We start from the raw sequence: 44,928 nt of genomic DNA, 5'->3' as shown, positions 1-44,928 counted from the left end.
AAGTACTGCTGGAGTACTAGCTCGATAGTAGGAGTCTGCTACCCGCCTTGCTCGTGGTTCCCTGGGTACGACGCCCGCTGGATTCGTGAGGATGCTCAGTAAGGCGAGCTGCACGGTGAGCGGCCTGGTGCCGGTGCCGTGTGTGCCCGCGATGCCCGCAGCGTGCGCGGCGTCGACGAAGGCGAAGCTGAAGCAGACGAAGGTGGCCAGGAAGAGCGCCGCGCCGAGTGCCCGGCCACCCAGGTCAGGACGGGGCAGTTCTCTGTCCTGGAGGGTCAGTGCTGCCAGCTCTGGCTCGATCATGGTGCCGCCCCGTGTTGGCTGTCCGGGTTCGAGATGTGGGGGATGGATGTGGGGACGGTACAGGTCTCCCGCCTACGTCCCTCCCACAGCGTGGTGAGACTCGGGACGCTGCTTGGATGGGGCGCGCACATGATCACAGAAACTGCGAAGCTCACGGGGATCTCATGAACAACACACGTGTCCTGTCCGTCCGGCGCACCGCCAGCGCCCTTGTCTGCGCTGTCGCACTCGTGCCGCTGGCCGCCTGTCAGGAGAACGGCGGGGCTGCGCCTGCCGGTGACACCAAGCCGTCGCAGAGTGCCGATGCCGGGACTGATGCCAAGCCGAACGGCGTCGAGAAGTTGTCCGCCAAGGAGATCTACAGCAAGGCCACGCAGGCCAACGCCGACGCGGGCTCGTTCCGGCAGCGGGCGACCAGCGAGGCATCCAAGACCGACTTGCTGGTCTCGGCCACGGAGTGCGTCGGGACGGTCGAAAAGCCGGAGCTGGGCTCCTGGGAGATCATCCGTAAGGGCGATGACGCCTGGGCCAAGGTGGACGCCAAGGTTGCTTCTTGGGCCAAGGCCAATGGCGCTGAAATTCCTGTCGGCAAGTGGATGCACGGCACGCCGACCCAGCCGATGTTGAAAAACTTCATCAGCTACTGCCACCCCGAGCAGTTCACGGCCCCCGACAAGGCCAGCAGCAACCCGGTCAAGGGCCAGGTAGTGGATCTCGACGGGACGTCGGTGGTGCCGATCGTCAACAAGGTCGACGCGAGTAAGTCGATCACGTACTACGTTGCGGCGACAGGCCCGTCGAACCTCCTTAAGCGCGAAATCAAGGGCGGGGATGACAACGCGCAGAACATTGTCTTCTCCGACTTCGGCAAGCCGGTAGGCGCGAAGGCACCGTCCGGTGAGGTCGTGAAGGCGCCGAGCGTCTGATTCGGCGCAGCCGCTGTGCAGTGAAAGGTCCGGTGGGCAGTTGTCCGCCGGACCTTGCTCTTGGAGGAGCTGCTTGCCGCGTTTGTCTGCCCAGGGCCGAAGAGTTCATGAGCCCTGGTCTCGGGTAGCCGAAGTGGCGTGCCTGGCCCGCCGATTGGCGGTCAGCCCGGGATCCGGCCTGTGCAGCCGAACGCGACCAATCACAGTTTCTGCACGAAGTCCTACGGGGCTGGGGCGGCCTTGTGTTAGCGAAGCCCATAAGGTGTTGTGTGACTAACGGGGAGAGTGGTCCGGAGTGTGCGAGCCTCGCTCAACATGAGCCTGCATACGTAACTCCGTCGCGGGTCGGCCGAGATGCTGGCTCGCCTTTGCGTGCGGCCAGGCCGCGTCACGCGCTCCCTCACTAGGTGAATTGTGCGAGAGGGAAGCTATGTCTTATTCGGCGCCGCCCGGAGGTCCGGGCCCTGCGGCTCCGTACGGGGCACCGGGCCAGCAGCCCAGTGGTCCTTATGGGGCACCGCCCCAGCAGCCCGGGTGGTACCCGCCCGTGCCGCCACCGCCCAACGACCCGGGTGGCGGTCAGGGCTTGAAGACGGCCGTCATCGGGCTCTCGGCCCTGGCGCTAGTGGCTGTGCTCGGTGTCGGTGGGTTTGCGGTGTACAAGGCGGTGGGCGGGGGTTCCATGCCCGGCGCCGAAGGTACGGGGGACGACACCGAACAGGTGCTGAGCCAAGAGGACATAGCAACCTTGCTCAATGGGCGCACCCAGGCGCTGAAGAGCGGTGACGAGGACGAGTACCTGGCCCCCTTCGACGGCGAGGCGAAGGAGGAGCAGCGCCAGATATTCCGCAATCTGCGCAAGGTGCCTTTCGCCGAGTCCAAGTACATGGTCCTTCAGCAGACGGGCGACGGTTCGGATGAATACGGCTCCGATGTGAAGCTCGCTCTCGATGTCGCCTTCGTCCACCAGATCGAGGGCGTTGACGTACGTCCGGTCTCCGAGTGGTACCGCTGGGAGGTGGAGCGGGACTCCAAGGAGGCGGAGCCGCGCATCACCGGCGTGGGCGGTTCGCCGTCCGCGTATGGGTTGGGCGCCACCGCGGTCTACTACCCGGCTCCCTGGGACCTTTACGACGACATGTACGTGAAGCGGCAAGGGCACACGGTCACGATCGCGGCGAAGAAGAACGCCGCCGCTGCGAGTCGCTACGCGCCGATCATCGAGCAGAGCGCGAAGACCGATCTGGACCTGTGGAAGTCAAAGGCCCCGTCGGTTCCCAACACTCCCAAGGGCTTCCTCGTCGTCGTCGAACCGGACCGGAAGACGTACACGAAGCTCTACAACAATGGTGGCCTGGACGTTGGCTGGGATGCCGGGCAGAGCGTGCCGATGCCGACCTTCAATGAGGGATACGGCGGCAAGGAGGACCGGCTCGAATTCGGCGGCGCGCGCATCAAGATGGATGCCTCGTCAGAGCGCTTCACTTCGTCTGCGTGGAGGCGCGGCGTTGCGGATATCTCGCGGCATGAAATCGCGCATGCTCTCGTGCAGCCACAAGACAGCGGCTCCTACTCCTTCGACGACGAGAAGAGTCTCCGTTCTTGGGTTGTCGAAGGGTTCGCGGAATACGTCACGAACCGATTCGACCGGGAGCTGGGGGATCAGGGCGTTCGAAACGCCCTGGCAGGCCAGGAATTCGACGGTGAGTTGCCCAGCAGCGACTTCGACAGTGACGCCAACCCGGTCAGCATGAACTACGCCCTCAGCTACCTCGCCATCCGGTTCATCGCCGAGGAGGGCGGCGAGGAGGCGGTCTTCAAGTTCGTGGTCGACCACTACAAGAAGCCCACGGAACTCGACCAGCAGCTGCAGAGTGCCGTGGGTATGGGCGAGAGCGAATTCCAGGCCGCGTGGGCCCAGTACGTCAGGAGCAACAGCCGATGAGCACCAACGGACCCGTGCCGGGCACCAGCCCTTATGGGCAGCAGCCGCCCATGCCGCCGCAGGCTCCCGTGCCGCCTCAGCAGCAGCCGTCTATGCCGCCTCAGCAGGCTCCCGTGCCACAGCCCGGATACGGCTACCCGCAGCAACAGCCCACGCCCGCACCGCAGCAGGGATACGGCTATCAGCGGCAGCCGATGGCGCCCCAGCCCCAGCAGGGCTATGGCTATCAGCAGCAGTTCCCCGGGGCTCCCGTTCCGGCAGCGCCGCCGCGTAAGAAGAAGACCGGCCTGATCGTGCTGCTGGTTCTCGCGTTGATCGTGCTCGGTGGGGCGGGCGGCGCCGCGTGGTACGTGCTGGCGAGTGGCGCCGTCGAGCCGTTGTGGACTGTGGAGGCGAAGTCGGGAGAGGGCTCGAGCGAGTTGGACGGAGCCGGCACCTGGTTCACCGACAAGGCCGTGATCCAGACCGCGCCCGGTGGGGTGAAGGCCTACGCTCGCGACACAGGAAAGAAACTGTGGGCCACACCGCTGCCCGGCGCGGGTAACACAGCATGCGTCGCTCCTTCTGCTTCTGATGGCGGAATCGGGATCGTTGCGTATGGCGCCTCGGGAGGTGTGGAGGGAGGCGAGGGCGAATGCAACAACGTCGCCGCGTTCGACCTCAAGTCCGGCAAGGAGTTGTGGCATCGAGGCTTCTCCGGCAAGGGGCTGAGCGTGGCCCGCACCGGTGAGACCGTGGTGCTCGGCGGGAAGGTACTGAAGGCGGCGGACGGCTCCGTGGCCTGGGACTTGAAGAAGACGGCTACGCCCTACTGCGGAACAGGCCAATTCACCGGCGGCAAGAACCTGATACGCCGGGCATCGTGCAGCAAGGGCGATCCACTTGAGGGCAACGAGAAGAAGTGGACCGAGGTATCGCTGATCGATCCCGCCACCGGTGAGCCTGAGTGGACGAAGAAATTTGGTGAGGATGCGGTCTCGGGCATCCTCACCACCTCGCCGCTTGTCATCAGCGGATACGAAGGTGCCTTCGCGCTCGATGAGAAGACCGGTGAAATGCGTGGGAAGTTGCCGGAGTTGGAGGAGAAGTACTACGTCCACTTCGGGGACGGCGGTGACCCGACGCATGAGGCGGCTGGGTTCGGCAATATCTTCGTCATGGAGGTTTCCCCGCGGAACAACCCCAAGGGTGAGCAGAATGTGCTGATTGCCTACGACCTGGACAGCGGGAAGGAATTGTGGAAGACGGATCCTGTGGACACGATTCACTACATTCCGCTGACGGACACCGGTAGCGAGCGACCGCTGGTGTACGTCACCCAGGCCTCGCATGAGCCGAAGCTGGTGGAGTTCGCCCCCAAGGACGGCGCGATGGAGACAGTCGCCGAGTACCCCGAAGAGGTCGACAAGGGCAGCAGCGTCTTCGGGCGGCCGTATTGGAACAAGGGCACGCTCTACCTGTCCGACAACGGCGGAGCCTCCGGCCTCGCAGGTAGTTCGTCGTACTCACTTATCGCGTTGCCGACGACGGATTCCTAGCGATCTCCGGCGAGGCGAGGCAGCCATCGCTGTCTGCCTCGCCTCGTGCCGTGGGACATCGTTCGTTCGTCGTAACTTTCCTGCTGGCGAGTGCACTTGGCCCGATGGGCCCCGGTAGCCCTCCCGGGGAACGCTTGCCCGGGCGTCAGCTAGGGTCGTAGAACACGATCAACGTCCAGTCCGGAGCGGGAGATTGCGCTGCCCCATGGCGCGCCGCGGTTTCTTCCGTCACGCAGCTCCCGAGCCAAAGAGCTCGTAACACGATCACGAGGCGTGTCTCTTGAGGCGTCGCCAGCAGATGAGGCTGCAGGCGAGTCGGCATCGTCGGTCTCCTCGCTGCGCTCTCGAATATTCCAGTTGCCATTGTCGTCAGAGCCAGCACCAACAGCTTGCCGCTGTGGCTGCGACAGCTGCTCAGAATCCAGTGACGCCGACGACAGCCAACGCGCGCCGTTCATCACACGCATGGCGACGCCGAAGCCCGGCAGGCAAGCCGCTGCAAGGCCACCCAGGGCCACCATCGCGCTGAGGATGCCGGCGAACAACGCCGCGTTCCACCAGGGCCGAGAGGTTAGTCTCTCCCGGGTGTTGTATCCATGCCATTCAGCAGCATGTGCCGCAGGCGCTGTGCCTGCGGCACAGCCGAAGCCCGGTCAGGCCGAGACTTCGCATGATCCCGGGCGGCGAGTCGCTTGTGAGTGACGTGCTCACCGTCCTCGCGGAGTCCGGGTTGCGATCCGGGAGGTGCCGTCCGATACCGGTGAACCTTGCATAAAGCGGGAGATGCCGAGGGCAGTGTGCGCAGTCGTCTGACGCAGAAGGGGCGCCCAGTGGCCGGCGGCGAACCGGAGCTGGTTCACCAGTTCGTCTCCCCGGGTGCCTCCGGTAGCGGCGACCAGCCTGATCGCCGCTCCGGCCGTGACCGTACAGCGCGCCGCATCTCCTTGAGCTGGGGCGGATAGAGGTTTATGACCACCGGAGTGACGTCCGTTGTCCTGAAGCTTCACGATCCAACTGTTCGCCGTGTGAGCGGTGCCTGCCTGTCTACTACCCGACGTCCGCCCTGACCTGGTCGGAGGTACGGGCTCTCCTTTCACCGCCGTTCTCCGGGCCAGAGGCAGGCGGCGGCTCCACGCCGCTGGAGATCGTGAGGTCGTGGGCCGACTTCGACAACAGTGAGACGTAGAACGGAAGATCCGGCAGCGACGGAGTGGTCAGGCTCATGACGAGGAGCCGACGCATGCGGGGGAGGGGGAGGTAGACATCGGCCCGCGCGCGGGGCAGGGACGGCGCCGTGTCATCGTCCGGGTCGGACTGCCATTCCAGGCCGCACAGCACGAGCACGCCCGGCCCTGCTGGAACGCGGATGTCCTCGACCGTGTTTGTTCTCGTTCGCGGAGAGCGCCTCGAAAAGGCCGTGCGCGGACAACTCGGCATCGGCCTCGTCCAGAGGGTCGAGGCGGGCCAGCAGCGAGGCGGTGGTGAGGCGGCCGTTCGGTGCCTCGTCCAGGCAGAAGCCCGCGTAGAAGGAGTCCTCTGTGAGGGCGTGATCGCCAATCTCACGGTAAGTGTGGAAGGTGACTTCGCGTTGGAAGCCGGTGCCGTGCGGCCAGACTTCCTCCGCGATGGACCAGAGTTGCTCGAGACGCCCCTCTTCGTCCAAGTCCAGGCCCAGGGAGTGGAATCCACCAGGTATGTCCAAGTGTACCGATCTGGGCGAACTCGCAAGGGGCATCCGGCTGTGAACGACCTTTTCGATATCGCGGCTGTTGAGCAGAAGTCGGCCTTCTGGTACGGACTTCCCCTCGGCTACCGCCAGGTGGATCTCCAACCGTCACCCGCCGGACTCGCAGAGGTGGCGCGGCAGATCAACGACCTTCCCAGCGAGGTCCGCGACCGCGCAGACCAGGTGTTCCGGCTGTACGCCATCGTTGTGATGATGCTGCAGAAGCAGCAGGTGCAGGGATGTGCGCTGGGTATGCATCCCGACGACAGCGGCGGTTCCGCGCTTTCTGTCCTCACGGTTTTCAGCGTTCCGACGCCAGGAATGAACCCCAAACGCGTACTCACCAAGATGCTGGCCGGCGGAGCGGGGAGCGGTTCCGGCGACGGTATGCGACCCGTCGAACTGCCCATTGGTACTGGGTTCTTGTCGGAGTCGGTGCAGACCACGGTGGCCCCGGGCGTACCTCCTGAGGGCCAAGAGGAGCCCAGACAGGAAGAGGTCTGGCAGGGGATGGTGGCGATTCCGGACACGCGATCCTCGTCAGTCATCGCAGTACAGATGGTGACCGCGTCGGTGGAGTTCGCCGATGACTACCGCGGCGTCCTGCTCGGCACCGCCCGTACAGTGACGTTCACCGATCCGGCGCGGGCTGAAGGGGAACACGCCTTCGAGTCGGTAGCTTCGGGCTCCGTCGCAGAAGCGATGAAGAGCGATTTCGGATGAACGCAGAAGAGCAAGAGGACAATGCCATGCTGGAGACTTCCCAAGTTCCGTACGCAACCGATGGAACCGACTTCAAGTCAGCGGTGAAGTATCACTACGTCACGGCCCTGAAGCGGTTCGCGAAGTACTTCGTCATTTTCGCGCCCATGTTCATTCTGGTTTTCGTGACGGGGATTGATTATCTGTTGCCGCTGGCCATCGTGGGGTTCGTCGGTCTGTTGATCGCGTTGATATTCTTTTGAGCGGCTCTGTCCTGGACCTGGAGGTGCTCGCGGGCCCTCCGTAGGTACCCCCTTGAATTCCGCGGTCCGGTCGAGACGCTGCAAATGAAGGGGAACAGGGTGCGGGTTCTGACCATCGGAGAGAAGGGCGCCGACCGCTCGCCGGTGCTGGCGGCCGTGGACCCCCTTTCGCGTCCGGGCTGGCTGAAGGGCATGGAGGGCGGCGTTTGGTTCGCCGGTGACGAGGTCTTCGGGGGTGCGGCGCTAGTACCGGGGTCCGGTCAGCTGTTGTTCATGCAGCCCCGCGATTGGGAGCTGATGTCCGGGCAGCGAGAGGAAGCCGGAGCGGAGCGCCTCAAGAGGGCGATGCAGGCCGGCCTCAAGCGGCGGGCGCCGATCCGGTAGGTCACCGGGCCGCGCCCCTGGAGGTCCCGGATCAGGTTCGCTCGCCCGGTAGGCGCGCCTGCTCTGCGTATGGGCACGCCTACGTGTCGCCGCCCGCTATCTCAGAGGCACCCATGGAGCAGGGCACTTCTCCGGGAGGCCGTCCCTTTCACTGGCCAGGGCACGCTCGCCTGAGGCGGGCAAACGATCAAGGAGAGGTTGGAATGAGCGGGAAGCTCCGAGCGGTGTCGGCCTGGCTGGCAGTCGGAGGCCTCGGGCTGCTTGCGGCAGTGGTGCGACTGCTGCTGAAGCCGTCCTTGCCGCCACCCCGGTGGGACGCTCTCGCCTGCCTTGTGGTGGCAGCAGTTGACGTCGCCGGCTGCCTCACGGTTGTTCGGCGAGGGCCCTCGCCGGAGCCGGGCGGAGTGGCTACGCGTCGACGCTGGTGGCCTGAAGGGCGCAGAGCCTGAAAGTCGGCCGCAGCGTGGAGGATCGTCGATGCGGGCCACGTAATCGCCAGGTGGAAGTCCACAAGGTGCTGTCATCGGAGTTCGTCGAGAAGCTCAAGGGGTCCGACTACTACCGTACCGGGGTCCAAGTTGCCGTGCCCTTCGACGGCGGGAGCCAATCGGAGGAAGGTACCGTCTCCTCAAAGACACCCGCTGAACCTGGTGACCACGTCTGGTCTCTCTACGCTCCGTCCTCGCCGCACGTCGGTGTATTCCTCGACGCTGGCAGGGATTCCCTGGAGCGTAAGGTCGGCGGCCCAGCGTGGGGGCTGTTGCTCTTTGTGCCGGTCTGGACGACAGGGTGTCTGTTCTTCGCTGTGGTGGGCGGCAGGTCGGTTGGCACGCCCGGTTCGCGGGCGGGACGCTCCCGCTCTCTGGTGGTCACCCCGGTCGGCGGAAGAGTGGCCGTGCCCAGGAGAACGCCGAAGGGAGTGGCTGCGAGGGAGCCGAAACCTTGCCTGGGGCTTGAAGGAATCGGCGGGGAGCGGCTCGGCCTCTTCATGGACGCGGCATTCGAGCCCGATACTCTCGCCCGGCACGTCAGCGGCAGTCCGGCGAAGCTCTATTGGGGGGGAAGGAGCCAGAGCAGAACCTCAGGGCGCCCCGGCCGCCCAAGCGGTGCTCGTCGTGGACGGCGAGCATTACGTCCGGGGCTGGGTGGAGGCCAGTGATGGCTCGGATCTGCCCGAAGGCTCGCCGGTCCCGGCGGCCAAGCGCCTTGTCGAGGGACGCGAGTTGCGTGCGATCTGTCCGTACCCAGTCTGGGACCCGGCGCTGCACGCCGGCGGTTTCTGGGCCCTGCTGCTCAGCCTGCTGGCCTTGGGGATTGCCATGATCGGCGTAGGCACCGTCATGACCATCATCCTGGCCGTCGTGGCGTTCCTGTCACCCGGTCTCGCGTGGGTCAACGCTGCGGGCGTCCGTAAGGAGTACCTGGACAGCCTCCTCCTGACGTCCGTCGCCACTCCGGCGGGATCCGCTGCAGAGGAAGGGCTGGACGACGGCGATGGAGCAGGGTGCCAGGTTCGCCGGTGATGGGGAATTTGAGTGCGGGTCTCCGCAGGTGATCATCTTTGCTGAACCCCATGACGAGGAGTCGTACACGTGAAGTCCAGTCTCTCTGTCCCCCTTCCCTTGGCCGAGTGCGCCTTCGACGACCCCGCCACTCGGCAGGCCTTTGAGAAGGTCCGACGCAGGGCTCGCATCAGCCTCCTGATCAGGGTCGCGGTGTGGCTGGGCCTGCTCATCGTGGCAACGGCGTTCAAGGAAGAGGAGACGCAGCTCGTCTCGGGCGCCGCATCCTTCCTGCTGATACCGACTGCGTTCCTGCTGCCGGCTCCGGGCAGGGCGCTGTTGTGGCTGCGTGCCGTCGAGAAAGTTCTGAAGTCCCACCCCTGGAGGTACTGCTCCGCGGTCCGCAGGCCGGACGCCAAAGTCAGTGCAGGCACGGCCGTACAGCTCAGGTTCGGTGACGGCGGTGACGGCGGTGACGCGGGTGACGGGCGTAACGGGGTTGGCGACGAGGGCTGGACGCCGGTGCTGGCCGCGGGTACATGGCGTCTGCGTAAGCGCTGGTCGAAAGAGCTGGAGTACGGGGCCTGGTTCGCGGGCAACCCTGGCCGCGGTGGCGTACTTGCTCTGCCGGGCGGGCACCGACTCATGACCCTGCACCTGAATCGACCGTGACGAAGGGTCGCGAAACGTAATGAATCGGAATTGCGAATGTATGGAGCCGGCAACATGACGCCAGACGCCCAAATCCCGCCGGACCAGCGGGCCTTCGACCATGCCCCGACACGGCAGGCGTGGCGGCGGGCGCGACTGCGCGTGGCCGGTGGACTTGTCGTCCTCATCATGGTGACCTTGGTGGCGTTTGGCCTTGTGGGCACGTACGAGACACAGATCCGCCTGGCCGGTGCGGGTCTTCTGCCCGCTCTCTTCTTCGGCATCGTCCTTCCCGCCGGCCTGTACGCCTACATCGGGTCGCTTCGCCGCCTTGGCCGCATGCGCAAGGTTCTGCAGTCCAACCCATGGAAGTTCCGGGCAGCTGCCCGCAAGCACCCGCACGCCAGGGAAGCCAAGGGCGTTGCCGTGCAGCTCAAGGCCAAGGAAGGGGAGGAGTGGGGGCAAGTCATGGCTGCCCGTAACCCGCTGCGGTGGTATCGCTGGGACCCGGCGATGGAGCAGGGCATCTGGCTGGCCGGTGTTGCCACCACTGGGGCAGTCATCGCGCTGCCGGGAGGTCGTGGGCTGATGACCCTGGAGCGGGACTACTGGGGCTCGGCGTCCGGTCGCCGTCGGAGCGAGCACGATCGCAGCCGGGATCGCTTGAGCAAGGAGCCCGGCCGGGGCCGAGCGTGACGCTCCGGCGCCGCTCGCCCGCTGCCCTGGCTCCGCACGGCAGTACGCTCGCGGGCAAGGCCCTGACCAGCGCCCTGAGCCGCGACATCACGGTCGGCAAGGCCGACCGTGATGTCGCGGTGACGGGTGCCTGCCCCAACTCTCGGAACCCGAACAGGAGCCAGCCAGATGTACCCCACAGCCCAAGTCCCCCCGTACAAGTGCGCCTTCGATCATCCGCAGACGCGGCGGAATTGGCAGCGAGCACGACTGCGCGCGGTGGCGGTTTTGCCGGTGACCATAATTCTGCTGCTGGCGACCTTGGCGGTGACGGGAATACTGGCGGATCAGCCCAGAACCCAGCCGATGTGGATGCGCATCGCGGCCGTCCTGTGTCTGATCGCGGCACCGTTCGCCTTCGCCATGGCTCTGTACTCGTGGGGGCCGGTCCTCCGCCTGCGCAAGATCCGGAAGGTGCTCCGCGAGTATCCCTGGGAGCACCGCGCTTCCGTGCGTCCGTGCAATGACGTCAAGGATGTCATGGCACTGCCTGTGCGGCTCAAGGCCGACGCGGACGGCGCCTGGTCCAAGACCATGCGCGCGGTCAACCCGCTGCGGAGGAAGCGCTGGACGGGGGAGATGGAGGAGAGTGCCTGGTTCGCCGGTGACCCCGAATTCGGTGGAGTGATCGCCGTGCCGGGCGGCAGTGAGTTCATGACCCTGGAGCGTGGCAGCCGGACGCCCCTGGAGGAGTACCGGGAGATCGTACGTGACAAGAACCGTATGGCGCGGGCCAGGAGGGCCGGTGTCGGGGCCCTGAGTCTCGGCCCTCCCACCTGATCGGCGGTGCGGCGACACCCCCGTATCCGCTCGACAGGAGCCGTGGGCGCCGAGCAGGGCACCTCATGATGCGAACGAGAGTCCCTCGGAAGAAGAGGCTGACCAGGTACGAAAGCCCAAGCCCGGCCCCCACGATCCCCGCGCCGATCATCCCGACCACGGCCGCCCGCGTCACGTTCCGTCCCGCCGCTTCCCATGCCTCGTTGTACGAGATCCGGCTCCGGCCGGAGGGTGCGTAGCCCGTGGCGACGCAGAAGACGCCGAGGCCGATGAGGACCCAACCCGTGAAGAAGCCGGCGACGAGGTAGTTCACCTCGCATCCCTCCACCTTCACGGTGCACTGCGTGCCGACCCACCCTGCTGCGTACGCCCCTTGGTACGCGCCGACGCACTTCCCGCGAGCCGGGACAGTGAGCGGTTCGTTCCCTGCGCGCTGCTGCGATCGAGCCATGGCGATTCTGGCCTTCTGCTTCGTTCGTCTGTGCGGATCATTGCTGACTCAGGGCGTCTGCACGTCAGTTCAAGCGCCATTCGAATGACTTTTCTATCACTTCAGTGCGCTAGGTTTTTGACTGCATCAAGTTGCTCGTGCGTGCGAAGCGCAAGGTAATCGGGGGAGTGGGCATGGCTGTTGGCGGTTTCGACGTCGATCACCGGACGCTGAAGATCCAAGGCGAGGAATTCAGGGAGATCGGTAGAGAATTTGTGACCGCGACTGGTGAGCTCAAGAAGACCCTGGAAGGCATCGGGACGCCCTGGGGTGAGGATGTCATCGGCGGACCGTTCGATGTCGTCTACCAGCCGGTGAAGGACGGGATGCTCGACTCCATGGAGAGCCTCGGTGGCCGGCTCAAGAAGATGGGCACGAACCTGCGGCACATGGGTGATGCGTACGGGGGCGTCGAAAAGCGTACGTACGAGGCGTACAAGGCCATCTGAGGGCGGGCCCCATGTGCGGGGCCTGTGGAACGACGACACGGGGGTTGTGACCCACATGGCACTGATGCTGCCTCGCGAGGTCGACTGGGTTCTCGGGCTGCTCGGTTACGAGTGGCCCGATGCGAACGAAGACGAGATTCACAGTGCCGCCACGGCGTGGCGGCAGTTTGCCTTGACGGCCGCCCAGTTGGGATCGCGTGGAGTTGCTGCGGCATCCGCGATTCGGTCGTCGAATGCGGGTGAAGCTGTTGAAGCTTTCGAGGAGAAATGGCGCAAGTTCGAATCCGGCGGGGACGGCTATCTGAACGACGCAGTCGAGGCCGCCAACGCCATTGCCTTTGCTCTCGACACGGTCGCCATGTGCGTACTCACAAGCAAACTCGCCGTCATTGCCCAACTCATCGCGCTGGCCTTTGAGATCGCCGCAGCACAGGCAGCGGCTCCGCTTACCTTCGGGCTCTCGGAGCTGGGCGCGGTGGGCGCCGTTCAGATCACCCGTGTCGTCGTACGAAGGCTGCTCGACGAGCTCAAGCAGGTCATCGTCACAACGATCGCGGACACCCTGAAGGAAGCATCAGTCCGGGCGCTCAGGGACATGGTTCAGGAAGTCGTCACCGCAGCGGCAAAGGAAGGCGCGACGGCGATGGGGCAGGACCTTATCGAGCAGGGGGTCAAGGCCAACTTCGGCGCGCAGGACGGTATCGACCTCAAGGACGCCGCGGGAAAGGGCCTCGGCGCCTTCAAGGAGTCGGCCACGAAGGGGCTCAAGGACGGTCTCATGGGTGTCAAGGACAACATCGTCGGGCTCGCCGACCCCGGTACGTACGTGGATGCCGTAACGCAACGGGCTGCCCAGCGCGCGGAGGCAGCCGCGGACCAGGGCCTGAACCATGCCACCGGACGAGGGTCGGCGGCGGCGGAAGCGGTCGGAGAGAACGGAGAGCCGGGAGCGGCGGCAGTGCCCGCGGCAGCGGACTCGCAGCCGGCCGCACCAGCCGACAGCCGGGCCGCGACCGCCCCGGACACGCCGCCCGCCGCCCCCAGGGCCTCCGCATCCGAGCCCGCGCCCGCGAGAGGGGCGTTGCCCGGACAACCGTCAACAGCCGACCGAATCCGTACCGACTTCGGGTGACGAGAGATACGACGAGAGATACTTCGGGTGACGAGAGGTGAGGAGAAGCGAGATGGCTCAGCAGCAACCCCGTAACCCCCAGGGGCCTTCCCCCGACCGCGGCGTGTGGGACGAAGCGCTCGAACCGGAGCAGGTCCGCTCACTGAACTCCGCGCTGCGCAAACTCGCCGACGGCGGCGGCGCCAGCAAAGAACTCCAGGACGCCGCAAAGAAGTTGCTCTCGGGCCGCGTCACCCTGCGCGACGCCATGGACGCCCCTTCGACGGCACGAGCCCTCGGTGGCGGCATGGCATCGCTGCGCGGCGAGTGGGAGGCGCTCTCCGACGAGGAGCGCGAGCAGATCAGGCAGGGTGAGGTACCGGCGAGCAGCGACCCGTCCTCGGACCCGTCCGAGCCGAGGCGCTCCCAGGGCGAGCCCTCGCCGACTCCGAAAAAGAGCCAGGGGCGCCACAGCGGCGGATTCTCGCTCTACTGAGCCACCCGCTCACCTGCCATTTTCAGGCCGTACGCCGGCGGGCCCCCGCGGCGTACGGCCCGATCGCGTTGTCGTGCCCTTCTAAACCGAGGGCCCGCCCGCCATCGAGCAGCGCTTTCCGGACGTTCACGGCTGCTGGTTCTCGTCGGGCTCACGCTTCGCTGACCGCTCTATCGCTCGGTAGTACGGGAAGTGGACCGGGCGGCGTAGGACTCTCTGAGTTCACTGGCCTTCACTCAGAACAGCCCGTGCCACATCTGCTCGACGATCAACGACCACCACGAGCCCGGATCTGCCAGCGCCGAGGCGTCGATGGCAAGCAACTGAGCCTGGAACGCCGCCACCGCCGTACCGGCCGCAACCGGGTCCATGCCCTGCATCTGCTGCCGTGTGGTGACCAGGAGCGCGAGGGCGCGCGCGAAGGCGGCGGCTGAGACGTTGACGTAGCAGGTCGCCGCGTTGACGGGGTCGATCGCCCAGAGGGCGCCGAGGCCGTTGGGCTCCGTCGTGCCGGGCAGGCACTGCACCGCGATGACGGCTACCCCGTCCCAGCCGATACGGACCAGATGCGCCAGCGCGCTGATCTTCTCTTCGCCGGCCGGGCTGCGGCGCTCGCGCAGGTTCGTGGCTATGTCGCTGAACAGGCCGCCGGCGGGCGGGCTGTCGGGCCGGTCGGCGGTGAAGAAGAGGGGGATGTCGGCGGGGACTCCAGCCCAGGTGAGCGTCGAGCCGGTGGTCTCGGGCAGTTGGCTGCCGGCGACGTCGTCGGCGTCGTAGCGGCGTACGCCGTCCTGACCGAAGATCTCGACGAGGTGCCGGCCCAGGGCTACGTCGCGCATCGGCTCGGCGGGAGTCACGTTCGCGGGGACCGGGGTCCGGTAGGGGCGCGGCGGCGGCTGCTGGCCGGCGATCTGGTGCATCATCTCGACGTGCTGAAGCAGCGAGGCGATGCCTTCTTCGCGCGTTTCCGGTCGGGCGCCGTAGCTGTGGGCGCAGGACAGCTTGGCGTTGGGGAACGCGTTGAGGAGCTCGGCGGTGTAGCCGCCGGGGAGCAGGCTGGGGCGCAGGTCGGTGTGGACTGCCACGACGTTGTCGATGGGTACGTTCATACGCTGCAGCTCGGCCCACGCCTGGTACTCGACCGGAGGCAGGCCGGGGCCCGAGTTGCGGAAGAGGGTCGTCTCCTCGCCGCTGGCCGGGTCGACGTACGTGAAGACGGCGGTGTTGCCGGGCCCGGTGACCGGACGACCACTTTCCGACGAACCGCCGCCGTGCTTCTGCTTGTACATCCGTACGGCCTCGTCGACCGGAACCGAAGGCCAGACCGTCAGCTCACCGGTACGCCGGTCCACGACCCCGCACGCGTCCCCGATCTCCGCGGGCGGCCGCCGCTCCCCGGTCTCCGGGTCGCGCTCCATCGGCGCGGGTGCGGCCCACACGACCCACCCGAGGTCGAACTCCCGCATGCGGACCTCGCGCCGCGGAGCCCCTGAACCGTCGGGGTTGAGCCACCGGTCGGCGGTGGCGAATGCCCGCTCCTGGCTGATCACGCGGGGCTCCTTCGAGGGCGTCGGGGGCATGGTGCTACGAGGCTATCGGTGTGGTCGGCGCCGGGATCCGCAGGGTCTTCGCGCCGCGCTCGTCGGCGAGGAAGAGGACTCCCTGCGGGAAAGATCTGCACCGGGGGATCGAGGGACCCGCTGGACCAGGCCGTGGACGAGCAGCACGGACGCGCCGCCGTCGCCGACCAGGTACGCGCCAGGTGTGTCCCCTGGGACAGCGAGTGCTGCGACGGGGCCCGGCTGTTCCTCGCCGGACGCCGGGATGCTGCCCACGGTCACGGCGTGGATGCCAGGGACCGGCAGGCTCCACAGGGTCTGCCACGGGAGGTCTCGGTCGTTGCGCGGGCCGATACGAAGAGCGCCTGGCCAATCTGCATCGCGTGACACAGGCCGGCTACCAGGTACGGCTGCCGTGCGTAGTCGTTCGTTGCGCCGGTCATGGTCCCTTGTCGTCCACCCTTGCGGATGGTGCGTCAGTCGTTGTGCAGTGCGTAGGTCCACGCCTCTGCGCGGGAGCCATCCGCGTCGATATCCCAGATGGCGTCTTCGATGTGCTGCCGGAGCAGATGGTCCTCGTCCTGGTTCTCCAGCGTCCCGAGAATGCGACGCCCAGCGAGCCACTGGGTGACCATGGCCAGGAAGCGGTCGAGGGACGTTGCGACGAGGAGGCCGTCCAGTCCGCTCTCCTCGGCGGTACGCGGCATGCGCAGGACGTGCCCGGAGGGTCCGTCGATCACGATCTCGGCGCCCATCCACAAGCCGATCTGGAAGAACGGTCCGTCCTCTGCGGGCTGCTCGACCTCCTTCGGCCAGGGCACTTCCCACAGGAATCTCTCGTACTCGGGCTCCAGCCTGATTGCCTTTTCATCCATGACGGGAAGGCCGGTATCGGTGAGTACACGGCGGGCGGTTTTATCGGTCAGGCCGGCCGGCAGACGGTCCGGGCCGGTGCGCAGAACGGGGGCGCGGGGGAAGAGCGTTCCCAGGTCGGCCGCAGTGGTGGTCGAGGCATTGACGGGCCGTGTGAGGCCTGCTGCGGTCCTGGTGCCGAGCAGCGGTGCCCCGCGCAGTGGCGTGAGCACGTGCTCCGCTTCCGCGTGGGCGGCTTCCACGGCGAAGACACCTCCGGGGCCGGCGAACACCGTGAGGTTGCCAAGACGCACTGAAACAGGAAGGAACTCGTCGTCGATACCCTCGTCGAGGTCCTCGTGCGCAAGGAGTTCGCTGCGACGGGTCGGGCCGGTTTCCCCAGTTCCCTGCGGCCAAGCCAGCGCATCCGCTGCCTCGTCCGGAAAGTTCTCGTCGAACCACGGGCCCGCCACGAGCTCCGAGGTCTCGGCGTCCCACACGCGTACGCCGCCGTCCTCAGCGCTCGCGGCCACGGCCAGGCGATCTCGCCAGCACACCCGGAACAGCTGGTAGACCGGACCGGGTTCGAGGTAGCCCGGGTCGAATCCACCCGGTGGGCGCCAGTGTGTCCACCGGGCCTTCCAGGGAAGACGTACGCCGGAGTGCTCGATGGCGGCGCACAGCTCGGTGTCCTTTCGCGCCATGGCCATCAAGTGCAGCCATGAAGCCCATTCGCCCTGATCTGGCGGGGCCACCCCGTACATCCACAAGTACACAGCATCGGCGGCCGCGTTCGAGCCGGGCAGCGAACCGCTGTGCGCGCAGTGGGCAGCGTCCAGGAGCGCGTTCTGGGGAAGATTGGCAAGGACACTGCCGTCCCGCAGCAGCTCGTCGAACTTTCCCGCCTGCGCCGCGTGCATGGCCAGACCATGGGCGGCGTAACGGCCCAGGGGACCGGAGGCGGCCCAGCCGTCAGGATGCCGCAGCTGGGGGGCGACTCCTCGCAGCCACTGGACCATGTGGTCATTGACATGCGTGCTCAACTCGGCAGATGTCTCACGACGCAGGGCGTCGGCCACGGAATCGTCGGCGAATGCGACCTCCGCGTCGGACACCGTGATGAGGCCGGAGAAACGGTCGGCAAGCTGGTGCAGGGCTGCCACGTCGGAATCTGCCACACCGACAGCCCGAGCCAACTCTCTCCATGCCTCCCACGGCACGCGCCGCGGCTCGGACAGGGCCAGTGCGCGCAGTTGCGGCGACTGCGAGGCAGCCGCGACGGCGGCCCCGAGTGCGTTCTGCGGGTTGTCGAGCGATGTGTCGTCCAGCCAGAGTGAGGGCGTACCGCGCCGCGCCGTCCCAGGATCCGGGGGCGGCGTATCGACCACAACGCTTGGTCCGGCGAGGGAGAGGCACTCCGCCGCCTGGTTACCAACAAGAGCGGGCTGGGCGGACCTGCGGGTGAGCCCGGCCCGTCCCGCGTGCGTGATCAGAACCAGCTTGCCACCGCCTTGCTGGCGGGCAGCCCTGCGCCAGGTGTAGGGACTCGCCTTGTCATCGGGCACCCCGATGAGCCTCAAAGCCCTTCGGAAAACGTCCTCCGCATCCGCTTCCGTGGCATCGAGCAGGACACTTTGGGGGATGTGCCGGTGCACCTCTTCGAGGACGCCCGAGGTGCCGGTGAGGCTGATGACGTCCAGGTTCTTCTTCTTGGGGGAGCCGTCGCCCCACCAGTCACGTACCTGTGCGACTGCCTGGGCAGGAGCGAAGCGTTGGGGGTCGGGAGAGGACTCGGACATGGGGACTCCCTACTTCGACGGAACGACGTTGCAGCGTAGCCTTCGCAAAGGCCGAGCCGATGGCCGTGAGGTGGTTATCCATGTCCTTGTGCTCGTGCTCGTGCTGGTCGTCGCTTGGGTAGTTGCGCACCGCCTGTTGCGGCGAGTCCGGAGAGAGGTCAATGTGCTCCTCCGCCGGGTCTTCCGGCTTGGGCGGCGGCCGTGGGCCTGCCTGCGTACGGGGCCACCATGGAGAGGGCCACGTCGACACAGTTGTTGTTGCCGGGGGAATTGGGTCCATCGCCGTTGATGTTCTGGCCCCAGGGGCCCTTCGTGGGGTCGGCCTGCCGAGTCGGGTCGCCGTTCTCGTCTCGGGGACCGAGTTGTCCAGGCCGTCCTGCTCGGCGCGGGTGGGGTTGGTGACGCGCCGGGAGGTGTGGCGTTGCGGGTCGCGGACGCCGGTGGTGGGGGTGGGCTTGGTGTTGTTGTCCTGGCCCTGCTGCTGGGGCGGCGGGGTGGCGTGGGGGCTGGTGGCGTTCGGGCCGGACGGGGAGTCGCTCGGGGTGGTCCGATGCGGAAGCGGCGGCGGTGATCAACCCTGCGTACCTTGCCGGGAATCACACACAGAGCGGAGCCGAACACAGTCGGAAGGCACCCTGTGACGGGTACTCGCACGGTCATTCCTGCGCTGTGATGTTCGCGGAGCTACGAGGTGGCCGACGCCGATTGCCGGATCCGCAGCGCCTTCGCCCCATGCTCGGTCGCGGCGACCAGGATGCCGTCGGGGGAGAGGTCGGCGCCGGTGAAGGGGGAGTCCGAGATCAGGGAAGCCACGACTGTCTGGCGTGACTGGTCCCATACACGGAGCTGATCTGTGCCTCGGAGGAGCGTGAGCTGGGCGGCTGCCCGGTCCTGTTCGGACAGCCGCAGCAGCTGTTCCGGTCCGGGCTCGTTGAAGAGAGTCGGCTGTACGAGGCTATGCATGAGCAGCGCGGAATCACTGTTCCCGGCCACGGGGAACGCGCCGGGCGTGCCGGTGGGTACCGTGAGAGCGGCGACAGGAGTAGGCGCTTCCGCTGGGCGTGGGAGCGTGCCGATCGTGACTTCGCTGATGTTGCGCAGGCGGACGCTCCACAGGGTCTGCCAAGGCAGGTCGAGGCCGAGCCGGTGCACCGCCGCGGCGAAGTCCGGAAGCTCGTCCTCGACGAACGCGCTCTCCAGCAGCGCAGCGCGGGCCAGGGTGGGTGCCTGCGTACGGGGCAGTAGAGGGGCGATACGCAGGTACGTATGCCCCGGAGCGCCGAGTGCTTGCGCTGGGACGGCCTCGACTGCTGCGCGCAGCGGCACTGGGGCGGCGTACACGAACAAACCGGGGTCGGTGAGGAGTTGGGGCAGCAGCCCGGCCTCCAAGGTGTGAGCTGCGATGTAGTCACGTACGTAGGGATCGGCCTTGCTCCAGTCCTGCCCGGGCACGGATTCCAGGAGTGCCATCGCGATCTGCGATTGTGCGGCCCGGACGTTGGGAAGCCCGGAGCGGATCTCGTCGGCGATGGCCGGGTGAAGTAGCTGAAGCAGCGCGCGCTCGCTGTTCGCGCCCGTCTGGAGGGACTGTACGAATGGTCCGGTCAGCGCTGCGGTGCCCGCTATCGACGTGGTCATGTCCTTGTCGGCCAGGGTGCTGTCGAGCCGTTCCCACAGCTCGACCGGCAGACTGTCCCCCTCGGCAAAGGCCAGGGGCGCGAGCAGTTGGCGCAGCGTCTGCGGATCGGCTCCGAGGCGGCGTGCGTGCAGGTCGAGTGCCTCGCCCGGGGAGGCGGGCAGTTGGCTTTCGTCTCCCGGTATGAAACCTGCTGGACTCGCCAGGATGCTCCGGACGGCGAGCTGCACCGTGAGCGGGCCGGTCCCGGCGCGACGCCCGATCGCCTCGGCGAGGGCCCGTCGGGTGGCAGGGTCGGTGGTGAACGGCAGCTCCGGCGCCCCGTGCTCGGGGCTGAGCAAGGCCTCAGCCTGCAGCGACAGACCCGGCGGGTCGGCCCACTGGGACTCGTCCAAGTCGATCACCTGCGCGGTGCCGGGCGGCAACCCCTCAACCAGACGCGCGGCGAGCTCACGCGGTACGTCGGCCAGAAGCCGGACGTTGGCCGTGGTGGCGAGCGGCTTGAGTACTTCCCGTACGACCCGGGCCGGTTCGCCGGTCGTCCGTACCGGGCCTGCGCGATCGACGTCCGGTACCACGACGGTGACGGTCCGGTCGAGGGCGGCCAGTTCGGCGTACACGTCCTCGATACGCGTGGCCTGCAAGCCGTAATGCTCCGCCAGCAGCCACCCGACCTGTGCAGCGGTCAGCCCTGCCGCACTCGGCACAGCGGGTGCGGGCAGGTCGGGCGGCACGGTCGACGGGTCCAGGTCGTCCAGCGGCAGCCGTTTGCGGAACTCCGGGTCGCACATCATGAGGAACCCGGTGAGCAGGTGCGAACGCCCGCTGCCCGGGTTGCCGGTGAGCACGATGACGCGTGGCGCGCCCGGCCACTCCATCCGCCATGCGGCGAGAGCGCGCAGCACGGTGACGCGGCCGCCTATGTGGGGATGGGGTGCGTAGCCGGTGGTCGGGGCGGTCATGGGTGTAGTCCTCGCGGGTGTGCCGGGGTAGGGGTGAAGGCTGGTCGCCAGGCGTCAGGCACCGGGCTCAGATGTCGGGCGACAGCTAGGCGTTGCGTTCGACGTTCTTGCGGTAGAGCGCGATGGCCTTCGCGGTCGGGTAGTTGGGGACGGTGACGGTTTCGCCGGTCTCCTTGGAGACCACGATCTTGGCGCCGCCTGGCGGGGAGGGCTGTGGGCGGCCGGCTGCGTCGGTGCGGGGCGGGAAGACCGCGTACACCAGGTAGCCGATGTCGAACTCGTGGACCTTGAGTTCGGCGGGAGTGCCGTCGGGAAGCTTGGGCTGGGCGTAGCGGCTGCGGACGATTTCCACGGCTTGGGTGGGGGTTGTGGGTGGGGCCTCGGGGGTCATGCGGGTCCTGTTCGTCGGTTGGAGTGTGCTGGGGGCAGCGCGTTGACTATGTGGGGAACTCGCCCACCCAGCCACCGTCGAGCAGGTACTTGGGTAGGTACTCCGACTCGACTTCCACGCTGAACCCTGAGTCGAGGGCAAGGCACGCGAGGGCCAGGTGGCCGAGGGCGATGATTCCGTCGGAATCGCGCTCCCGCTCCTCGTCGCGGGTCCAGAAGTCCTTGTGCCATTCGACGGTCTTGGCCAGCTTGGTGGTGAACCTGTCCTGGTCACCGCGAACCAGTTGAGTCAAGAGGGTCATGGGGGGATACATGAGGTTGAGTACAGCGCTTCGCAAGGCGGGCCGGACTGCCTCGGGGGCGGTGTCGTCGCGCGGGCCGAGGCGAAGAGGGCGGAACCCACGTGCATCGCGGTGACACAGGCTTCCCAGGTCTCGAGCTTGTCGGCCTTGGGATCCCCCCCCCCCCCCGAGCAGCGACTGGCGAGGAGCGTGGTCCCAGAACTCAGGGCCATGGAGAACCACTCGGGGTTCTCCTCGAGGTCCTCGAGCTCCTCCTCAAGATCTGTCTCCAGCTCTCGAAGTACCTGAGGGAGAGCCCCAGTCAGAAATTCATGACGTGGGATCTTGATCATCTTCGTCCTTCTCCACCTCCGTTCCATCTACCGCCGCCAGCACCAACCAGAAGCTGGTCCGGAGTGGTGGACGGACCTTGTTCTGTTGCTTGGGGTGTCTGGCTGGGGGCTACGTGGGGAATTCGTTGATCCACGCGCCGACGATGAGGTGCTTGGGGAGGTACTCGGACTCGACGCTGATGGTGAACCCGGCCTGGACGGCGAGACAGGTGACGGCCAGCGGGCCCAGGGCGATGAGGCTTTGGGGGTTCAGCTCGCGGTCTTCGTCGCGGGTCCAATAGTCCTTGTGCCACTCCAGGGCCTTGGCCAGTTCGGCGTTGAACTTGTCCTGGTCGCCGCGTGCCAGCTGGGTCAGGAGGTTCATCGGGGGATACATGATCTGGAGGACGCTGTCGCGCGGCGCGTGTCGCAGGACGGCGGGATCGGTCCCGTCCACCGCGGCCACCAGTTTGTCGCCGAACTCTGGGCGCTTGAGCCAGTAGGCCTGCAGCGCTTCCACCCAGTCGTAGATGTACTCGTCGAACTCTCCTTCGGCTTGCCGAAGCCGTGAGACCGGGAACTGGCTCAGTTCGGTCATTCGCTTCTTCTCGCGGCAGACACAGGCGAGCCAGAAGGCGTTGAGCCAGTTGCCGGCATGAGCGCGGGGCAGGGCGCCGGCGCGGATGGCGTGCATCGTGTGACCGATGCGGCACTCGATGCTGTCGGTCGTGGCCTGAGCCGACGCGAAGAGGGCGGAGCCGACCTGCATGGCGGTGACGCAGACCTCCCACGTCTCGAGCTTGTCGGCGTCCGGGTCCACGACGCAGCGCAGGCCGAGGAGCTTGATGGCGTCAGCCAGAACGTTCGAGAACCATGAGGGTTCGGTCTGGAGGTCGTCGACGTCGTCCCAGAAGTCCTTGGTATAAGACTCGAGGATCCTCGGGACATTTCGCGTTGGGAAATCATGTCGCGGAATCTGCATCGTTTTGCTTCTCTGCTTCCGTTCTGATGTCGAACTGCTGCATCTCGTAGCCCTGGTGCTGCCCCCCGGAAGACTTTCCCTTGACGAGTATGTACGTGACTCGTGACGGGTTCGCGTTCAGGGCCTTTCTGAGGTCGCGTGCTAGTTGCCGTTCCGCCTCGGCGGCCTCCCGCTCGGCGTCGGTCTCGGCCTTGAGGTCGTTCCGGCGTGCGCGCTCCTCCATCTCATGGAGGATCGTCTCAAAGTACGCGCGAGTGCCCTGCCGTACTTTCGGGACGCCTGGGGTCGGTGCGTCCTGCCCGCTCTCGCCGGTCTGGTCGTTCTGATCGCTGTCGACCTGATCCTGGCGGGAGCCGTTGTCCGGCTCGGCAGAGGGGCCGGAACCGTTGTGCTCGGGGAGTCCACGCCGCTCGCCGAGTCCGGCCTTCAGTGAACCCTTGGCCTCTACGACGACGAATTCGGGCGGGTCGGTGCTCGGGTCCACCCATATCTGGTCGAACCGGTTGTTTCCTGTTGCCCGGTCGTCGATCCGCGTGTAGTCGGGGAAGTGTCGGGGCATGGCGTGGAACTCGGCGACCTGCTCGCCGTAGTCCTCGCTGGCCCTGGTCATTTTTCCGTGCAGCGGGCTGTGCTTCTCGTCTGCTTCCTGGAACTTCTTCAGGTTCTCGTCGGTTTTGTTCTTCTCGTAGGCTTCCTTGGCCGCCTGCCGGTCTTTATGCGGCTGGTCGTCGGCGTCGATCGCGTCCTGGCGGGCCTTTGCGGCCTCGTCGAGCCGCTTGAGGTTCTCCTCGGAGATCTCTTCGTCCCGTTTGCCCTTACCTTCGCCCTCGTCGATGTACGACTCCCGTTCGGCGTCCGGTGCGTCGTTGGCCAGCATCCACGGCGCATTGGGGTCGTTCGTGGGATGCAACTGAGGGACGGGGCGGCCGTCTTCTGCGGGGTTTGTCACGCTCCGGCGGTAGCCGCTCTTCGGGTGGTAGTACTTCTCGAACCAGGCCCTGTCCTTCGGGTCCTTTGAATTGGCGCGCGCGAGCATGTCCAGGTCACGCTGCCGAAGGCTTGCCTGGTCGTTTGCGTTTGGGGTATTGCCCGCAGGCTCCGCAGGACCGGAGGGGCGCTCAGGGTTCGTCGACCGGGAGGTCTGCGCCGGGTTCTCGGGTGCGATGTCGCCGTAGAGCGGTTTCTTGCCGTTGACGGAGTCCTTGACGTAATTGGCCGCATCGGCGTTCTTGCCCTCGGGGAGGTTCTCCCGCTTCGGAACGGCCGAGTCGTTGTTCATGCTGCTCGAACGGTCGGGCTGGTCGTCGGCTGGCGACTGGTCCGGGACTTCGGGCCGGTTCTTGTCCGGGTCCTCCGGCCGTGATTCCTCGATGTGGTCCGGGCGCGTGTTGTCCGGGCGTGACTCGTCCGCTTGCGGCGGCGTGTTCGGCCGCTGACCGTCGGGCCGGTCGCTGGTCTCCTCCGGCTTCGCCTCCGTGGGGTTCTCCCGACGCGGGTCGGTCGTACGGGGGTCCGAGGTTTGCGGTTCCGTGGTTCGCGGGTCGGGGATGCGAGGGTCCGAGGGCGGGGTGGTGGTCTGCTGGGGCGTGGGGTCGCTCGGAGCGTCGCGTTCAGGGCTGGGGGCCGGGGTGTCGGTCGCAGTCCGGGTAGGCGCCGGTTCGTTGTCCGACGTGGATTTGTCGGTGCCGTCGGGAGTAGTGGTGTGCGCCGTGGATGGCGAGGACTCCCCGTCGCGCGGCCCGTCCTGTGCGTCGGGACGTGTCTGCTGGTCCTTGGTGTCGGGAGTCTCAGGGGTCTCGGCGGCCTCGGCGGTCTCGGACGTCTCGGACGTATCGGCCGGGGACGGATGGTTCTGTTCGGCGGACGACTCCGGTGTCTCCGAGGGCCCGGGTTGCGTCGAGTCGCCGGTTTCGGGGGACGCCTGCTGGTCCTCGGGCGTGGCGTCGTTCTGCGTGTTGTTGTCCGGTTGCCCGTTGCTGTCGGAGTTCTCCGCGTTCTCGGAGTTCTCGGAGTTTTCCGACTGAGACTCGTCGTTCGGATCCTGGGAGTCGTCGGTGTCCTCCGTCTCCACGGGGTGGAGCGGATTCCCGTCCGGGTCCATCGGGATGTGCCAGACGTGCTCGGCATCGGCGATGTGCAGCGGGTCGTGGCTGACCTCGCCGCTCTGGGTGTCGATCCAGACGACTTTGCCGTTGTGGTTGACGGCATTGAAGGCGTGGCCGCCGCCGCCGGGCCAGTCGACCTGGACGATGGCGTGCGCGCCGTGCCCTGCCTGCAGGAGGTCGTCCGCGATGCGCTGGGCGGTGTCCGGGTCGCTGCCTTCACCGGCGTACGAGTGCGGAGCACCCGACCAGCGGATCTGGTTCTCGTTCGCGTCGTTCTCCGGCGACCAGGGGTCCGGGTTCCCGTCCTCGTCGGTGTCAAGGGTGCGGGGGGCCGAGACCTGCGGGTTACCGCGCCAGGTCTCGAGGAAGGACCGGGAGCAGTCGGCGCAGTTGTTGCTGCGCCCGGGCACTTCGTTGCCGCCGTCGTTCTGGAGCTGGCTCCAGGGGCCGAAGGGATCGGGGAACCGCTGGGGGGTGCCGTCGGGATTCCACGGCACGGCGTTCGCCAGCAGCTGCTGGTCCTGGGGGTCGGGCTCCGTCAGCCCTCCCGGGTATTGATCCAGGTCGTCGCGGATGTCGTCGAGACTGTCCGTCTGCGGCTGCGTCTGCGGCTCCGGCTTGTCGGACGTGTCGGGGTCTGCCTGTGGCGAGCCCGGTGCCTGCGGGCCGGACCGGCTGGGGTTCGACGCCTGGGATGGGGCGTTAGGGCCGGGGACCGGGGTGTGGATCGGTACCGCGGTCAGAGGCTGTTGTTGCTGCTGGTTCGGGGTGCTCGACGGCGTGCCGGGGTTGCTGCTGGGCTGCTGGGGAGCGTTGGGCGTACTGCCCGACGGCTGGTGAGGCCGTGTGGGGGAGTTGCCCGCGCCCGGTTGCGACGTATGCGGTTTGTTGCCGGCCGGAGTCGGTGCCGTATCGGGTGTACGCCCGGGGGCGCCGGAGCCGGGTGTGCCGGAGTTGGGCGTACTGGGCGTGCTCGGCGTCGGCGTTGGAGTACTGGCGGGCGACGGTGTGTTCCTGGGCGGGGCCGGCTGCCGCGGGTCCTGGTTCGGGGTAGTCGGGCTTGGGCTCTGGTTCGTGTGGGGGCTGCGGCCGTCCGACGCGCTCTGGCCGGTGGGGCCTTGGCCGGGAGACCGACCGCCGGTTGAGCCTGGGGTGTTCTGGTTCGGGGTGCGGCTGTCACTCGTGCCGGGTGTGTTCTGGTGGGGTCCTGGACTACGGGTGCTTGCCCCGCCCGGCGTGCTTTGGTTCGGGCTGGATACGTGTCCGGGCACCGCCCCGGGGGTGCGGCCGTCCGTCGATGGTGTCGGCGTACTGCGTGGTGGCGTCGACGGTGTCGGGCCAGGGGTTGAGGCCGGGCCCGTTCCGGTGGGGTTGGGGGTGCCTGGGGTGGTGGAGGGGGTCCTGGGCGGGCCCTGTGAGGGGTTGGGGCTGGTGGGGCTCGTGCCGGACGGGGAGCCGCTTGGGGTGGTGTTTGTGCCTGTACGGGCGCCTGCCGCACCGTCCGCTGCCGTTGAGGGCGGCGTGGGCGAGGTCGGCATCGAGGAGTTGCCGTCCGGGCGCGGGGCCGCGGTTGAGGGGTCGGCCGTGGTCGGTGTCGGGGCGGCGTTGGACTGGGTGGGGATGCTGGCGGCGAGGCTGTCGATCGACGTACTGATCCCGCCGCCGCTGTTCGTGGAGGACGGTGTTGCGCCGGCTGTCGGTGTGGGAGCCGATTGCGGGGAGGGTGAGGAGAGGCCGCCGGGGGAGGAACCACTGCGGTTGTCGCCGGCACTGGGTGTGTTGCTGCTGGTGTCCGGGGCGGGGGATGGGGACGGCGACGTATTGCTGGGTGCGGGGTCGTCGAAGTCCGACAGCGTCGGCCGGGAGGGCGAATTGGAGGAGGAAGGATTCTGCCCGGAGTCAGGGGTGCTGGGCGTCGAGTCCGGGGTGCCGCTTGGCGTGTCGGTACTGGGTAGCCCTCCGAGGTCGGGGGCGTTGTAGCTCGCGGGTTCGTCGCCGTCGGCGGATATGTTGCCGCCGATGTTGGTGTTGCCCGTGTTGGCGTTCGCACGTGAGGTCGTCGACGAGTCCGAGCTGGAGGAGTCCGAGGTGTTTGACGAGTCCGAGGTGTTCGACGAGTCAGTGTCCCCCGAACTGTCGTCTCCGTCGCCGCTGTTGCTATTGGTGCCGTCACCGCTGTTGTTGCCCGCCGCAGGGCTGTTGCGGTTGTTGTAGGCATCCATGCTGCTGTTGTAGCCGCTGTCAATGCCGTCGCGGACGCTGCTGCCGGCCTTCCTGCCCAGGCCGTCGCGCACGCCCTCGGCGAACGTCTGCGGGCTTTGCTTGATGGCCTCCCACCCGCCCTTGGCGCCGGCCGAGACGGTCTTGCTGAGGTCGAAGCCTTCCTGGGTGCCGAAGCCGACGTTGACCGACTGCGTGACCAGGTCGGTGACCATGGCCTGGACCGCCGATACGGCGGGTTCCTTCATCATCTCGATGATGGCCTGCATCAGCGCGTCTTTGAGTGCGTCGAGGATGCGGCGTACAGCCACGCGGGTCAGCTGCGTGGCGGCCATGCCGGCGGCAGCGGAGAGGCCGAAGGTGACGACGGACGCGGCAGCGGCGGCGGCGATCTGGATGGCCAGCGCGATGAGTTGGACGATGACCGCCCACTTCGCGAACTCCACCAGAAACGCCGCGGCCTCAAAGGTGGCCGCGATGACGTACGCGGCTTCCGCGGCGTTGGCGAGGTAGCCGTCCGAGCCGCCGTCGGAGAACTTCTTGTAGTGCGTGGTGAACGCGTCGATGGACTCGCCCGCGTTGTGCGCGACCACGGTCTGAGCGCTGGTATTCGCCCGTATGTGCAGCTTCTGGGCGTCGTCACCGAACTGGCGCCACAACGCGGCGGAGTCTCTGAGCAAGTCCTCATTCGCTGTCGGCCACCTGTAGCCGAGCATCTCCAGGACCCACTCGACCTCGTCCGGCAACATCATCGCCACAGCGCGCCACACCCCCGATAGGCAACCGCCGCACAACGCCCCCCAACGACAAGGGGAATCACACGCAGTGCAGCCGTCCCCAGAGCTTACTGACCATCACCGGAGCAACTCGAGAGGGTTCCTGTTACAACCCTGTCGCAGGGGTGCCTAAAGGCCGCAACGTCGTCAGACCGACTTGAAGTTGTTCACCTTCGCGCCGCCGTCGGCATCGTGCTGCGCGGTGAGCGCCGCGTACTTCGCGTCTTCTTCGATCTCGTGCTTCTCGTGCCGCACGCCCATCGCGGTGAACTTCAGGCCCATACCAGCGATCCGCTTCGCGAGGCTGGGCATCGAGTCCTTCATGCCGTCGCGCAGACCTTCGTAGACGACGCCGAAGTGCTCGCCCAACTCGTCGTCGCCCCACGGCGGAGTCTTGCCCGACTTGCCCTCGATGGCGTTCAGTCCCTCGAACAGTGCCTTCGCAGCCTTGGCATAGTCCTGGCCCACCTCGAACATGTGGAAGCCCTCGCTCTTGAGCACCGACGCATCGGTCCTCATCGTGTCGTCCCCCACCTGCAACTACCCCCCACGCTCGCACGTCTGTCGCAGCGTCAGCCTAGCGCCCGCGCCACACCCCTTCCAAGAAAAACGCGAGAGGGGCGGCGCCCACCAGGCGCCGCCCCTCACACACATGCGTACAACCGAACAGGTCAGAACCGCGGCGGCAGCCAACCCGTCTGCACCATCTGCCCACTGCGCCGCCGCGTGTGGAAGTACCCACGCCCCGGCGGCAGCTGCGACGGCGAGATGTTGCCGAGCAGCGCACCCTCCGACCGGTCGCCGGACATCACCAGACCCTGCGCCCCGAGCTCCCGCAGACGCTGCATCACCGGCTCGTACAGCGACCGGCTCGCGCCGCCCGCCGAGCGCGCGATGATGACGTGCAGGCCGACGTCACGGGCGTACGGCAGGTACTCCACCAGCGGCGACAGCGGGTTCATGCCGGTCGCCACCAGGTCGTAGTCGTCGATGATGACGAACGCGTCCGGGCTGTTGTACCAGCTGCGGTTCCTCAGCTGCTCCGGCGTGACGTCCGGCCCCGGCATACGGCGGCTGAGCGACCCGGCCAGCCCCTCCAGCGTCTCCGTCAGCGCGGGCGCCGACGCGCAGTAGCGCGACAGGTGCGAGTCCGGTACGGCCTCCAGATGCGCGCGCCGGTAGTCACCCATGACGATCTTCGCCTGGTCGGGCGTGTACCGCTCGGTGATCTGCTTGATGAGCAGCCGCAGCACCGACGACTTACCGGACTCGCTCTCACCGAACACGATGAAGTGCGGGTCCGTCTCGAAGTCGATGAAGACGGGCGCGAGCGCCGACTCGTCGATACCGAAGGCGACACCGCGATCCGGGTGCTCGAAGCCCTTCGGCAGCCGGTCCGCCTCCATGATCCTCGGCAGCAGCCGGACGGCCGGAGCCGGGTTGCCCTGCCAGTTCTCGTTGATGCCCCGGATGAGTACGGCCGTGGCCTCCGCCAGGTCCTCCGTCTCCGAAGAGCCGTCGACCCGCGGCAGCGCGGTCATGAAGTGCAGCTTGTCCGTGGTCAGACCACGACCGGGGACGGACGCGGGCACGTTCTGCGCCACCTTGCGGTCGATCTCCGACTCGGTCGGGTCACCGAGCCGCAGCTCGATGCGGTTCTGCAGCATGTCCTTGAGCGCGGGCCGCACCTCGGTGTAGCGGCTCGCCGTCAGGATCACGTGTACGCCGAAGCCGAGACCGCGCATCGCCATGTCGGTGATGCTCGCCTCGAGCATCTCGTAGTCCGTCTTGAAGGTCGCCCAGCCGTCGATGACGAGGAAGACGTCACCCCACGGCTGGTCGGGCAGCTGCCCGGCCGCCCTGCGCTGCCGGTAGGTCTGGATCGAGTCGACGTTGTTCGCGCGGAAGTACTCCTCGCGCGCGTTCAGAATGCCCTCGACCTCGCTGACCGTACGGCGGACCTTCTCGCCGTCGAGCCGGTTCGCGACCCCGCCGACGTGCGCCAGGTCCTCCATCGCGATCAGACCGCCACCGCCGAAGTCCAGGCAGTAGAACTGCACTTCGCTCGGCGTGTGCGTGAAGGCGAACGACGAGATGAGCGTACGCAGCAGAGTCGACTTGCCGGACTGCGGACCACCGATGAACAGGCCGTGACCCGCACCGCCCGCGAAGTCCCGGTACAGCACGTCACGCCGCTGCTCGAACGGCTTGTCCACCAGACCGACCGGCACATTGAGCCGGCCGAGCGCCGTGTACTCCGGCGCGGTCAGACCGCGCTCCGCCGTGACCGCCAGCGCCGGCAGCAGCTGCTCCAGCGAGGGCGCCTCCTCCAGCGGCGGCAGCCACACCTGGTGGGCCGGCGGCCCCTGGTTCTCCATCTTGGCGACGATGACGTCCAGAACGGTGTCGGCAAGCGCGTCGTCGACCCGGTTGTCGGCCTCCGGCTCCTCGATCACCGGCTGCGGCGGCAGTGCCACATGCTGCGCCGTGAAGAGCGCGGGCCGCAGCTGCGTGGAGCGGTGCACCCGCGAAGGACCCTCACCGTGGTACGCGCCCGACACGTACGCCGCCTTGAAGCGGACCATGGTGTCGGTGTCGTACCGCAGATAACCGGACCCGGGAATCGACGGCAGGTGGTACGCGTCCGGGACACCGATCGCCGTACGCGACTCGGCGGCGGAGAACGTACGCAGACCGATCCGGTACGACAGATACGTGTCCAGCCCGCGCAGCTTGCCCTCCTCCAGGCGCTGCGAGGCGAGCAGCAGATGCACACCCAGCGAACGGCCGATGCGGCCGATCTGGATGAACATGTCGATGAAGTCGGGCTTCGCCGTGAGCAGTTCGGAGAACTCGTCGAGCACGATCACCAGAGAAGCCAGCGGTTCGAGCGCGGCGCCGGCCGCCCGCGCCTTCTCGTAGTCGTGGATGTTGGCGTAATTGCCTGCCGTACGCAGCAGCTCCTGGCGGCGCTGCATCTCACCCATGATCGAGTCACGCATACGGTCGACGAGCGTGAGGTCGTCCGCGAGGTTGGTGATGACGGCCGCGGTGTGCGGCATGTCCACCATTCCGGCGAACGTCGCACCGCCCTTGAAGTCCGCGAGGATGAAGTTCAGCGTCTCCGAGGAGTGCGTCACGGCGAGACCGAGTACGAGCGTACGCAGCACCTCGGACTTGCCGGAACCGGTTGCTCCGACACACAGGCCGTGCGGGCCCATGCCCTCCTGCGAGGCCTCCTTGAGGTCGAGCATGACCGGCTCGCCGTTCTCACCGACACCGATCGGTACGCGCAGCCGCTCGTGCAGCGTGCGCGGACGCCAGGTGCGCGAGACGTCGACCGAGCCGGCGTCGCCGATGCCCATGAGGTCCGTGAAGTCGAGGTTGGACAGCAGAGGTTCGCCCTCTTCCGCCGTACCGACCCGGAACGCGGCGAGCTGTCGCGCCAGCGATTCGGCCTGCGGCAGGCTCAGCACATCCGGCTTGCCGCTGTACGCCGAGTCGTGTCCGACGTACAGCTGAAGCTTGTTCGGCTTCAGATACGCCGTCAGGTTCCCCCGCAGCTCGTCCTCCAGCTCCCCGGGGGAGATCTCCAGGAACGTGACGCCCTGAAGCCCTTCCGAGCCGGCGAGTCCGGAGTCCGGCGGAACGGTGCCGCCGTCGAGCACCACGATCAGGTGCGGCTGGTCGTAAACGGGGTTCGCGTCCCGGTTCCAGCGCGGCCGGTCGGCCAGCTGGTCCTCCAGCGCCTCCTCCAGCTCACCGAGGTCGTCGAACAGGAGCCGGGCCGAGCCCGCCCCGTCCTTGGCCTTCGGATGCTGGCTGTGCGGCAGCCACTTGATCCAGTCCCAGTCCGCCGCGGCGGAGGGATGCGCGACCACGGCGACCATCAGGTCCTCGGGCGAGTGCAGCGTCGCGAGCTGGGCAATGGCCGCGCGGGCGTTGCCGTAGACGGTGTCACTGTCGCCGGCCAGCATCACGTGGTAGAAGGCGCGCAGCGAAACCGACACCGGCAGGTCGGCCAGACTTCCGTGCGCGTCGAGGAACGCTTTCATGGCCGCCGCAGTCAGCGGCTCCAGCTCCTCCTTGGGAGCGGTCTCCGGAGCGGCGAGCGGAGTTGCCAGCTGCTGGCTGCCGAGACCCATGCGTACGGACGCGAAGTCGGCGTCGGTCGGCCGCCGTTCCCACAGCCGTTTGCCGTCCGCGGCCACCGCCCAGAGCTGGTCCGGGGCCGGGTGCTGGAAGAGCTGCGTACGCCGCTGGAGTTCAGCGGTCTTGTGCACGTCCTTGCGGACCTGCTCGAGATAGCGGAAGTAGTCACGCCGGTCCTGCGCCATCCCCGCGCCGCCGCCCTGCCGGGACTTGGCGAACTGAGCGATGCCCATGGCGAGGGTCGAGGCGAGCATCAGCCCACCCACCACCCGCATATAGGACGGCAGGTTCGGCATGAAGAAGAAGCCGACAGAACCCAGCATGCCCATCATCGGCAGCAGGCTCATCAGCACACCGTCGTCGCCCTCCCGCGGAATTTCGGGAGGCGTCTCCAGCTTCACCTCGCCGTCCGGGACAGCAGGCGGCTGTATCCGCGGCTGCCGTTTGATGATGACGACGCTCACCGATGCACTCATCCTTCGCGATTGCTGTGTCTTCCCGGGTGCAACCCCCGGACCCCCGGCCCGAAGAGCAGGCACGCGTAGGCGCTGATCCTACTGTTACGCCAGAGCGCGCAGGGCGTCAGGAGGGAGGCGAGAGCGTGGAGATGCGGGGGAGTCCGAGGAGGAATGAGGGAGGCGGGACCTGTGCCCCCGCGCGTGGGCGATAAGGTGGCGCTCCGCGTCGTACGAGCGGCGTAAAGAAGCTTGTCTAGCAGGGGGAACTACCAGGTGAGCACGGGCACATCGACGGGTTTCTGCCGAGTCACCGTCGCAGCGCCGGACAGTCGTATTGATGTGGCGCTGCCGGAGGACCTGCCGATCCAGGACATCTATCCGGAGATCATCAGGCTCTCGGGCATGGCCCAGCCGGACGGCAGTCTCGCCGGCTACCACCTCGTACGCCGCGACGGCCATGTGCTCGACGCGAGCCGTTCGTTGCTGGAGCACCGGGTCAGGGACGGCGAGGTGCTGTTGCTGCGCACGTTCGCCGATTCGCTGCCGCCGGCTGTCCATGACGACGTGGTCGACGCGGTCGCCACCGCCGTCAAGCAGGATCTGCGCGGCTGGAACGACAACTTGATGCGGGTCGCGGGCCTCGTCTCCGGCGTACTGCTGCTGACGATGCTCGGCTTCGTGTTCTGGTTCGCCGACCCGCTGCGGCACGACATGCACGGACTCCAGGGCATCGTCGCCGGTGTGGTCGCGCTGGCGCTGACGGCACTCGCGGGCGTACGTGGCCGGGTGTACGACGACCGGGCATCCGCCGTCGCGCTGGGCATCGCGGCGCTGCCGCACGCGCTCATCGCGGGCTCCGGTGTCATTCCGCAGGACGCGGGCGAGGGTCCGGGCAGGCTGCAGTTCCTGGTCGGCTGTGTCGCCGTCCTTCTCTTCTCCGTCGTACTGATCATGCTGCTGCCGCAGGGAGACGCCCCGTTCGTCGCCGCGGCGCTGGCAGCGGCCATCGGTACGTTCGCCGCGTTCGGCGGAGTACTCACCGAGGCACAGCCCCGTGAGATCGCGGCCGCCACCTCGGTCGTCGCACTGGCGGTCGTCGGCTTCCTGCCGGGCTGGTCGGCCCGCTTCGCCAAGTTGCCGATCGGCTTCCGCAACCCGGAGGACCTGGCCAGGGCCCGCCGCGAGGGCCAGGAGGGCAACCTCGAGGCCGTCGACGTACAGCGCATCGTCGCCCAGACCAGCCGCGGCCACGAACTGCTGCTCGGCCTCGTCGGCGGCTGCGCCGTCGTCATCCTCGGCGCGGGCGGCGCGGTGCTCGGCTTCAGCGACAGCGGCTGGGCCCAGCTGATGGCCCTCGTCACCGCGCTGGCCGCGATGCTGCGGGCACGCCTGTTCCGCTACACCGCTCAGGTCACCTGCCTGCTGGTGGCCGGCGTCATGACGACCGGCCTGCTGATCCTCGGCCTCGCGATCTCGCCCCCGCTCGAGATCATCATGGACCTGGCCCAGGGCAACTCCGCGGGCGTCGACGTACGCACCCTGTGGCTCGGCGCCTCGGTCGCGGTCGGCGCGATGCTGCTGATCGCGATCGCCCTGATCGTTCCGAACAAGGGCCTGTCCCCCTTCTGGGGCCGGATGCTCGACCTCGCCGACTCGCTGGTCCTGCTCTCCCTGATCCCGATCTGCCTGGCGGTCCTCGATGTGTACGCGAAGGTCAAGGGCGGCGTCTGAGCCGGTGACGTACGCCGTCAGCGGCACTCGCATCTGCTGGTAAGCTGCATGACGGCCGCTTGTGTATGCGCCCCCGGACCTCCGGAGGCTGCGCCCCGCGGATCCCCGCCTCCCGAGTAACGGAAGCTCCCCAGAGAATTCGACCTGGGGCACTCGATGGCAATACGAAGACCAAGAGGAGTACGCGTGCCGCTCGACGCCGCTACGAAGAAGCAGATCATGACCGAGTTCGCTCAGAAGGAAGGCGACACCGGCTCCCCCGAGGTCCAGGTCGCCATGCTTTCGCGCCGGATCTCGGACCTGACCGAGCACCTGAAGACGCACAAGCACGACCACCACTCCCGTCGTGGTCTGCTGATCCTGGTCGGCCAGCGTCGCCGCCTGCTGCAGTACCTGGCCAAGAAGGACATCCAGCGCTTCCGTGCCCTGGTCGACCGCCTCGGCATCCGCCGTGGCGCGGCCGGCGGCGCCAAGTAAGACGGACGTCGTGAAGGGAGCGGTACCCCACTTCTAGGGGACCGCTCCCTTTGCTGTACGTACGAGAAGTGCGCGACGTACCGGACGCTCAGTAGTCTGGTCGTACAACGCAACACAGAACACGAGCGAGAGGCGGCTTCCCCGCCGCCGGTCCTCGGTAGTGGCCCCCGGAGCACATCGACCCCGGGGTCTTCGATCGAAGACCGGCCCGCAGCCGGAAGCGCTTCTCCGCCACCGTCCCTCCGCCACACGGGCGCATGGGACGAAAGACGAAAAGTATCGGAGATAACGCTAGTGGAGAACGAGACCCACTACGCCGAGGCCGTCATTGACAACGGTTCCTTCGGCACCCGCACCATCCGCTTCGAGACGGGCCGCCTGGCCAAGCAGGCCGCCGGCTCCGCCGTGGCGTACCTGGACGACGACACCATGGTGCTGTCGGCCACCACCGCTTCGAAGAAGCCCAAGGACCAGCTCGACTTCTTCCCCCTGACGGTGGACGTCGAGGAGCGGATGTACGCAGCCGGCAAGATCCCCGGCTCCTTCTTCCGTCGTGAGGGCCGGCCCTCCGAGGACGCGATCCTCACCTGCCGCCTGATCGACCGCCCGCTGCGCCCCTCCTTCAAGAAGGGCCTGCGCAACGAGATCCAGATCGTCGAGACGATCATGGCGCTCAACCCCGACCACCTGTACGACGTGGTCGCGATCAACGCCGCCTCCTGCTCCACGATCCTGGCGGGCCTGCCCTTCTCCGGCCCGATCGGCGCCACCCGCGTCGCCCTGATCAAGGGCCAGTGGGTCGCCTTCCCGACGCACACCGAGCTCGAGGACGCCGTCTTCGACATGGTCGTCGCGGGCCGCGTCCTGGAGGACGGCGACGTCGCGATCATGATGGTCGAGGCCGAGGCCACCGAGAAGACGATCCAGCTCGTCGCGGACGGCGCCGAGGCTCCGACCGAGGAGATCGTCGCCGCCGGTCTCGAGGCCGCGAAGCCGTTCGTCAAGGTCCTCTGCAAGGCCCAGTCGGACCTCGCCGCCAAGGCTGCCAAGCCCACCGGCGAGTTCCCGGTCTTCCTCGAGTACCAGGACGACGTGCTGGAGGCGCTGACCGCCGCCGTCAAGTCCGAGCTCACGCAGGCGCTCACCATCGCCGGCAAGCAGGACCGCGAGAGCGAGCTCGACCGCATCAAGGAGATCGCCGCCGAGAAGCTGCTCCCGCAGTTCGAGGGTCGCGAGAAGGAGATCTCCGGTGCGTACCGCGCGCTGACCAAGCACCTGGTCCGCGAGCGCGTCATCAAGGACAAGGTCCGCATCGACGGCCGTGGCGTCACGGACATCCGTACGCTCGCCGCCGAGGTCGAGGCCATCCCGCGCGTGCACGGCTCGGCGCTGTTCGAGCGTGGCGAGACCCAGATCCTGGGCGTCACCACCCTCAACATGCTCCGGATGGAGCAGCAGCTGGACACTCTTTCCCCGGTGACCCGCAAGCGCTACATGCACAACTACAACTTCCCGCCGTACTCCGTCGGTGAGACCGGCCGCGTGGGCTCGCCCAAGCGCCGCGAGATCGGCCACGGCGCGCTCGCCGAGCGCGCAATGGTGCCGGTGCTGCCGACGCGCGAGGAGTTCCCGTACGCGATCCGTCAGGTGTCCGAGGCTCTCGGCTCCAACGGCTCGACGTCCATGGGTTCGGTCTGCGCCTCCACCATGTCGCTGCTGAACGCCGGTGTGCCGCTCAAGGCCCCCGTCGCCGGTATCGCCATGGGCCTGATCTCGCAGGAGATCGACGGCAAGACGCACTACGTCGCCCTCACCGACATCCTCGGCGCCGAGGACGCGTTCGGTGACATGGACTTCAAGGTCGCCGGTACGAAGGAATTCGTCACCGCCCTCCAGCTCGACACCAAGCTGGACGGCATCCCGGCCTCCGTCCTGGCCGCGGCCCTCAAGCAGGCCCGCGACGCCCGCCTCCACATCCTCGACGTGATGATGGAAGCGATCGACACGCCGGACGAGATGTCCCCCAACGCCCCGCGGATCATCACCGTCAAGATCCCCGTGGACAAGATCGGTGAGGTCATCGGCCCCAAGGGCAAGATGATCAACCAGATCCAGGAGGACACCGGCGCGGACATCTCGATCGAGGACGACGGCACCATCTACATCGGTGCCCAGGTCGGCTCGCAGGCCGAGGCGGCCCGCGCGACGATCAACGCGATCGCGAACCCGACCATGCCGGAGGTCGGCGAGCGCTACCTGGGTACGGTCGTCAAGACCACCACCTTCGGTGCCTTCGTCTCCCTGATGCCCGGCAAGGACGGTCTGCTGCACATCTCGCAGATCCGCAAGCTCGCCGGTGGCAAGCGCGTGGAGAACGTCGAGGACGTCCTCGGTGTGGGCGCGAAGGTCCAGGTCGAGATCGCCGAGATCGACTCCCGCGGCAAGCTCTCCCTCGTCCCCGTGATCGAGGGCGAAGAGGGCACCGACGCCGACCAGAAGGCCGACGCCGACCAGTGACATCCCGTAGTTCCGTGACGACGGCCCGCACCTCTTCGGAGGGGCGGGCCGTCGCCCGTACCCAAACACTGCTCAAGGGCCAGAACGGCATCGGCACCGTCCGCAGGACCACCCTCCCCGGCGGCCTGCGCATCGTCACCGAGACCCTGCCCTCCGTACGCTCCGCCACCTTCGGCATCTGGGCGCATGTCGGCTCGCGCGACGAGACGCCCACCCTGAACGGCGCCACGCACTACCTGGAGCACCTCCTCTTCAAGGGCACCGAGAAGCGCAGCGCCCTCGATATCTCCTCCGCGATCGACGCGGTCGGCGGCGAGATGAACGCCTTCACGGCGAAGGAGTACACGTGCTACTACGCACGTGTCCTGGACACCAACCTCCCCCTCGCGATCGACATCGTCTGCGACATGCTGACGGGGTCCCTGATCAGGGCCGAGGACGTCGACGCCGAGCGCGGAGTCATCCTCGAAGAGATCGCGATGACCGAGGACGACCCGGGCGACGTCGTCCACGACCTGTTCGCCAAGACGATGTTCGGCGACACCCCGCTGGGCCGCCCGGTCCTCGGCACCGTCGACACCGTCGAGGCGCTCTCCGCGGACCGCATCCGCCGCTTCTACAAGAAGCACTACGACCCGACGCACCTGGTCGTCGCGGCCGCGGGCAACGTGGATCACGCCACCGTCGTACGCCAGGTCCGCAAGGCCTTCGAGCGGGCCGGCGCCCTGTCCCGTACGGACGCCGTCCCCCTCGACCCGCGCGACGGCTCCCGCATCATCCGCACGGCCGGCCGCGTCGAGCACCTGAACCGCAAGACGGAGCAGGCGCACGTCGTCCTCGGCATGCCGGGCCTGTCCCGCACCGACGACCGCCGCTGGGCGATGGGCGTACTCAACACCGCTCTCGGTGGCGGCATGAGCTCCCGCCTCTTCCAGGAGGTACGGGAGAAGCGCGGCCTGGCCTACAGCGTGTACTCGTACACCTCCAGCTTCGCCGACTGCGGCCTCTTCGGCGTGTACGCCGGCTGCCGGCCCGGCCAGGTCCACGACGTACTCAAGATCTGCCGCGACGAGCTCGAAAAGGTCGCCGCGGACGGTCTGCCCGACGAGGAGATCGACCGCGCCGTCGGCCAGCTCTCCGGCTCCACGGTCCTCGGCCTGGAGGACACCGGCGCGCTCATGAACCGCATCGGCAAGAGTGAGCTGGCGTGGGGCGACCACATCTCGGTGGACGACATGCTCGCCCGGATGGCGGCAGTGACGCCCGACGACGTACGGGAGGTGGCCGCCGAAGTCCTGGGCCACCGTCCCTCGCTGTCGGTCATCGGCCCGCTGAAGGACAAGCAGGCGGACCGCCTGCACGAATCAGTCGCCTAGAGACGCCAGACAGAAAGAAGCAAGCAATGAGCAAGCTGCGCGTGGCCGTTCTCGGTGCCAAGGGCCGAATCGGCTCCGAGGCCGTACGGGCCATTGAGGCCGCGGACGACATGGAGCTGGTGGCGGCGCTGAGCCGGGGCGACAAGCTCGAAGCCCTCGTCGAAGCGGACGCCCAGGTCGTGGTCGAGCTGACCACCCCCGCCTCGGTGATGGGCAACCTCGACTTCTGCGTACGCCATGGCATCCACGCGGTCGTCGGCACCACCGGCTGGTCCGACGAACGCCTCGCGCAGCTGCGCTCCTGGCTCGACACCTCCCCGGAGGCGGGCGTGCTCATCGCGCCCAACTTCTCCATCGGCGCCGTCCTCACCATGAAGTTCGCCCAGCAGGCGGCCCCGTACTTCGAGTCCGTCGAGGTCGTCGAGCTGCACCACCCGAACAAGGCCGACGCCCCCTCCGGCACCGCGACCCGCACCGCCCAGCTCATCGCGGCGGCCCGCGCCGAGGCCGGCAGCGCCCCCCAGCCCGACGCCACGACCACGGCACTCGACGGCGCCCGAGGTGCGAACGTGGACGGCGTACCCGTACACGCCATCCGCCTCCGCGGCCTTCTCGCCCACCAGGAAGTCCTCCTGGGCGGCGAGGGCGAGACCCTGACGATCCGTCATGACTCCCTGCACCACAGCAGCTTCATGCCGGGCATCCTGCTCGGCGTACGCCGTGTGGTCACCACTCCCGGCCTCACCTTCGGCCTGGAAAACTTCCTCGACCTGAACTGACGGCAGCAAAACCCATGCGCGCAAAGATCACGTACTTCGTCCTCGCCGCCGTCCTGGTCGTCTACTTCGTCCTGGCCGGCAGCCGCGGCTACTTCCTCATCCGGGAAGGGACCGTCCTCACCGTCACCTTCGGTGTCGCGGTGCTGATCCTCCCGGCCATCGGCGTCTGGTTCCTCTGGCACACCACGCAGTTCGCCCGCAAGGCGGACGCGCTGTCGGCGAAGCTGGAGGCTGAGGGCGGCCTGCCCGTGGACGAGCTGGTACGTACGCCCGCCGGACGCATCGACCGCGACTCCGCCGACGAGGTCTTCGCCCGGCGCCGCGCGGAGACCGAGGACGCCCCGGACGACTGGCGCTCCTGGTTCCGTCTCGCGATCGCCTATCACGACGCGCGGGACACCCCGCGCGCCCGCAAGGCGATGCAGCGGGCGATCGCGCTGCACGAGGGCAAGTAGACCCACGACCCACGCGAAAGGGGGCGTCCGACGGGACGCCCCCTTTCACATGCGTTGGTGAGTCTCAGACGGGCCGGTACTCGTCGCCCCACGCCTCGACCGTGTCGGCAGCCCGGTCGAAGGCCTCCACCCGCGACAGGAAGTCCGCGTTGTGGTCGGTGAGCAGCTGAAGCCGCTCGCCGCTGTGCCGCACCAGTACGAGCGCCTGGCCCTGCACCGTGCGCGGCAGCCCGAGCCACCGCACCGGCTGCTGAACCGTGCGTACGTCCGTGGCCCGGCCCCACGGCACCGTGGTCGTCGAGAAAAAACCCACGCGCCGCAGCCCGTGCCGGCTGACCCAGGCACCGACGCGCAGCAGCCGAAGGGCGCAGGCGATCATGACCAGGGCGAGGCCCAGACAGATCCCGGCTCCCGGCATCGCACCGGCAAAGGCGATGATCATCGCCGCCAGCAGAACGAAGGACGCCATGAGCAGCAGCAGGGCTGCCGCTCCGACGCGCCAGGGCCCGGGGCGGTAGGGCCTGCGCCATTGATCGTGGTCGTCGAAGGGCAGTGCGACATCGTCGGACGTCTCACCGGCCACTTCGAACGCACGGTCGGCCGTCAGGAAAGGCAGGGGCACGACTGATCCTCACTCACCAGCACGCTCGATTGGGCTGTGCCCGGTGAGGCTACCGAGGAGGTCTTCGCCGGGCTACCTCAGGGGGCCCGGACGAGTCAGCGACCGTCAGCGGCTTCGGACTTCTGTGTCGCACCCGGGCCCTGTGCGGGATCGAGGGCGGGAACCCCGAAGAGCAGCGATCCCACCAGTCCGGCGACGACGGTGAAACCGATGAGCATACGACCCACGACCTGGGACGCACTCGGACGTTCGGGGGGCGGAGGGGTGACGTTACTGCGGAATCGGTCGGCCTCGGCAACGAATGCGAAGGGGACGGACTCTCGCCGGCGCAACATGGGGCGGCACTCCTTTGTTTTTTTTGACCTGGTACTAGGGCTTCTACAGGGACAGACGTACAAAGCTGTCTCTTGGTGCCCGATTTCCCTGAATTGGCCGAACAATGTCCCCCGAGCGCCGACTGAGTCCGACCGAGTACGCGGCTGACCGTCACTGTCACCCCCGGCCCGTAGAGTGTGGGGCGCCCGAGCGATGTACATGGAAGGACCCCGCCGGTGACTGTTACCCCTGATGGCACCCCCACAGAGACCCCGAAGCCCAGCTTCCGCAGCGAAGTGACCGTCGAACTGGTGAAGCACACCGCCAGCGACTCCGACGTCCTGTGGGCCGCCCGTGTCTCGACCGCCGGCGAGCAGTCCCTGGAGGAGCTGAGCAAGGACCCGGAGCGCTCCAAGGGCCTCATCAACTACCTGATGCGGGACCGCCACGGCAGCCCCTTCGAGCACAACTCGATGACGTTCTTCATCAGCGCCCCGATCTTCGTCTTCCGCGAGTTCATGCGCCATCGCGTCGGCTGGTCGTACAACGAGGAATCGGGCCGCTACAGGGAGCTGGAGCCGGTCTTCTACGTCCCCGGTGAGTCCCGCAAGCTCGTCCAGCAGGGTCGCCCCGGCAAGTACGAGTTCGTCGAGGGCACCCCGGAGCAGCAGGAGCTCACGACCCGCGCGATGGAGGACTCCTACCGCCAGGCGTACGACGCCTACCAGGAGATGCTCGCCGCCGGAGTGGCCCGCGAGGTCGCCCGCGCGGTACTTCCCGTAGGCCTGTACTCCTCGATGTACGCGACGTGCAATGCCCGCTCCCTCATGCACTTCCTCGGCCTGCGTACGCAGCATGAGCTCGCGAAGGTGCCGTCCTTCCCGCAGCGCGAGATCGAGATGGTCGGCGAGCAGATGGAGGCCCACTGGGCCAAGCTCATGCCCCTCACCTACGCGGCCTTCAACAACAACGGACGAGTCGCGCCGTAAGGCCTGAACACCGGCCTGAGTACAGATGTACGGGTCGACCGTCCGAAGTGTCCGTATTGCCGCAGTTCGAGAATTTCATCTAGGCTGATCAAACGGACCCGGCACTGCTTGAACCCCCGAGCAGGCAGTGTCGGGTTCTACTCTTCCTGTACGTCTGACCTCCCCCGAGGGGACACCACGCGTTGAGCAGCGAGTAGCGTGTTACCCATGGCTCCGATCTCCACTCCGCAGACCCCCTTCGGGCGGGTCCTCACCGCCATGGTCACGCCGTTCACGGCGGACGGCGCACTTGACCTCGACGGCGCCCAGCGTCTTGCCGCCCACCTGGTGGACGCGGGCAACGACGGGCTGATCGTCAACGGGACCACCGGCGAGTCCCCGACCACCAGCGACGCGGAGAAAAACGACCTGGTACGGGCGGTCCTCGAAGCCGTCGGAGACCGGGCGCACGTAGTGGCCGGAGTCGGCACCAACGACACCAGCCACAGCCTCGAGCTGGCCCGCACCGCCGAGCAGACCGGCGCCCACGGCCTCCTCGCCGTGACGCCGTACTACAACAAGCCCCCGCAAGAGGGCCTGCTCAGGCACTTCACGGCCATCGCCGACGCCACCGAGCTCCCCGTGATGCTCTACGACATCCCGGGCCGCAGCGGTGTGCCGATCAACACCGAAACGCTCGTCCGGCTCGCCGAGCACCCGCGGATCGTCGCGAACAAGGACGCCAAGGGCGACCTCGGCCGCGCCAGCTGGGCCATCGCCCAGAGTGGCCTCGCCTGGTACTCCGGCGACGACATGCTGAACCTTCCCCTCCTGTCCGTCGGCGCGGTCGGTTTCGTCTCGGTCGTCGGCCACGTGGTCACCCCCGAGCTGCGCGCTCTCCTGGAGGCCCACCTCGCCGGCGACGTGCGCAAGGCGACCGAGATCCACCAGCGGCTCCTCCCGGTCTACACCGGCATGTTCCGCACCCAGGGCGTCATCACCACCAAGGCCGCCCTCACCCTCCAGGGCCTGCCCGCAGGCCCGCTGCGCCTTCCCATGATCGAGCTCACGCCGGACGAAGAGGCACAGCTCAAGCGGGACCTGGCAGCCGGCGGAGTCCAGCTCTAGCCGCCACAGACTTCACAACTGAATAAGCAGGAATCCCACAGACAACAGCAAGTGCACGAATGTCATGCGCGCCACGTGCCTCAGCGGTACGTGGCGTGTGTGGTGAGGAGAGTCTTTTGAGTCATCCGCATCCTGAACTCGGTACGCCGCCGAAGCTCCCGAAGGGCGGCCTGCGCGTAACCCCGCTCGGCGGTCTCGGCGAGATCGGCCGCAACATGACAGTCTTCGAGTACGGCGGCCGCCTGCTCATTGTCGACTGCGGCGTGCTCTTCCCCGAGGAGGAGCAGCCCGGCATCGACCTGATCCTGCCGGACTTCACGTCCATCAAGGACCGCCTCGACGACATCGAAGGCATCGTGCTCACGCACGGCCACGAGGACCACATCGGTGGCGTCCCCTTCCTGCTCCGCCTGAAGCAGGACATCCCGCTGATCGGCTCCAAGCTGACCCTCGCCCTGATCGAGGCAAAGCTCCAGGAGCACCGCATCCGCCCGTACACCCTCGAAGTCACGGAAGGCCACCGCGAGCGCGTCGGCCCCTTCGACTGCGAGTTCGTGGCGGTCAACCACTCCATCCCGGACGCGCTGGCCGTCGCCATCCGCACCCCGGCGGGCATGGTCGTCCACACCGGCGACTTCAAGATGGACCAGCTCCCGCTGGACCGCCGCCTCACCGACCTCCCGAAGTTCGCCAAGCTCGGCGAGGAGGGCATCGACCTCCTCCTCTCCGACTCGACGAACGCCGAGGTCCCGGGCTTCGTACCGCCCGAGCGCGACATCTCGAATGTCCTGCGTACGGTCTTCGCGAACGCCCAGAAGCGCATCATCGTGGCGAGCTTCGCCAGCCACGTACACCGCATCCAGCAGATCCTCGACGCGGCCCACGAGTACGGGCGCCGCGTCGCGTTCGTAGGCCGCTCGATGGTCAGGAACATGGGCATCGCCCGGGACCTGGGCTACCTCAGGGTCCCGGCCGGCCTGGTCGTCGACGTGAAAACCCTCGACGACCTCCCCGACCACGAGGTGGTCCTCGTCTGCACCGGCTCCCAGGGCGAGCCGATGGCAGCGCTCTCCCGGATGGCCAACCGCGACCACCAGATCCGCATCGTCCAGGGCGACACCGTCATCCTGGCCTCGTCACTCATTCCGGGTAACGAGAACGCGGTCTACCGGGTGATCAACGGTCTGACCCGCTGGGGCGCCAACGTCATCCACAAGGGCAACGCCAAGGTCCACGTCTCGGGCCACGCCTCGGCCGGCGAGCTGCTGTACTTCTACAACATCTGCAAGCCGAAGAACCTGATGCCGGTCCACGGCGAATGGCGCCACCTGCGCGCCAACGCCGAGCTCGGCGCCCTCACGGGTGTTCCCAAGGACCACATCGTCATCGCCGAGGACGGCGTGGTGGTCGACCTGATCGACGGCCGCGCGAAGATCGTCGGCAAGGTCCAGGCGGGCTATGTGTATGTCGACGGCCTCTCGGTCGGCGATGTCACCGAGACCCACCTCAAGGACCGCCGGATCCTCGGCGAGGAGGGCTTCATCTCGGTCTTCGTCGTGGTCGACACCGCCACCGGCAAGATCGTGGGCGGCCCGAACATCCACGCGCGAGGCTCCGGCATCGAGGACTCGGCCTTCTCGGCCGTCGTCCCGCGCATGGAGGAAGCCATTGCCAAATCGGCCTCCGACGGCGTCCTGGAGACACACCAGATCCAGCAGCTCATCCGCCGTACGGTCGGCAAGTGGGTCTCCGACACCTACCGCCGCCGTCCGATGATCCTGCCGGTCGTCGTCGAGGTCTGACGGGCCCAACTGGGAGCGGGGCGCCTCGATTTGCATCGAGGCGCCCCGCTCCAGTAAGTTTACGACTCCTCCTGAACGGGAAGCCCGGCGCACTGGTGCGCCTGGGGCCACCCGAACGGGGTGGGAATTCCGACTCAGAACTTCTGATAAAGTCGGAATCGCCGGAAAGGGAAACGCGAAAGCGAAGAACTGGAAAGCACCGAGGAAGTCGGACACGAAAAAGTCTGATAGAGTTGGAAACACGAAATACCGA

Annotated in this window: 36 protein-coding genes; 23 read left to right on the top strand and 13 right to left on the bottom strand. The window is 67.4% G+C overall.

Translation table 11 applies throughout. The annotated features are described in order from the left end of the window. Positions 1-303 (bottom strand): hypothetical protein (locus J7E89_RS18185; protein ID WP_214974750.1); only part of this gene is annotated, 303 nt, incomplete at its 3' end. A 116-nt stretch (positions 304-419) separates the two neighbouring features. Between J7E89_RS18185 and J7E89_RS18180 the strand changes: the two genes are divergently transcribed. The 3 genes from J7E89_RS18180 (at position 420) to J7E89_RS18170 (ending at position 4,712) form a co-directional block, all read left to right on the top strand. After that, the gene (locus tag J7E89_RS18180; RefSeq protein WP_214974749.1) at positions 420-1,229 is read left to right on the top strand and encodes a hypothetical protein; all 810 of its coding nucleotides are present in this window, start codon (positions 420-422) and stop codon (positions 1,227-1,229) included. Positions 1,230-1,776: 547 nt separating this feature from the next. Further along, on the top strand, positions 1,777-3,174 hold the full coding sequence (locus J7E89_RS18175; RefSeq protein ID WP_214974748.1) for a hypothetical protein: 1,398 nt from the start codon (positions 1,777-1,779) through the stop codon (positions 3,172-3,174). A gap of 194 nt (positions 3,175-3,368) precedes the next feature. Continuing rightward, positions 3,369-4,712, top strand: coding sequence for a PQQ-binding-like beta-propeller repeat protein (locus J7E89_RS18170; protein ID WP_214974747.1), 1,344 nt, complete (start codon positions 3,369-3,371; stop codon positions 4,710-4,712). 1,047 nt (positions 4,713-5,759) lie between these two features. Here the strand turns inward: J7E89_RS18170 and J7E89_RS18165 are convergent. Further along, positions 5,760-6,056: a hypothetical protein gene (locus tag J7E89_RS18165; protein ID WP_214974745.1), complete on the bottom strand. Its 297-nt coding sequence runs from the start codon at positions 6,054-6,056 to the stop codon at positions 5,760-5,762. 22 nt (positions 6,057-6,078) lie between these two features. Here J7E89_RS18165 and J7E89_RS18160 point away from each other — a divergent pair, with 22 nt between their 5' ends. The 10 genes from J7E89_RS18160 to J7E89_RS18115 all read left to right on the top strand — a co-directional run bounded on the left by J7E89_RS18160 (position 6,079) and on the right by J7E89_RS18115 (position 14,001). Beyond that, a complete protein-coding gene (locus tag J7E89_RS18160; RefSeq protein WP_251060714.1) occupies positions 6,079-7,161 on the top strand; it encodes a hypothetical protein in 1,083 nt (360 codons plus the stop codon). Further along, positions 7,158-7,403: a hypothetical protein gene (locus J7E89_RS18155; protein WP_214974743.1), complete on the top strand. Its 246-nt coding sequence runs from the start codon at positions 7,158-7,160 to the stop codon at positions 7,401-7,403. The genes J7E89_RS18160 and J7E89_RS18155 overlap by 4 nt, the downstream gene beginning before the upstream one ends. Before the next feature lie 99 nt (positions 7,404-7,502). Next, positions 7,503-7,787, top strand: a complete 285-nt coding sequence (locus tag J7E89_RS18150) for a hypothetical protein (protein ID WP_214974741.1) — start codon at positions 7,503-7,505, stop codon at positions 7,785-7,787. Between the two features lie 1,115 nt (positions 7,788-8,902). Next, complete coding sequence (locus J7E89_RS18145) at positions 8,903-9,310, top strand: hypothetical protein (RefSeq protein ID WP_214974739.1); 408 nt, start codon at positions 8,903-8,905, stop codon at positions 9,308-9,310. A gap of 69 nt (positions 9,311-9,379) precedes the next feature. Further along, a complete protein-coding gene (locus tag J7E89_RS18140; RefSeq protein WP_214974737.1) occupies positions 9,380-9,961 on the top strand; it encodes a hypothetical protein in 582 nt (193 codons plus the stop codon). Between the two features lie 54 nt (positions 9,962-10,015). After that, the gene (locus J7E89_RS18135) at positions 10,016-10,636 is read left to right on the top strand and encodes a hypothetical protein (RefSeq protein ID WP_214974735.1); all 621 of its coding nucleotides are present in this window, start codon (positions 10,016-10,018) and stop codon (positions 10,634-10,636) included. A gap of 273 nt (positions 10,637-10,909) precedes the next feature. After that, a complete protein-coding gene (locus J7E89_RS18130; protein ID WP_214974733.1) occupies positions 10,910-11,455 on the top strand; it encodes a hypothetical protein in 546 nt (181 codons plus the stop codon). Positions 11,456-12,079: 624 nt separating this feature from the next. Further along, positions 12,080-12,394, top strand: a complete 315-nt coding sequence (locus J7E89_RS18125; RefSeq protein ID WP_214974731.1) for a hypothetical protein — start codon at positions 12,080-12,082, stop codon at positions 12,392-12,394. A 55-nt stretch (positions 12,395-12,449) separates the two neighbouring features. After that, positions 12,450-13,526 (top strand): hypothetical protein, encoded by a 1,077-nt coding sequence (locus J7E89_RS18120; RefSeq protein WP_214974730.1) that lies wholly within the window; start codon positions 12,450-12,452, stop codon positions 13,524-13,526. Between the two features lie 52 nt (positions 13,527-13,578). Next, positions 13,579-14,001, top strand: a complete 423-nt coding sequence (locus J7E89_RS18115) for a hypothetical protein (RefSeq protein ID WP_214974728.1) — start codon at positions 13,579-13,581, stop codon at positions 13,999-14,001. Between the two features lie 236 nt (positions 14,002-14,237). Here J7E89_RS18115 and J7E89_RS18110 read toward each other — a convergent pair whose 3' ends face one another. Beyond that, the gene (locus tag J7E89_RS18110) at positions 14,238-15,551 is read right to left on the bottom strand and encodes an SUKH-4 family immunity protein (protein WP_214974727.1); all 1,314 of its coding nucleotides are present in this window, start codon (positions 15,549-15,551) and stop codon (positions 14,238-14,240) included. A 162-nt stretch (positions 15,552-15,713) separates the two neighbouring features. Between J7E89_RS18110 and J7E89_RS18105 the strand changes: the two genes are divergently transcribed. After that, positions 15,714-15,947 carry a hypothetical protein gene (locus J7E89_RS18105; RefSeq protein WP_214974724.1) on the top strand — a complete coding sequence of 78 codons (234 nt, stop codon included), beginning with the start codon at positions 15,714-15,716 and terminating at the stop codon, positions 15,945-15,947. 89 nt (positions 15,948-16,036) lie between these two features. On the opposite strand, the gene J7E89_RS18100 is transcribed toward J7E89_RS18105, so the two are convergent. The 8 genes from J7E89_RS18100 to eccCa all read right to left on the bottom strand — a co-directional run bounded on the left by J7E89_RS18100 (position 16,037) and on the right by eccCa (position 32,511). Beyond that, the gene (locus tag J7E89_RS18100; RefSeq protein ID WP_214974722.1) at positions 16,037-18,211 is read right to left on the bottom strand and encodes an SUKH-4 family immunity protein; all 2,175 of its coding nucleotides are present in this window, start codon (positions 18,209-18,211) and stop codon (positions 16,037-16,039) included. Positions 18,212-18,895: 684 nt separating this feature from the next. Continuing rightward, positions 18,896-20,809, bottom strand: a complete 1,914-nt coding sequence (locus J7E89_RS18095) for an ATP-binding protein (RefSeq protein ID WP_214974720.1) — start codon at positions 20,807-20,809, stop codon at positions 18,896-18,898. Between the two features lie 85 nt (positions 20,810-20,894). Beyond that, positions 20,895-21,200 (bottom strand): hypothetical protein, encoded by a 306-nt coding sequence (locus J7E89_RS18090; RefSeq protein WP_214974718.1) that lies wholly within the window; start codon positions 21,198-21,200, stop codon positions 20,895-20,897. A 46-nt stretch (positions 21,201-21,246) separates the two neighbouring features. Further along, positions 21,247-21,723, bottom strand: coding sequence for an immunity 49 family protein (locus J7E89_RS18085; RefSeq protein ID WP_308315512.1), 477 nt, complete (start codon positions 21,721-21,723; stop codon positions 21,247-21,249). Positions 21,724-21,942: 219 nt separating this feature from the next. Then, entirely contained in the window at positions 21,943-22,794 is an 852-nt protein-coding gene (locus J7E89_RS18080; protein ID WP_214974714.1) for an immunity 49 family protein, read from the bottom strand. After that, the gene (locus J7E89_RS18075) at positions 22,775-27,871 is read right to left on the bottom strand and encodes a toxin glutamine deamidase domain-containing protein (RefSeq protein WP_251060717.1); all 5,097 of its coding nucleotides are present in this window, start codon (positions 27,869-27,871) and stop codon (positions 22,775-22,777) included. The genes J7E89_RS18080 and J7E89_RS18075 overlap by 20 nt, the downstream gene beginning before the upstream one ends. Before the next feature lie 171 nt (positions 27,872-28,042). Continuing rightward, positions 28,043-28,414 carry a hypothetical protein gene (locus tag J7E89_RS18070; protein ID WP_214974710.1) on the bottom strand — a complete coding sequence of 124 codons (372 nt, stop codon included), beginning with the start codon at positions 28,412-28,414 and terminating at the stop codon, positions 28,043-28,045. 152 nt (positions 28,415-28,566) lie between these two features. Beyond that, positions 28,567-32,511, bottom strand: a complete 3,945-nt coding sequence (gene eccCa, locus J7E89_RS18065; protein WP_214974708.1) for a type VII secretion protein EccCa — start codon at positions 32,509-32,511, stop codon at positions 28,567-28,569. 267 nt (positions 32,512-32,778) lie between these two features. On the opposite strand from eccCa, the gene eccD reads away from it, so the two are divergent. From eccD to J7E89_RS18035, 6 genes are all read left to right on the top strand, one after another. Continuing rightward, positions 32,779-34,236: a type VII secretion integral membrane protein EccD gene (eccD, locus tag J7E89_RS18060; protein ID WP_214974707.1), complete on the top strand. Its 1,458-nt coding sequence runs from the start codon at positions 32,779-32,781 to the stop codon at positions 34,234-34,236. Positions 34,237-34,422: 186 nt separating this feature from the next. After that, on the top strand, positions 34,423-34,713 hold the full coding sequence (gene rpsO, locus J7E89_RS18055) for a 30S ribosomal protein S15 (RefSeq protein WP_018551846.1): 291 nt from the start codon (positions 34,423-34,425) through the stop codon (positions 34,711-34,713). Between the two features lie 294 nt (positions 34,714-35,007). Beyond that, positions 35,008-37,230 (top strand): polyribonucleotide nucleotidyltransferase, encoded by a 2,223-nt coding sequence (locus tag J7E89_RS18050; protein ID WP_214974706.1) that lies wholly within the window; start codon positions 35,008-35,010, stop codon positions 37,228-37,230. Further along, the gene (locus tag J7E89_RS18045; RefSeq protein WP_214974705.1) at positions 37,227-38,606 is read left to right on the top strand and encodes a pitrilysin family protein; all 1,380 of its coding nucleotides are present in this window, start codon (positions 37,227-37,229) and stop codon (positions 38,604-38,606) included. Before J7E89_RS18050 ends, J7E89_RS18045 begins: the two co-directional genes overlap by 4 nt. A 26-nt stretch (positions 38,607-38,632) precedes the next feature. Next, complete coding sequence (gene dapB / locus J7E89_RS18040) at positions 38,633-39,385, top strand: 4-hydroxy-tetrahydrodipicolinate reductase (RefSeq protein ID WP_214974704.1); 753 nt, start codon at positions 38,633-38,635, stop codon at positions 39,383-39,385. Between the two features lie 14 nt (positions 39,386-39,399). Next, positions 39,400-39,840, top strand: coding sequence for a hypothetical protein (locus J7E89_RS18035; RefSeq protein WP_214974703.1), 441 nt, complete (start codon positions 39,400-39,402; stop codon positions 39,838-39,840). 64 nt (positions 39,841-39,904) lie between these two features. Here the strand turns inward: J7E89_RS18035 and J7E89_RS18030 are convergent, their stop codons facing one another. Together J7E89_RS18030 and J7E89_RS18025 are read right to left on the bottom strand one after the other, a co-directional pair. After that, on the bottom strand, positions 39,905-40,462 hold the full coding sequence (locus tag J7E89_RS18030; protein WP_214974702.1) for a hypothetical protein: 558 nt from the start codon (positions 40,460-40,462) through the stop codon (positions 39,905-39,907). 95 nt (positions 40,463-40,557) lie between these two features. Beyond that, positions 40,558-40,797 carry a hypothetical protein gene (locus J7E89_RS18025; RefSeq protein WP_214974700.1) on the bottom strand — a complete coding sequence of 80 codons (240 nt, stop codon included), beginning with the start codon at positions 40,795-40,797 and terminating at the stop codon, positions 40,558-40,560. A gap of 216 nt (positions 40,798-41,013) precedes the next feature. Here J7E89_RS18025 and thyX point away from each other — a divergent pair, with 216 nt between their 5' ends. The 3 genes from thyX (at position 41,014) to J7E89_RS18010 (ending at position 44,675) form a co-directional block, all read left to right on the top strand. Further along, the gene (thyX, locus tag J7E89_RS18020) at positions 41,014-41,766 is read left to right on the top strand and encodes an FAD-dependent thymidylate synthase (RefSeq protein ID WP_214974698.1); all 753 of its coding nucleotides are present in this window, start codon (positions 41,014-41,016) and stop codon (positions 41,764-41,766) included. Positions 41,767-41,973: 207 nt separating this feature from the next. Further along, the gene (gene dapA, locus J7E89_RS18015; RefSeq protein ID WP_214974696.1) at positions 41,974-42,873 is read left to right on the top strand and encodes a 4-hydroxy-tetrahydrodipicolinate synthase; all 900 of its coding nucleotides are present in this window, start codon (positions 41,974-41,976) and stop codon (positions 42,871-42,873) included. Positions 42,874-42,989: 116 nt separating this feature from the next. After that, positions 42,990-44,675, top strand: a complete 1,686-nt coding sequence (locus J7E89_RS18010) for a ribonuclease J (RefSeq protein ID WP_214974694.1) — start codon at positions 42,990-42,992, stop codon at positions 44,673-44,675. Positions 44,676-44,928 lie beyond the last annotated feature (253 nt).

The organism is Streptomyces sp. ISL-100, assembly GCF_018614615.1.
GTDB lineage: Bacteria > Actinomycetota > Actinomycetes > Streptomycetales > Streptomycetaceae > Streptomyces.
Note: the sequence above shows the minus strand (reverse complement) of the source record. Positions and strands in the feature narration are given on the sequence as shown.

Coding starts and splice junctions, on each gene's coding strand:
- J7E89_RS18155 (WP_214974743.1), top strand. CDS start 7,158: ATGAACGCAGAAGAGCAAGAGGACAATGCCATGCTGGAGACTTCCCAA.
- J7E89_RS18075 (WP_251060717.1), bottom strand. CDS start 27,871: ATGATGTTGCCGGACGAGGTCGAGTGGGTCCTGGAGATGCTCGGCTAC.
- J7E89_RS18035 (WP_214974703.1), top strand. CDS start 39,400: ATGCGCGCAAAGATCACGTACTTCGTCCTCGCCGCCGTCCTGGTCGTC.
- J7E89_RS18025 (WP_214974700.1), bottom strand. CDS start 40,797: ATGTTGCGCCGGCGAGAGTCCGTCCCCTTCGCATTCGTTGCCGAGGCC.
- J7E89_RS18080 (WP_214974714.1), bottom strand. CDS start 22,794: ATGCAGATTCCGCGACATGATTTCCCAACGCGAAATGTCCCGAGGATC.
- J7E89_RS18170 (WP_214974747.1), top strand. CDS start 3,369: ATGGCGCCCCAGCCCCAGCAGGGCTATGGCTATCAGCAGCAGTTCCCC.
- J7E89_RS18090 (WP_214974718.1), bottom strand. CDS start 21,200: ATGACCCCCGAGGCCCCACCCACAACCCCCACCCAAGCCGTGGAAATC.
- J7E89_RS18135 (WP_214974735.1), top strand. CDS start 10,016: ATGACGCCAGACGCCCAAATCCCGCCGGACCAGCGGGCCTTCGACCAT.
- J7E89_RS18120 (WP_214974730.1), top strand. CDS start 12,450: ATGGCACTGATGCTGCCTCGCGAGGTCGACTGGGTTCTCGGGCTGCTC.
- dapA (WP_214974696.1), top strand. CDS start 41,974: ATGGCTCCGATCTCCACTCCGCAGACCCCCTTCGGGCGGGTCCTCACC.
- J7E89_RS18115 (WP_214974728.1), top strand. CDS start 13,579: ATGGCTCAGCAGCAACCCCGTAACCCCCAGGGGCCTTCCCCCGACCGC.
- J7E89_RS18100 (WP_214974722.1), bottom strand. CDS start 18,211: ATGTCCGAGTCCTCTCCCGACCCCCAACGCTTCGCTCCTGCCCAGGCA.
- dapB (WP_214974704.1), top strand. CDS start 38,633: ATGAGCAAGCTGCGCGTGGCCGTTCTCGGTGCCAAGGGCCGAATCGGC.
- J7E89_RS18070 (WP_214974710.1), bottom strand. CDS start 28,414: ATGAGGACCGATGCGTCGGTGCTCAAGAGCGAGGGCTTCCACATGTTC.
- J7E89_RS18125 (WP_214974731.1), top strand. CDS start 12,080: ATGGCTGTTGGCGGTTTCGACGTCGATCACCGGACGCTGAAGATCCAA.
- J7E89_RS18180 (WP_214974749.1), top strand. CDS start 420: ATGGGGCGCGCACATGATCACAGAAACTGCGAAGCTCACGGGGATCTC.
- J7E89_RS18095 (WP_214974720.1), bottom strand. CDS start 20,809: ATGACCGCCCCGACCACCGGCTACGCACCCCATCCCCACATAGGCGGC.
- J7E89_RS18160 (WP_251060714.1), top strand. CDS start 6,079: ATGTCCTCGACCGTGTTTGTTCTCGTTCGCGGAGAGCGCCTCGAAAAG.